This is a genomic window from Cohnella soli, assembly GCF_042655525.1.
Classification (GTDB): Bacteria; Bacillota; Bacilli; order Paenibacillales; family Paenibacillaceae; genus Cohnella; species Cohnella soli.
Window position 1 is genome coordinate 57,672 of record NZ_JBHSMI010000002.1, and the last position, 57,671, is coordinate 115,342.

The window sequence follows — 57,671 nt, forward strand, 5'->3', positions numbered from 1 at the left end:
AATCGAAGTCGCCACAACATTCGCATCGAAGCCGGCAAAAGCCATCCGGTCTCGGGAGGAAAAGCGGGAACTATGCGAAAAATCGTTGATATTCAGAAAAAGCTGTTGCCCGACATCTTGCAAGTGATGGAGAAGAGGTACGACATTCTTCATCGTATCGGTTTGGCGGGGATGATCGGCAGACGTACGTTAGCCGCAAGCGTCGACATGACGGAGCGGGTGTTGCGGGCCGAGCTCGAACTTCTGCGTGCGCAAGGGTTGCTTGATATGGCGCCTTCCGGCATGACGCTGAGCGCGAGCGGTAAACAGCTAGTCGAAGAGATGGAGCCGATCGTCAAGGAACTGTTTGGATTATCGGACATGGAAGATCGACTGCGCGAGGCGTTCGGATTGAAGCGGGTCATTATCGTATCCGGGGATTCGGACGAATCGGAGCATACGAAGATGGAACTTGGCAGGGCCGGCAGCCGCGTACTGCGTGAGAGCCTATCGTCGGGGGATGTCGTAGCCGTTATGGGCGGGTCGACGATGGCTCGGATGGCATCGCAATTTTCCAATCCATCGCAATGGAAAGACAACTGGTTCGTGCCTGCAAGAGGCGGCTTGGGCGAGAGCGTCGATTATCAGGCGAACACGATCGCTGCGGAGCTAGCCAAGAGAGCCGGAGCGCGTTATCGAATGCTCCATGTGCCTGATCATCTGAGCGAAGAAGCCTATCAGACGATCATGCAGGAGCCTAACGTTCGCGAAGTGGTCGATATGATCCGCGGCGCGAGAATCGTCGTTCATGGTATCGGAGACGCGATCACAATGGCGAGTAGAAGGAAGCTCAGCGAAGAAACGAAAGATGAGCTTGCGAAAGACGGTGCGCTGGCGGAAGCGTTCGGGTACTATTTTGACCGGGCGGGGAAGGTCGTGCATCGGATGGCGACGGCGGGGCTCAGGCTTGACGATATCGAGTCGGCTGGATTGGTCATCGGCATCGCGGGCGGTCGAAGCAAGGGAGAAGCGATCGCTTCGGTTATGAGATTCGGTCACGACGACGTTCTAGTGACGGACGAAGCGGCGGCTGCCGAGGCATTAAAGCACGTATGATTCGCAGCGAAGCGATCAGATGCAGTTTCAAGCTCGAATAACGGGTAATCCTATTAGGTAACGAGGTCTCGGCGCTTTGGCGCCTGACATATAAAAAAGCTTTAATTCCAAGGAGGAACCAACCATGGCAGCAGTAAAAGTGGGTATTAACGGATTTGGACGTATCGGACGTAACGTTTTCCGCGCATCCCTCAACAACCCGAACGTAGAAATCGTAGCGGTCAATGACTTGACGGACGTCAGCACGCTGGCTCATCTGCTGAAATATGACACTACGCATGGTCGTCTGAACGGCACCGTTGAAGTGGGCGAAGGCGCTCTTATCGTCAACGGAAAAACGATCAAAGTGTTCGCAGAACGCGATCCGGGCAACCTCCCTTGGGCTTCCGTTGGCGCGGAAATCGTCGTCGAATCCACGGGCATTTTCACGGCGAAAGAAAAAGCCGAGCTGCACCTCAAAGGCGGCGCCAAAAAAGTCATTATTTCCGCTCCTGCTTCGAACGAAGACATCACGATCGTTTTGGGCGTCAACGAAGATAAATATGATCCAGCTGCTCACACGATCATCTCCAACGCTTCTTGCACGACGAACTGCTTGGCTCCGTTCACGAAAGTATTGAACGACCAATTCGGCATCGTTAAAGGCATGATGACGACGATCCACTCCTATACGAACGACCAGCAAGTGCTTGACTTGCCGCACAAAGACCTGCGCCGCGCTCGCGCTGCCGCAGAAAATATCATACCTTCTTCCACGGGCGCAGCGAAAGCGATCGGCCTCGTATTGCCGGAATTGAAAGGCAAACTGAACGGCATGTCGTTCCGCGTTCCGACGAAAAACGTTTCGGTAACGGATCTCGTTGCTGAAGTGAAATCCAACGTAACAGTTGAAGAAATCAATGCGGCTCTGAAAGCTGCTGCAGAAGGTCCGCTGAAAGGCATCCTTAACTACTCCGATGAGCCGCTCGTTTCGAGCGACTACAACGGCGATCCGGCTTCTTCCACGATCGACGCACAGTCAACGATGGTCGTCGAAGGCAACATGGTTAAAGTCGTTTCCTGGTATGACAACGAGTGGGGCTATTCCAACCGCGTTGTGGATTTGGCTGCCTTCATCGCTTCTAAAGGTCTTTAAGTTTCTTCTTCGAAGAAATTTCGACCATCCCCCTAAATCCCCCTTCCTCCAGGAAGGGGGACCCCAAAGGGCCGCGCCCTCCGGACACCCGCAAATTGCCGTATGATCGACCGACGAGCGGGTGGGGGTTACAATGTGCATAGATCGCTACGTCCCGGATTTGCTTCGCAAACCGGGACTACGCTTTACTTAGGAGCGGGCGGGGGATTCGATTCGCGCGATTGCGCGCGCTGCGAGTCCGAAGCAAATGCGTGCACGATTCCGCGTTGACTGGCGCCGCTCATCGTGCAAGGTCAAGGGCTTAGCACTTCTGTGCGCTGTCTGCGCCGCTTGAAGTGCGAAGTTCAAGTGCAAGGTCAAGGGCGTTGCACTTCCGCGCGCTGACTCGCGCCGCTCGAAGTACCGATATACACATAAGGACATAGAGCAAGGCTCCATTAGCTTGGAGCCTAGCTTTGCGCCCGGAGACATACAACCAAGCATCCCCTAGGAGGTTTGACTCTTGAACAAGAAAAGCGTTAGAGACGTCGATGTTGCAGGGAAGAAAGTATTTGTCCGGGTTGATTTTAACGTGCCGCTCGAGAATGGCGCCATTACGGACGACACGCGTATTCGCGAGACGCTGCCTACGATCAAATACTTGATCGAGAAGGGCGCGAAAGTCATTTTGGCGAGCCACCTCGGCCGTCCGAAAGGCGAAGTTGTCGAAGAGTTGCGTCTGACGCCTGCTGTTGCCCGTTTGTCCGAATTGCTCGGCAAGCCGGTTGCGAAAGCGGATGAAGTGGTTGGCGCAAGCGTGCAAGCGCAAGTTGATGCGCTTAAGGACGGAGACGTGCTTGTGCTTGAGAACGTGCGGTTCCACCCGGGCGAGGAGAGCAACGACGTTGAATTGGCGAAAGCATTCGCTTCGCTTGCGGATCTGTTCGTGAATGACGCGTTCGGCGCTGCGCACCGCGCTCATGCTTCGACGGAAGGCATCGCGCACCACATTCCGGCTGTCTCCGGCTTGTTGATGGAGAAAGAGTTGGACGTGCTTGGCAAAGCGTTGAACAACCCTGAGCGTCCGTTTACGGCAATCGTGGGCGGTTCGAAGGTTAAGGACAAGATCGACGTTATCAACAAAATGATCGAGATCGCGGACAATATCATCATCGGCGGCGGACTTTCCTATACGTTCTTCAAGGCGGAAGGTCATGAGATCGGTTTGTCGCTTTGCGACAACTCCAAGCTGGACCTCGTTCTCGAGTTCAAGGAAAAGGCGAAGAAGCTCGGCAAAACGTTCCTCCTTCCGGTCGATATCGTCGTTTCCGAAGATTTTAAGTCGGCTGTCAACATGGATATCGTCGGCATCGACGGCATTCCGGCGAACAAGGAAGGCGTTGACATCGGACCGAAAACGCGTGAAATCTACGCGGAGGTCATTAAGAACTCCAAGTTAGTCGTATGGAATGGACCGATGGGCGTATTCGAAGTCGACGATTTCTCCAACGGTACGCGCGCGGTTGCGCAAGCATGCGCTGACACGGCGGCTTACACGGTTATCGGCGGCGGCGACTCCGCTGCTGCGGCTGAGAAGTTCCACCTGGCCGATAAAATGAACCACATCTCCACGGGCGGCGGCGCTTCCCTGGAATTCATGGAAGGCAAACAACTTCCGGGCGTCGTAGCCCTGAACGACAAATAGAGGTGAGACTATGAGCAGAACTCCGATTATTGCGGGCAACTGGAAAATGTTCAAGACGGTCGGCGAAGCGACGGCTTTCGTCTCCGAAGTGAAAGGCAAAGCAGAAGTCGCAGGCGTAGAAAGCGTCATCTGCGCGCCGTTCACGGCGCTGCCGGCTCTTGTCGAAGCGGTTAAAGGCACGTCGATCAAAGTCGGCGCGCAAAACTTGCACTTCGAAGATAGCGGCGCATACACGGGCGAAATTAGCGGGGTGTTCCTAAAAGACCTCGGCGTTCATTATGTCATCATCGGTCACTCCGAACGCCGTCAATATTTTGGCGAGACGGACGAGATCGTGAACAAGAAAGCTCACGCTGCGTTCCGCCACGGCATCGTACCGATCGTCTGCGTCGGTGAGAAGCTTGAAGAGCGCGAAGCGGGCACGACGAACGATGTTGTTCGTGTGCAAACGGAAGGCGCACTTGCCGGTTTGACGGCTGAGCAAGTTGCGACTACGGTTATCGCTTACGAACCGATCTGGGCGATCGGTACGGGCAAATCGTCGACGTCCGCGGAAGCGAACGAGACGATCTCCTACATTCGCGGCGTTGTCGCCAAGCAATTCGGCGAGGAAGCTGCGGCGAAAGTACGTATTCAATACGGCGGAAGCGTGAAGCCTAACACGGTTGCCGAATACCTCGGCCAATCCGACATCGACGGTGCCCTTGTCGGCGGCGCGAGCTTGGAGCCGGCTTCGTACGTAGCGCTTGTCGAAGGGGCGAAGTAAGATGACTGCACCTAAACCGGTAGCGCTCATTATCCTCGACGGTTTCGGTCTTCGCGGAAACACGCACGGCAACGCCGTCGCGCAAGCGAACAAGCCGAATTTCGACCGGCTATGGAACACGTACCCGCATACGACGCTAACGGCGAGCGGCGAAGCGGTCGGACTTCCGGAGGGCCAGATGGGCAACTCCGAAGTCGGTCACTTGAACATCGGCGCCGGTCGTATCGTGTATCAGGACTTGACCCGCATTTCCAAATCGATCCGCGACAAAGATTTTTTCGAAAACTCAACGCTTCTCGGCGCTGTGAAGCATGCAAAAGATAACAGCAAGAAGCTCCACCTGTATGGCCTTTTGTCGGACGGCGGCGTGCACAGCCACATTGCGCATTTGTTCGCACTGCTGGATCTGGCCAAGAAGGAAGGCCTGAACGACGTGTACGTTCATGCGTTCCTTGACGGCCGCGACGTTTCTCCGGATAGCGCAGTAGGCTACCTGACCGATCTGCAGAAAAAAATCGAGGAAGTCGGCGTCGGCCGCATCGCGACGGTTCAGGGCCGTTATTATGCGATGGACCGCGACAAGCGATGGGACCGTGTCGAGAAATCGTACCGTGCTATGGTGTATGGAGACGGCCCAACGGCGATCGATCCGATTGCAGCGGTAAAGGAATCTTACGAGAAATCCGTATTTGACGAGTTCGTCGTACCGACGGTTATCGTCGGTGCGGACGGCAAACCGGTCGGACTGGTTGAAACGGAAGACTCGGTTATATTCTTTAATTTCCGTCCGGACCGCGCGATTCAATTGTCGAACGTATTCACGAACGAGGATTTCCGCGGTTTCGATCGCGGCGATCGTTTCCCGAAAAACTTGTATTTCGTCTGCATGACGCTGTTCGCGGAAACCGTAGGCGGTTTTGTCGCGTATAAGCCTAAAGAGCTGGACAATACGTTCGGCGAAGTGCTCGTGCAGCACGGCAAGAAGCAGCTTCGTATCGCGGAGACGGAGAAGTATCCGCACGTTACGTTTTTCTTCAGCGGCGGGCGCGATCACGTGCTGGATGGCGAGACGCGTATTCTCATCAATTCGCCGAAGGTCGCCACGTACGACCTGCAGCCGGAGATGAGCATCTACGAAGTGACGGACGCGCTCTTGAAGGAGATTGAGGGCGACCATCACGATGCAATCATATTGAACTTCGCCAACTGCGACATGGTCGGCCACTCCGGCATGCTGGAGCCGACGATCAAAGCGGTCGAAGCGACGGATGAATGCCTCGGTAAAGTCGTCGAAGCGGTCACGGGCAAAGGCGGAGTGTGCGTCATTATCGCCGACCACGGCAATGCGGACATGGTTATCGACGATAACGAACGTCCGTTTACGGCGCATACGACGAATCCGGTTCCGTGCATCGTTACGCAATCGGGTCACTCGCTGCGCGAAGGCGGCATTTTGGCGGACGTTGCGCCGACGCTTCTAACGCTTATGCAACTGCCTCAGCCTGAGCAAATGACGGGCAAGACGTTAATCGTCTAACGCTCCGGCCGATAGCACATTAAACTTAAACCCCATTAAGGAGTGTTACTCATGACGATCATTACTGACGTTTACGCACGCGAGGTGCTTGACTCCCGCGGCAACCCGACGGTTGAAGTCGAAGTTCGTTTGGAATCCGGTGCTCTTGGCCGCGCGATCGTGCCATCCGGCGCATCCACCGGCGCATACGAAGCGGTAGAGCTTCGCGACGGCGACAAAGGCCGTTACCTGGGCAAAGGCGTACTGAAAGCGGTCGAGAACGTGAACGCGATCATCGCGCCCGAGATCATCGGTTACGACGCGCTTGATCAAGTCGAGATCGACAACAAAATGATCGCGCTGGACGGCACGCCGAACAAAGCAAAATTGGGCGCTAATGCGATCCTCGCAGTGTCCATCGCTGTTGCTCGCGCGGCTGCCGAAGCATTGGACGTGCCTTTGTACGCTTACCTGGGCGGATTCAACTCCAAGAAATTGCCTGTGCCAATGATGAACATCATCAACGGCGGCGCTCACGCGGACAACAACGTCGACGTGCAAGAATTCATGGTTCTGCCTGTTGGCGCTCCTACTTTCGCTGAAGCTCTTCGTACGGGCGCGGAAATTTTCCACGCACTGAAATCCGTTCTGAAAGACAAAGGCTTGAACACGGCAGTGGGCGACGAAGGCGGCTTCGCTCCGAACTTCGCTTCCAACGAAGAAGCGCTCTCCACCATTCTCGTTGCGATCGAGAAAGCCGGCTACAAACCGGGCGTTGACGTATTCCTCGGCATGGACGTTGCTTCCACCGAGTTTTTCAAAGACGGCAAATACCACCTCGAAGGCGAAGGCAAATCGTACACGCCTGCAGAGTTCGTTGACTTGCTCGCTAGCTGGGCCGACAAATATCCGATCATCACGATCGAAGACGGCTGCTCCGAAGACGATTGGGAAGGCTGGAAACTGCTCACCGAGAAATTGGGCGGCAAAATCCAACTGGTCGGCGACGATCTGTTCGTAACGAACACCGAGCGTCTGTCCAAAGGCATCGAAGACGGCATCGGCAACTCCATCCTCGTTAAAGTTAACCAAATCGGTTCCTTGACCGAGACGTTCGACGCCATCGAGATGGCGCAACGCGCCGGCTACACGGCTGTTATTTCCCATCGCTCCGGCGAGTCCGAAGACAGCACGATCGCCGACATCGCTGTCGCTACGAACGCGGGTCAGATCAAGACGGGCGCACCTTCCCGTTCCGATCGCGTGGCGAAATACAACCAACTGCTCCGCATCGAAGACAAGCTGGGAACGACGGCTTCCTACGCGGGCAAAAAAGCGTTCTACAACCTTAAGAACTTCAAGTAAGCTTCCATACCGGGAACCACCGGAGCCGAAAGGCCGGACCATTGCGATCGACGCATGGTTCGGTCTTTTTTTCGTGTTCCTTGGGAGTATTTTGGGAGTGAGCGCTGTTATCTTAAAAAATAGGTATGGTCGAGGTGGCGGTGCAGATCACCAGGCAAGTCATGATATCAAGAGCGGGAGGAAAACGATGGGTGCAAATGAGTATTGTATGCCAACGGAATGGCGGATCAAGGGAGACATTCGAGAAGTCTACGACGTATGCTCCAATTTCAAGGATTATCAGCGCTGGTGGCCGGACGTCTATTTGGATATTCAGACAGCAGGTACCGACAGGGAGACGGGGAACGAGGTGTACGCTATCCTCTCGAAAGGCAAGCTGCCTTACAAGCTGCGCTGGAGGTCCTGCAAAACGGCTGAAAACGCGCCATATTCCTTGTCGCTTAAGGCATCCGGGGACTTGGCCGGCCATGGCACTTGGAAGTTCGAGCAGGACGGGGAATACGTGAATGTACGATTCGATTGGTACGTCAATGCTGAGAGATTGCTGCTTAAATTGCTGTCTCCGGTGCTAAAGCCGATATTCAGATCGAATCATTACTGGGCGATGGAAAAAGGTCTCGAGAGTCTTGAGCGGGAATTGATACGGAGACGCGGGGCAGCGGCCGGATGAATGACCCCGACCGGCTTGGGAGTATTTTGGGAGTGAGCGCTGTTAGCATGGGGGATGACGCAGAGTGAATGCTAATACGCCCATGAAAGAGGTAGAGCGATGTTGGGGATAAGATCAGCGCAAAGAAGATCGTTTCAGAGTTTAATTGTTGCTATAGCGATGGTTGTCGGGTTGTTCGCCTCCGCCGGAACTCGGGCCGAAGCGGCAGATCCCGTGACGGTTACAAGTACGTTGCCGGTTAACGGAAGCGCGGTGAGTGTACTCGACCATCTGGAATTGCAGACTATCGTGCAGGTTGGCTATACGCTGACTCAGGCGAATTTCGTGATCCAGCGGATCAGTGACGGCCGCTATTGGAATGGCTTGAACGAAGCTTGGGAGGCAACGCGAGGAGGAGGCATCGTCATGTACGATACGGACATGGCGCAAGGCCTTTTCAAGGTGGATTTCGATACGCATATCCTGAACGCATTGAGCCAGGACGGGGAGTACGATATTCATTATGAGATTCGCTACACGGACGGTACGTCGGATTACACGACTGAGCATACGACTCGGATTACGCTCGATCGGACGGCTCCCGTCGTTGCCGAAGGCAGCATGAGCGGCAACGGCGCGGCCGTTGTATTCAGCGAGCCTTTTTGGAGCGGCGAAGAGGGCGTGGAACCGCCGGAAGTGACAGCGTCGGATTTCGTTCTGAAGATCGATGACGTACCCGCGACAATCGTTTACGTTTCGGCGATTATCGGCGAACCGCGAGGATTAATAATCGTTACTCAATCTTCGATCTCCTACGGGCAAAAAATAACGTTTCAAAGAACCGCCGGTTCAACGGTGTTCCAGGATCGCGCGGGTAACTTGCTAAGTCCAAGCGAGTTCGAGCTCACGAACGGAATGCCCGAGCCATCCAGTCCGTTTCAATCGACGCCGGTTATGAACGTAAAAATGAAATCGGGCTACGCGCTCAAGCCGAACGATCCGATCTTAACGTTCACGCCTTCCAGAAACTCCGCTTATATTCTTCAGATCGGTTTGCCGAGCGCAGCAGGCAACGTGCCGATTTTGAACAGTTCTTCCATTCGGTATACCGATTTCAAGCTAATAAACAACACCGATGGCGTTTCGTTAACACCTCAAAATAATTCGCTGGTCATCGGCAGCGATATGCTCCAGTTCGTATTCGACCACAACTTCGAAACAGGGAAATCCTATACGTTAACGATGTCCGGTACGGCTGGCGGAGACGAAATCAAGTTACCGGCCAACGAGACGTCGAATGCTAGCGCGTTTATTGCGATCTTGGATGGGAACCTAATTCCCGTCAACAATTACTCGTTCATAGGACTTACGCTGACGGCAATGGATAAAACGCCGACGCCGGATACGTCAGATGTCCGTATCATCAATAATCGAGACGGCGCGGACGTGTTGTTCGTCGATCATGTACCTGCGGGAGGAGTCGTCAAAGTCTACGATGCGCCTACGAGCGGCAGCGAAATCGGAAGAGGCACGAGCGCGATCGCGGGAGGAACGGTACGAATCGACATTCTGAATGGTATCGCGGCATCGAACGCATACGTTACCGTGACGGACGAGACGGGGGAGAAATCGGAAAGCGACCGGCTAAGCGTGGCAATGCCTGCGCCAATCGAGAAAGCGGCGTTAATTAACGCCATCAATTCCGCCGAGACGCTTTTCGTAGCTTCGGTCGAAGGCGGTGCGAACGGACAATACCCGATAGGCTCAAAGGCCGATCTTCTAACGGCTATTAACGAGGCTATTTATGTAAAGCAAAATCTTATCGCCAGCCAGATCGAGGTCAATAACGCGATAACGTCGTTGAACGCTGAGGTAACGGCATTCGAGTCGAAATTGATCCACGTTAACCTAACGGCGCTGCAAACGGCGGTTAATACCGCGCAAGATAAACACGATGCCGCGACCGAAGGGCAGGCGAATGGGCAGTATCCGGGAGGCTCGAAAGCGACTCTTCAAAATGCGATCGACGCTGCCGGAGGCGTGCTGGACGATCCGTTAGCGAGCCAATCCGACGTCGATAGCGCGTTGGCTGCGCTGAACGCTGCGGTATCAGCGTTCAGCGCAAAGCAAGTTGTTCTTGGCCCGATCGGGGGAAGCAATGGAGCCCCGCACGTAACGACCATCATCGAACTGGAAGTAACGGGCAACGGAACCGTGCTCGGAAAGCTTCCGCTGACACGCACGATTGATGCCGGCGGACGCGCGAGCGATCGGTTGGAGCTAAGCAAAGATCGACTTGCCGAATGGGCGGATCGGCTTAAAGGTTCGGGAGAGTTGAGTTTGACGATTCCGGATACGGAAAGCATCGTGGATGAGACGAAAGTGACGATTCCGGCGGACGTAGTATTGCTCTTGGCGGAGCGTGGATTGTCGTTACGCTTGAATGTCAACGGTGTAAGCCTTGCGATTCCTGCTAGCTCTTGGAAAGATGTCAAAGGGCCGATCGAGTTGAATTTCGCTCCCGTCCGAAGTAAAGGCAAACAGGACGAGCTCGCGAAACGAGCGGACGGCAACGTGGGAGTTAGAAACAAGGCAGGGCATGGTGCGCTCCGTATCATCGGCGTGCCGGTGGATATCGGGACGAATTTGCAAGATCGTCCGGTTACGATAACATTGCCAGCGACAAGCGAGAGCGATCGGTCGGAGCTTGGCATATACGTCGATCATAGCGATGGCACGACCGAATGGATATTGCCGCGAAGCGTCTCATCCGGTTTGACATTCGATGTAAGCAAATTCAGCACGTTCGCGGTTGTGAAGGTCGATGGCATGCAGGCATACCGCGACGCTCAATCGAGCGCAAAGCAGACACCTTACCTTGCGGGTTATGCCGACGGAACTTTCAAGCCTAACGCAACGATCACGAGAGCCGAGTTGGCCTCGATATTAGCGAAGGTTATTCCGGGCGAAGGAACGAATTCAGTGACTGTTTTCAAGGATGTTCCCGCGATGAATTGGGCGAAAGAAGCGATCTCCAAAGTCGCGAAGCTCGGCCTGATGAGGGGGGAGCCGGATGGCAGCTTTAACCCGAACAAACCGGTCACTCGCGCGGAAATAGCGATGATCGCGGCCGCAATCGTCAATAGAGGCGCCAATAGCGCCGAAGTAAACAACGGCAACGGGTTCAAGGATATCTCCGGTCATTGGGCGGAGGCCTCGATTCTAACGGCGCAAGCCTCTGGCATAATGTCGGGCTTCCAAGATGGTTCGTTCCGTCCGGGTCAAGCGCTGAGCCGCGCCGAGGCGGTCGTTATCATCAACCGGATTATCGGCCGGAAGCCGGTGCTATCCGGAATGCCGAGCTATAAGGACGTGCCGGCGAGCCACTGGGCGTACGGCGCCATTCAAGCGGCATCTGCGCCTGTCTTGGAATAAATACAAAAGAGACGGATTCAGGCGGTATACCTGGATCCGTCTCTTTTTGCGGAGTGTGCGTCTTTAATCAAGGATAAGGAAAAAGGTTCTTGATGATATTCGATAAATTTGGGATTATGAAGTATCGATACGGTGGGGGAGAGAGATAAACATGGCGCTTCAACATTTCGAACGTAAAAACGAAAGCATTCGCAATGCTTTTCTGGAGCTGGCGAATAAGCAACCGGAACGGCTGCAAAAGAGACTGAACTTCTCATGGAGCAACTGGGGATTCGGCGTGGAAAAGCTGAAGCAGTCGGCGCGAAGATTACGTGCGGCCGGCATCGAATACATTGAGCTCCACGGTAACCATCATGGTCCGGATACTGGCTATGACGCCGATGAAACTCGCCGCATTTTGCAGGAACACGGGATGAAAGTATCCGGTGTTTGCGGAATATTTTCGCCGGATAATGATTTATCCAGCAACCGGGCAATCCATCGTCAAGCGGCGATCGATTACATAAGGAGAGAAGTCGAGTTCATATCCGCGGTTGGAGGCTCTTATTTGTTAGTCGTTCCAGGGGCGGTAGGCCGTCCTGCGAGGAACGACGATATGGAGTTTCATAGAAGCGTTGACACGCTGCGCCGCGTGGCGGATGTCTTCGCGGAGTATGGCGTGAAAGCGGCGATCGAACCGATACGTTCCGCCGAAGTCAGCCTGGTTCATACGATCGCTGAGGCACACGCCTATATCGATGCAGTCGATCACCCGGGAGTCCGGCATATTAATGCTGACGTGTTCCATATGCAAACGGAAGAGACGCATATCGGCGAAGCGCTGCTGCACGCGGGAGAACGTCTTTTGAACGTGCATTTGGCGGATAGCAATCGCGGTGCACTCGGAGAAGGCTCGATGGACTTGGATACGATCATTATGGCTTTATACGTCATGGGTTTTAATCAGGAAGGGAAGTATGTGACGCCGGAGCCGCTTGGACCTGGCGGGGATCCATACCCCGCGATGTACGGCAAGCCGGACGCGGAACTGTTAGACAGTATGGTCTTGAAGTCGGTGTCCTACTTCCGATCCCGCGAGGAAGAGCTGTTGTCGCGCATACTGCGATAAAATGCAAAAAGGCCGGATACGCGCGTCGTACGCGATATCCGGTCTTTTTACAAGACATATTAGTCCCGGCTGGCGATTTTCGCAAGCAAGCGAAGGATTTCCAGGTACAGCCATACGAGGGTGACCATGAGGCCGAACGCGCCGTACCATTCCATATATTTCGGAGCGCCTTGTTGTGCGCCATTCTCGATGAAGTCGAAGTCGAGCACGAGGTTCAGTGCCGCGATAACGACGATAAAGACCGAGATGCCGATGCCGATCAGGCTGCTATCGTGCAAATAAGGAACCGTCACGCCGAACATGCCGAGAATCCAGCTTGCCAAGTATACGAGCGCGATGCCGGCCGTCGCTGCGAACACGCCGAGCTTGAAGTTTTCCGTCGCACGGATGATGCGGGTTTTGTACGCGAGCAGGAGCGCGACGAATACGCACATCGTCAGCAAGGAAGCTTGCAAAGTAATGCCGTCGAAGCGGGCTTCGTAATTGGCCGATATCGCGCCGAGGAACACGCCCTCAAAGGCAGCGTAGACCGGTACGAGATACGGCGCCGATGTTGGTTTGAAGCTGATGATGAGAGACAAAATCAAGCCGCCGATCAAGCCGCCGATCACGTAAGGCATGACGTTGTCGCCTTTGAAGTACATCGACCAGGAGACGAACGCGCCGCCCAGCAGGATCGCTAGGGTAATGAACGCTTTGTTCACCGTGCCTTCGATCGTCATTCTTTCCGTACCGTCGTAATGTCTCGTTCGTTCGAACGAATTGTCGTTCAAAGTGGGATTGCCGCTGCGGCCTATCACGCCAGATTCACCTCTTGATTTATTTTTCATGTCATTATTCTATTATATCATCGGCTTCCAGTATTAGACATGCCCAAAATCCCATATAAAGAAGACAAATCTCTTGCTCGTGGGAATAATGGGATAGGTCTATAATAAAAATCAGATCAGCACCTAATTCGAGGGATGGTGGATTCGCCAATGAGCAAACCGCAAGTAGGTATTCAGTTATATTCCGTACGCGACCGCAGCGAGAAAGACTTCCTGGGCACGATCAAGGAAATCGGCGAGATTGGTTACCGCAACGTAGAATTGGCCGGCTATTACGGCCATTCGGCAAAAGAAGTTCGCCAGGCGCTCGCTGACGCGGGCTTGAACGCAAATTCCGCGCATGTCGGCCTGACGGTGAACGACCCGGCAATCTGGGATAACTTGAAAAAACAAGTGGAGTACGCGAACGAGCTCGGCATAAAACGTTTTATCGTGCCTTATTACCCACTCGGCGACAATCCGACGGTGGATGAAGTGAACAAAATGGCGGACACATTGGAAGAGGCGGCGAAAATCGTTACGGCGTCCGGTCTGCAATTCGGATATCACAACCATGCGTTCGAATTTAAGCCGGTGGACGGAGAGCTTGCTATCGACCGTGTGTTCAATCGTGTATCATCTGACTTGTTGTTCGCCGAGTTCGACCTCGGTTGGGTGAAGGTCGCTGGTCAAGATCCGGCGGCGTATGTGAAGAAGTATGCCGGACGGTTGCCGGTCGTACACGCGAAAGATTTCAAAGAAGACGGCACGGACACGGAGATCGGCAAAGGCTCCGTCGACTGGGATTCCGCGCTCGCGGCATGCGAGCAAGCGGGCGTCGAATACGTCATCATCGAACAAGAGCGTTACGACGTGAACTCCCTGGAAAGCGCGAAACTCAATTTCGAGTGGTTCAAAGCGCGCGGTTGGATCTAACATACGGTACGATCATTGAGGCCCGGCGTATGCCGGGCTTTTGCATTTCGGCATATTTCTCTGATTTTGGTTCGATAGCAAATGGCTATTACTCGCCGTGTTCTCCTCAATAACGATGAAAAACATCGTAACAGCATCGGAATTACTCGATCAGTGGCGTGGTGTGATGTTTTTGCAGCATTAGCATGGAAAAGGCCAGCCGAGAGCGGTTTATTGCCATGTCGACGGTGCAGTCGCTCCTTTTAAATATACGGAAAATAGCGCTCGTCGGGGCAAATCTGTTACGATGAGAGCAACTGACGGAAGCGTAGATAGGGGAGGAACGGACGGATGGAAATCAGGCAACTGCGCATGGACGATTACGAAGAGCGGATGGCGCTTTCCCAATTCGCCTTTCAGATGAGGTTCAGCGAGTTGGAATTGGAGACTAGAAGATCCAAGTATCGGCCAGATTGTGATTGGGGAGCGTTCGACGAGGACGGGAGGCTGTTGTCTGCGACACTCATCATTCCGCTTGAAACGTGGATACAGGAACGCAAGATGGCAATGGGCGGCATCGCGGGCGTGGCAACATGGCCGGATGCGAGAAGGCAAGGATGCGTAAGCAAGCTCCTCTTTCATTCGCTGGAAACGATGAAAAAGGATGGCCAATCGATCAGCATGCTGTACCCGTTCTCGTTTCCTTTTTACCACAAATTCGGTTGGGAGATGACGGTGGAGCGGAAGAAGTATACGATTCCGACAGGGCTGCTTCCCGCTCGCTTGCATGGGCCGGGAACGGTGAAGCGGGTCGCAAAGCCGGATTTTGCCGTGCTTGATCGCGTCTACTCGACATACGCCTCGAAGTATAGCGGGACATTGGCGCGAAATAGCGAGTGGTGGGAAGAGCGGATATTCGCGAAAAGTGGCACTTGGGCGGTATACGAGAACGAAAGCGGGCAGCCGGAAGGATACGTGTTCTACGACGTTGCGAACCGTCAGTTAACGGTGCACGACTGGGCGGATACGTCCGAGCAGGCGCGCGTGGCGTTATGGACGTATATCGCGAACCACGATTCGATGATCGATGAAGCGACGCTGATCGCACCGATTGACGATCCGCTGCCATTCCTGTTGCCCAATCCGAAAATCAAACAGGAAATCATTCCGTATTTCATGTCGCGGATCGTGGACGCGGAGGCTTTCGTTGGTCAGTACGCGTGGGCGCCGGGAGTGGATGGGGAATACGTCACGCTTCGAATTTCCGACGCCCAAGCACCGTGGAACGATGGTCTGTTCCGGCTCGAATGGAGCGGCGACGGTGCAGGGAAACTCGTGCGGGTGACAGATGATAACGGTGGGGCGGTTGACGAGAACAGTGTGGCAAGTGAAGCGATAAGCTGCGACATTCAGGCGTTGGCGGCGATGCTGCTCGGCGGCCGGAAGCCGTCTATGCTGAAGCGGCACGGGCGCATAACCGGAGACGACCGTACGACGGCGTTGCTGGAACGGCGTATTCCTGAGCAGACGGTATATTTGGCGGATTTCTTCTAAACAAGAAAAAAACTTCTTCGGCGCTTGCAAACGCCGAAGAAGCGGATGATGTTAACCAATTTTCACAACATGCCAGCCCATCATTTCGCCGAATCGTTCCATGACGCGGATGACGTCGCCGTAGACGATGACCCCGTGATGAATCCCGCCATGTCGGCTGAAGGCGGCAAGATAATCGGAGACGGGGATCGCAGGCCGGAACCAACCGTGAATGCTGTCCCTCATCCTGTCGTCGCCTTCGACATCAAGCATGTCGACCTGCGAGAGTATCAAAGTATACGACTGATCTTTGCCCGGAGCCAGACATACATATACGGCTTTTCCGCCGCGGAATCGACCATATGCGACGACTGGATTGGCGGCGCTTGTAAACGGGAAATCCTTTTCCAGAAGATCGGGCTTCTGTGCTGCTACGCGAAGGTTCATTTCGCCCATATGGCTTAAGAAGATGCTGTTATGCTCCCAGTCCGGACAGAACATCTCGGTAAACGAAGTGTCGGGATAGACGGACAGCAGCGCACCTGTTAATGCGGCCGTCAATACGTCGCCTTCTCCGGCATAGCCGATGCCTCTGCCCATCGCTTTGCTTGCCTCGAGGAAAGGCATGGACGAGATCGCCGACTCCTCGGTTACGTCCATAAAATTGACTGTAAAGGCTGTCAGGTTATGTTGCTCGATCCAAGCACGCACCGACAGGCAGTCGCGAATCGAACGGCGATAAACGTCGGGATTCACGTCGTGCCAATGGAAGTCGTTCTTATCCTTCTCCAGCTCGGCATTCAGTTGTTCCTCGGAAATCGGGAAAGCTTGAAGGCTTGGGTCCCGCGGATCGAGCGCGATCGTTTCAATGCCTATTGTCGATTGTAGCACGGCAGACGGAACCGCAAAATCCCCCATACCGTGGAAGCTTTCGCCCAGTCGGCCGACTTTAGCTTGCCTCATGCCTTGGGCAAGCTTCGCCGCTTTGACATCCTCCGCGACGCGGTCCAGCACGTCAGACTTCTCCCAATGCCCCGCTTCAATCAAGAAGCTTTTCCCGTTGCGGATCAGCAGGTTGCACATGTCTTGAACGCCGTGAATGCCATGGTTGTAAAGAATCTCGTCCGGATGTTGAGTGGGGCTGAAGTCGAACGTAGGCGTCGTATCCAGTACGATCAGGGGCAATCGGGTGCTCGCGAGAACGCTGGCCGATTCCAGGGAAGGAGAATAAGCGACATGCAGCGTCACAATCGCATCGACTTGTTCGGCTTCGAATGAAGCAACCGCCTCGGCAAATTCGGGCGCGATTCTGCATACCGGAGAACAATGGACCTGCAATCCCCGATTGGCCAGTTCGTCGGAAATGGTCTGCACAAAGCCGTCCACCCGCGTTCTGAGCTCCGGCCAGCTGTCATCGTACAGCTTAATATATAAGGGTAATAGACCGATTTTGAGCATCGTCATTCCTACCTTCCCTTCCGAATGTTATCAATAAGGGCCTGAGAATTATTGTAGAAAACATCCTCGATATCTTTCTTCGTTAACTGTTCGGCTTGAGCGGCGATTCTGAAAGCATCGAGTTGTTCATACATGAAAAAGGACAACTTGTCGGCTTCATCCGACTCCACTTCGCGCATATGCCGATCGTCGGATACGTCCCCGTACGCTCCTCGGGCAACCAGATTGACGTAGTTGCCGTTCTCGCAAATTCGTCTTGTTCTCATTCGCAGAATCGGGAGGTCGCTTCCGAATAAAATTCTTTTCGACCCAACCGCTTTGATCAGCTCTTGAAACACGTATGCATTCGTATTGGCGCTGAAATCGAAAACCATGTTTTTCGTTTCCGCAAGAATTTCGAAAGCATTGCCAATATCCTCGGGACAATAGGCCCGGCCGACATGGGCGATGATCACTTTAACGTTCGGATAATTCTTCTCGATCTCCAGCATTTGCATCAGATTGACGGGGTCTTGCAATCTTCCGTCGCGAGGGATATGCAGCATGACCATCCAGCCGTGCTTGTTCAACACTTCTAATTGATGGTGCGGCAGGAAGTCGTAAATGCGGATTTCCTTCTCCGGAATATAGGAGCTGGCAAAGTTCAAATACACTTTGCAGCCAAGGAAACCGCCTCTTAGAATTCCTTCTTCGAACTGTTCGGCGCTTTGCTCGGGCATCGTTACCATCAATGAAGGGAGAGAGTGCTTCTCGGCGCATTGTCTGACGTACTCATTGCCGGCATCGATGTCATAGTCGCGGCTCACCTGGGAGAAAATTAACGGCGTTACTTCTTTGCCCGGAAACATTAACCGATAAGTCTCGAATAAATCTTCGATCGAATTGTCTTTCGCAACCAACGAAGGCCACGTCACCGCTCTTACCGGCGTACCGCCAGTCTGTTGCCGTCTAATGCTATCCAACCAGACATGGGTATGGATGTCGAGCATTCGGTCCGGGAGAAAATCCTTTAATCTTTCTTCATAGAAAGCCGTGTCTACCTTCTTTACTTCGAACAATGTGCTCATGCGAAGCGCCTCCCTTGATTATTCGTATTTGCTCATAAATTGCTGAAACCGTTGCTGATAATTAGTCGATCTTGTCGGGTTCGGTATTAACGTGCGAGTAGGGAACTGTAACTGCCGCCAGGCGTCCCGCTCATCTGCGAACAACCCCGTACCGATGCCGGCAAGTATGGCGGCGCCAACGGCTCCGGCGCAGGAGCCGTTAACGATGTTAACGGTTACGCCAAGCACATCGGCAACGATCTGCGGCCAAGCGCGGCTTTCCATAGGTCCGCCTACCATCGTGACGGTTGAAGCCGGGATGCCTGCAGCCTTTAAGTCGTCTACTTGTTTTTTGAGCAGAAAAACGGTGCCTTCCATTAACGCTCTGGCAATGTCCGCCTTCGAATAAGCGGACAAGTCAATAGCCGGTTCCTCCAACACAGGGTGGAGGAGAAGCCCATCCGCACCCGGAACCGCAGAAGATGCGTAGTTGTCGAACACCGTGTAACGATCGGCGCCATCGGATAAGTAGTTAATGATGTATTTATCTATTGAGGCGGCAATGGCAGGCAGCGAACGCATCGCCCCCCATGGGCCATTGGGTTGGAGGAAGGGATCGACCAGCATGTTTTGTTCGATCGCTTTCCGTCTGTCGTTCACTGGATAGAAACCGACCCAAGAAGTGCCGCAGGAAAGCAGCAATTGGCCTTCGTCCAGGATGCCGGCTCCTCTTGCCGCGCAAGGATGGTCGAATGCACCAAGAACAACGGGCGTGCCCGGCGCAAGTCCTGTATCGAGTGCGGCTTGCGCAGTCAGACCTCCAAGGCGTGTGCCAGGAAGATGAATCGGCGGCAATTTGTCCTCCAATATGCCGAGTTGTTGCAAATAGGGGGCGTGCCAGGTGGCAGCCTGTTGATCTTGCAAATAAAAGGTAGTAGCAGTCGAACGATCAATGCCCCAGCGCCCGGTCAGCCGGAAGAGGATATAATCTGTAGTCATGCAGACGAAGGACGAATCGGCCAGAAGTTCCGGATGATGGCATTTGATCCATGCCAGATGGGCAAGCGGGAATTGAGGGAGCAGCGGCCAGCCGATCCGTTCATATTCCTGCCGGCTATCCAGTTCGCCGAACACCTTTTGAATTTCATCCCTCACACGCGTATCCATCCAACTGATGGCAGGCATCATCGGCTTGCCACGATGATCGACGAGCAACGTATTTCCGCTGGCGGATGCGATGCTTACCCCTTCCACCGTGCTTCCCGAAGGGAGGGAGGCGGCCAAACGGCGGATGACATCCGCGGCTGTGCGATAGAGCTGCTCGGCGTCAAATTGGATGCGACCGTTCTCCGAGATTTGATAGTCGTTGCCGCTTCGCTCGCGCGCCGCAATCGTACCTTCGGAAGACATCAACACGCCTTTAATCGCCGACGTCCCGATATCAAGCCCGATTAACCATTGGACAACAGACATCTCTAAGCCCCTCTCGCTTAAACTAGGCGTACTTCAACGCCTTTTTCTTTCATGCCTTCAATTTCATTTTTATTGGCATTGTCGTTCGTGATCAGGCAATCGATTTTGTCGATGCTTTCGATGCGCGAGAAGTTCGCTCTGCCGATCTTGGTGTAGTCCGCGACAAGAATCGTTTTATCCACTCTGGCAATCATTTGCCGATTCAATTCCGCTTCCAGATGATGATAGGTGGTCACCCCGAATTCGGAGCTGATTCCATCGGAGGAGAGAATGAGCTTGTCCGCCTTGTATTTGCTAATTTGACTAATCGCATCGTCGCCAGTGACGAATTGATAGTCCAAGTTAACGTTGCCGCCAAGCAAGACGACGGCGTTCATATGCCGGTGGTAACTTGCCTCATGCGCAACCGATAATGAATTGGTAATGACAATCAGGTTTTTGTGGTTTCTCAATTCTTGCATGACATATAGCGGCGTAGTACCGGAACCGATAATGACCGTGTCGCCATCGACGATCATCGAAGCGGCCGCAATTGCGATTTTTCTTTTTTCCTCTTTATTGGAGGCCATGCGATCCTGGAAGTTCATGTTGTAATAGCTTTTGTACGCGCTGATCGCGCCGCCGTGAATGCGTTGCAGTAAACCTTGCTGCTCCAGTTCATCCAGATCGCCTCTGATGGTGACTTCGGAGATGCCGAACATTTTGCTCAGCTCTGCTACCTTCACTTTGCCTTCGGCTTGGAGATTTTCTACGATTCTTTTCCTTCGTTCCTCGATATGAATATCATCCGTCTTCAGATCGCTCATCGGTATTCCCCCACAGTGTAATCGTGTTTAAGGCCTCATCCATTTTGCGAAGCAAATATTCAAACATTTCCTTGGTTGCCGTAATCGGCGGTTTGGTGAGTGCTGCCGGCGGACAATTCGCTTTGTATGTCTGAGCGCTGATGTCGATGCATCTCTCGTTCATTTTACGGGTAAAAGCGATTGCGGCGTCGGCATCGTGGAAAAATATCGTCGACAGATGCCCTTTGCCTTCTATTCTTTCGATAAGATCAGGATACTTCGAGCCTAGCTCACGAAGTTTGTTCTCGTAATAGGCTCCCATACGGGCGACGTAAGGCGCATTTTCCTCAGCAAACTTCATTGTAACGAGATAAGCCAGCGCCGCCAATTCTTCTTGCCCGTTCGTCACAAGGGCGCCGAATTGATTCAGCGTATCCATTTCCGCAGTCGTAATGACGCGGGAGGCCGGGTATTGACCGCCCGGGAAGCCTTTCCCGATGACGACGATATCCGGATTTAAGCCGTATTCTTTAAACAAGTACATTCCCGGATACCACATGCACGACTGGATTTCATCACACATGATGGGTACATCCTGCTCATGGCAAAGGGAGTAAGCTTGTTGGAGGAACGCTTCCTCGAGCTTGATTCCGCCGTAGTTCATCAAAATGATTTCATGCAAAAATCCGGCCACTTTGAACGGAGGTTTGTTGAACTGTTCCAGCTTTGTCCGGAAATCGTTGATATCGTTAATCGTTACCGTACAAACTTTCAGTGCGCCCTCTTGTTCCAGCTTCTCATACATGCCCGGCCACATGTCGCGCAAAAGCTGAGCGTAGATCGTCGTACCGTGGTAATTCGCCTGCCCTCCGCCGTTATGGTCGCCCATGACGAAAAACACCGGGGTTCTCCCTTCGTACTTGGGTGCAGGGAATGTCGCATCCAGCCGATAAAAGCGGGCTAGCATCATTTTAATTCCGGCTTCGCAAGCGAGCGTTCCTGTTTCCAAATTAATAACCCGATTCAACACATGGGGCTCTCGTGAATCCAGAATGTTGTCCAGCTCGCGTACTTCCTTCCGGCCAAGCCCGTTCGCTGTCCGAATTAATTCTCTTTCCAGCAATCGCGTAATATAGCCCCGCGTATTGTTGTGGGTGGCATTCGTAATCCCGAGCGCTCTCGCATGATCGATCAGCTTGTAGCCGGGAAAATTGTGTCCGAGCGACGTGTGGTAATGCTCGCTTTTGGCCGTCAAATACAGTTTACCGTCTTCGCCTAAGCGAAGAAAACCTAATCCGCCAAGCGGGCTTGCGTTTCGATTGGCTGCTTTGTGGAAAGCGTCCGTAGGGGCGCCATTCATGACCGCGTTCAAGGCGGGAACGACCGAAGTTCCGACTTGATCCAGGTAACGGTTCGTAAGCTCCATGACCGCGTCCGGCAAAAATTCGATGACGTCATCTGCAATTCCGGCAGCTGCTTCGGCGCTCAGGTCTGTCAGCAGTGCAGCTCCGGCGGTTACGGCATCCATGTACTCTTTTCCGAGCAACTGGACCAAAGATTGTTTGACCGCTTTCATTAGGCTCAACTCGCTTAGTGTGATTTGGGTTTTGTTTCGTATACTTGTGTTTACATTTTATTTAGTTTCGTTTACGCTGTCAATTAGTTTCGTTTTGCATTTCGTTTTGCCGATATTCCTCCTCGATGGTATATTTTAAGCGCTTGGACCACCTCGCGGTATACGGGAGAGATCACAATGGACTACTTCAAAAAACGTCCCATCAAACTTCAATTGCTGGTCATCTTCGTGATGTTCGTAACCGTCGTCGTATCGGTCATGTTCGTCACTTATTGGCAATCTCAGAAAATGATCTATCAAAAGAACAAGGCGTATTCCATCGAGCTATTGGACAAAATCACGCAGTACATTCAGTCGCAAATCGATAATATTGACGGACTGGTCATTAACACTTCCTACAGTGCGGACGTGCATCAGTATTTAAGATCGACAGACTTGCTGGACAAAATCGACGCGTTCAAGAAGGTAGACACGTACATTACGACGATCAGTCAACTCGAGAACGGCATCGTGGACATGACGATCATTGGAGAGAACGGCAACAATGTTAACCTCATGTACGAAAAGCAGAAAAAAAGCGCCGTATTGGCCACTGTCGAGGAAATGAGAAAAAATCACGATTCGCGGTTGAAGCCGTATTATGCGGGGTTTAAACAGATCGTGGAGGATGACGTCAAGCATCGCTATTTTGTGGTGGGGTCCAGAATCAGCAATATATTTCCGGCGTCGACGTTGGGGTATATGGTGGTCATTTTGGATTTGGAGTCACTGTTTCCCAAATTCAATACGATGCTGGCTAACGGCTTCGGCCACTTCTATGTGCTCGATCGTAACGGGACGGTTGCATCCAGCAATGATGAGCAAATGATCGGACAACAGATGAACATTGAATCGATGGCTGGCAAGCATGGCCAGTATGTCGTTCAATCGATGGAGCTTCGCGACCTGCAAGGGAAAATCGTAAACGTCTATTCGAAAAAGGATCTGTTCCGGGGATTGGAGAAAGTGAAAATCGTTTATTGGTGGATTATGGCCGTATGTATCCCTGTTCTTCTTGTGCTGCTCTTGATTATAAGCCGCAATATTCTCGAACCGATGAAGTCCTTCATGAGGTTCATTCAGGTGCAAAAAGTCAAAAATATTTATCATGACCAGAAGCGAATCCAGCTAGTGGGCTATAACGAAATTATGGTCATGGCGGACAAGTTCAACGGCATGCTCGATGAAATCGATCAACTGACGGACGAAGTCGTCGAGTCCAAAACAAGAATTATGTCGCTCGGGCTGCTTAAGAAGCAAGCTGAGCTAGCATTTCTGAAACAGCAAGTGAATCCTCACTTTTTGTACAACATGCTTGAATCGCTGAGAGGGATGGCGAGCGCGACAGGAGCCATGGAAATCCGCGAAATGATCGTTGCGCTGGGCAAAATGCTCCGTTACAGCATTAAAGGGCAAGATGAAGTGAAACTCGGCGAGGAACTGGAGATCGCGAAGGCGTATTTGAAATTGCAGCAATTCCGCTTCGAAGACAGGTTCGACGTTCATATCGATTTCCCGGAAGCGTTGTTGAACAATCGGGTGTTCAAGATGGTGCTGCAGCCGATACTGGAAAACGCGATTACGCACGGACTCGAAAGCAGAATGGAGAAAGGCAACTTATGGCTAGGTGCACGGGAGACTCCGGAGGGTGATGTTGTCATTGCGATCAAGGATGACGGGGTAGGCATTCCAAGCGAGAAATTGGCCTTAATTCAAGCGGAACTGGCTGCGGGAGAAGAATTTCTCGCCCGACTCCATCACAACGACAACGGTCATCTGGGCATCGTTAACGTGCATAATCGGTTGCGAAGCGCTTACGGCGATCCATATGGATTAAAGATTCGCAGTGCACCGAATGCCGGGACGGAAGTAGAACTGCTGCTGCCGAGAAGAACGGAGGACGCGCCATGTTAAAAGTGCTGCTCATCGATGATGAGAAATGGGTTGTACAAAGCTTGAAGACGATCGTGGACTGGCGGTCGCTTGGTTATGAGATTATTGCCGAAGCCTTCAACGGCGTGGATGGATATGAGCAAATCAAGAAGCTGTCGCCGGATCTGGTACTTACCGATATTCGTATGCCGGGGATGGACGGGCTGGAATTAATCAGGCAAGGGAGCGCATTAAACCGGGACATCGGCTTCATTGTGACGTCCGGATATAAAGAGTTCGAGTACGCGAGGAAAGCGTTGCAATACGGTGCGCTGTCCTATTTGCTAAAGCCGTTTGACGAGGAGGAGTTTGCGGCCGCATTGGAGCAATTTGGCCAGAAGCATCTGAAGAACAAAGCGATGTGGCAGATGGAATTGTTGAATCGGCTTCAAGACAACGACACTCCTTCCGGCGGTCATCTTCAAGAGCTGATGATGAAGCTTGGATTTGAGTGGGATGTTGAAGTCGGCGCAGCGGTTGCCGTTGTTGTCGGCCCAATTGATGTGCCTATACCGACTGATGTGCCCTATCTAGCGTTGCAGATAGGTAAAAACGTGAAGGCATACATTGTAAAAGGCGACTGCATGGCAGCGTTGGTCGAGTCGTTCGATGCTTATTTTCCTGAAGATGTTGCCGGTATCGGCATCAGCAGCGTCATATATGATTCGACGCAACTGATGGATGCGATCGGGGAGGCGAACGCTGCTGCCCATCAGTTTTTTGTGACGGGCAACAGAGGCATATGGCACGCTGTATTATCAGGCGGCGGCGTGGATGAAGTGATAGAAATTTTGTGGAAATTACATCAGACGCGGAGCACGACGTGCGTGGACGAACTGTCCGCCAAAATCAAAACGTTGATCGCCGAAAGTAAGTTCACGATCAGAAATGCGGTGTCCTTGTATAATTGGGTACTGCTTCATGTGTACAAGCTGGAAGAAGAACAGCTATGGACCTATCAACAATTGGCGAACAGATTCGGTTACGTGAACGACATGATGGCGCACGTGGAATCGATGCTGCGCACGTATTGCGACCGGTCGGGGGCTACCGCTTCCTCCAGTGCCCCGGTATCCACTTTTAACAAAATCGTGGCGTACATCGATGAGCACTTCAGAGAAGATTTGTCTTTGCAGACGGTCTCCGAAACAATGGACGTACACCCGAGTTATGTCAGCCAGTTGTTTCGTAAGGAGGCGTCGGAGACGTTCCTGCAGCATGTGACACGGAAAAGGATGGTATATGCGAGCAAGCTGCTGAAAGAGACGAATCTATCGGTTCAGGAAATAGCCGAAAGCGCAGGATATTTGGATTATTTCCATTTCGCCAAAACTTTCAAGAAAATGATGGGGCAAACGGCTTCGCAGTATCGAGAAATCGAACGGGGCCCATCCTAAAATATAGACATACCGGACATTAAGTATGAACATATGATAGCGGTTGATCTTCCTTTATCATCAAGGATGTAAGCGCTGACAGATAAGACGCGATAAAGGGAGGACTTTGAATTGAAAGCAATGCGCAGAAAAGGAATGTTGATCGCCATGATGTGCGGCGTTCTGCTCGTCTCGGCGTGCAGTTCCAACAACAAGCCGTCGGCCAGTGAATCGGCCGCCGCTTCGCCGTCCAGCAGTGCAAGCAGTTCCGCGAGCAGCTCGAGCGAGGTTCCGAAAGAGGAATACGTCATTAAAGTGTTGACGCAAGCCGCCATGAAAGTGAAAAGAAGCGATGAGACGAAAGTCGGCAAGGTCATTAAAGACAAATTCAATATTGTGTTCGAATATGTTCAGACGCCGGGCAATTATGCCGACAAATTAAATCTGATGCTTGCCGGGGGGGATTATCCGGAAATGATCACGATTCAAGACAATGCAACGTTCGATAAGTATGTGCACGCAGGCGCCTTGCTTCCGCTGGATGATTTCGTTGCCAAATCGCCGGATTTCGCCAAAAGGTACAGCGAGCAAATTCCATTGTGGAGATTGTCGGCGTCTGATGGCAAGCTGTACAAATGGGAAGGCATGGTGCCGGTCGACTTCCGCAACTATGTCGAAGTGAACGATATCGGGGTGCGTACCGACGTGCTGAAGCAACAAAACTGGCCGAACTTGCTCTCAACGGACGATTATATTAAGTTCCTGAAGCAAGGGCTTAAAGATAATCCGACGACGAACGGTCAGAAGACGCTCGGCATGATCGTTCCGTTCGCAGAGCCGTGGGGTATGCAAGGCATTGGGGCCATCATGTACGAGAAGGGCGGAAGGTACACGGCGGCCGCCGGGAATATGGGCGTCGTTTGGAATCAGGTCGATCAGAAATTCGAAGATATGATGATGAACGAATATGTGAAAGAAGGCTTGGCATTCTTTAATAAATTGTACCGGGAAGGCATTCTGGACAAAGACTCGTTCACGGATAAATACGATCAGTTCGTAGAGAAGCTGAATAGCGGCCGGGCGTTGTCGTCCTGGTATGTCGTATGGGCACTGAGCGTAACCAATCAAGGCCTGATCCAAGCGGGGCATCCAGACATTCAGTACATCAATATGCCGGTTCGCAGCAAGACGCAAATCGAGCGGAACGAGAAACGGCAAATTCGCGTTGAAGATACTCGTCCGTTCGCGATTAACGCCATTACGAAAAACGCCAAACATCCGGAAAGAATTGAGGATCTTCTAGCCTGGGCGGCGACGGAGGAAGGGCGCATCCTGCTGCAGTCCGGGTTCGAAGGCGAACAATATACGATTGTCGACGGCAAACGCGTACCGACGGAAGCTTACAAGAAGATGGTAGCGGATCCGAATTCCGACGAAAAAATCGGGCTTGGCGGTTTTGAGTTCCTCGGTAACGTGATGACAAACGGCGAAGACGGCGTTCCTTACAACATGGCGCTTGATCCAAGCCTCCAGGATGAACTGAATTTGACGCAGCAGGCGAGAGACGCTTATAGCGCGTTGGGTTGGGCGAATTCGAAGGATTATTATTTGAAAACCGGAGAGTCGGCGCATACCGGTGTTGCCGGGACGATTGCGATCGACACGACGTCCGAACTCGGTGCCCTGCACCAAAGAATGGTTGATTTCCGCGTGAAAAATTCGACAGCCCTCATTATCAAACCGAAGTCGGATGAGGAGTTCGAAGCGATGTATCAGTCGGTCATCAGCGATTATCAGAAATTAAAGCCGGAGCAAGTCGTTAACGAATATAACCGGCTTTACCAGGAGAAGAAAGCGCAATTGGATCAACTCAAATAAGAGACAAGTCAGCTTGAGGATGAAGGGGCCAGCGGATATGCGGACTGCAACTGTTCTTGTATCCCTTGGCTTCTTCATTGTTTCCGAATGGCGGAAAGGATGAAATATGATCGCCAAAATTTCCAGACAACGCTATTTGTACGCGATGCTTATACCGGCTGTCTTGATTACTTTTATTTTCTCATACGTGCCGCTCTTTGGCTGGTTTATCGCTTTCGTGAATTATAAACCGGGGTTCTCGTTGTTTACTTCGGAATGGGTCGGGTTTCAACAATTCAAAGCTTTCTTCACGGAAACGAATGATTATGTATACTTGCTGCGAAATACGCTTTCTATCAATATTGGTTCCCTGATTGCCAATTTAGGTACGGCATTCGTGTTTGCGCTTCTGCTGAATGAAGTTCGGCAGCGGTTTTTCGGAAAGCTGATTCAGACCGTTACGTTTTTTCCCTTCTTCATTTCGTGGATTATTATTTATTCGCTTTCGAGCGCGCTGTTCGCCACATCGGCCGGCGCGATCAATGAAATGCTGGTGCAATGGGGCTGGATTAGCGAAGGTATGAATGTGCTCGGAGACCCGAAGTATGCGTGGGTGTTTATTATTGCGCTTGGCGTATGGAAATATCTCGGCTATAATAGCGTCATTTTTATTTCGTCCATTGCTTCGATCCCTTCGGAATATTACGAGGCTGCCCAGATTGACGGCGCGAGCCGCTGGCAGAGAGTGCTGTACATTACGGTGCCGAGTCTCGTGCCCACGTTGATCGTGCTTCTCATCCTCAACAGCGGATGGATACTCAATTCCAACTTCGAACAGTTCTATTTGTTCACGAATACGACGAACTGGGAGAAGATGGAGGTTCTCGATATTTACATCTATAAATACGGGTTGCAATTGCTGAACTACCCTTATGCGACCGCGGTCGGCATCATGAAGACGCTTATGAGTCTGCTTATCATTGTCTTGGTGAATGCCATTGCCAAAAAAGCAACGGGAAAAGCCATATTCTAAGAAGGAGAACACGATGAAAGAACGAACAATAAGCGGTTCGCTGTTTGATGTCGCCAACACATTGTTTATGCTGTTTGTTTTATCCATCATGGTCATTCCGTTCGTCTACATCCTCAGTTATTCGCTCAGCAATCCGAGCATGCTGAACGGCGGACTGGTGCTGTGGCCGGCTGGTTTCACTTTCGACTCTTACACGAAAGCGTTCGGGGACCCGGCTGTTCTGAAGAGCGTTTTCGTTTCTATTGGAAGAGCTGTACTCGGCCCTGCCGTCATGCTGTTTTTCACTTCGATGGGCGCTTATGCACTGACGCGAAGCGACCTGGGCGGCGTGAAGTTTTTTCGCAAATACTTCGTCTTTACGCTTTATTTCTCCAGCGGGATGATCCCGATGTATTTATTGATGGGCTATTTGCAGCTTAAGGGAACGTTCCTCATCTACATCGTTCCAGGCGCGGTGTCCGTGTTCAGCATGGTGCTCATCAAGACGTATATCGAAGCGCTGCCGAAGGAACTCGAAGAGGCTGCTGTCGTGGACGGGGCCAATGATTTCCGGCTTTTTTTTCAAGTGATTTTTCCGATCTGCACACCCGTCTTTGCAGCTGTTGTCCTATTTGAATGCGTCAATCAATGGAATGCGTTCATCGATACGCAGATTTACAATACGATGTCTCCGAACTTGTATCCTTTGCAATATGTGTTGTACAACACGCTGAATCAGATCAACTCTTTGGATCAATTAAAGATGCAGGGGCAGAAGGGGCTTGGGGCGATTACGCCGCAGACGTTCAAGATGGCGATTACGATCATTACGGTGCTGCCGATCGCATGCGTGTATCCTTTTCTGCAGAAGTATTTTGTGAAAGGTTTGTTGGTCGGTTCGATTAAGGGGTAACGGAGGCAGAGCAATGGGGAATAAAGTGAAATTGGCAGTCGTAGGCGGACAACGGGGAGGCGCTTTCGGCTCTGCGCTGGTGAGTCTGGCGGATACAGTTGAACTGGTGGCGGTATGCGATCTGAATCCGCTCGTGCTGGCCAACTGGCAGAGTAAGTATCCGGGCATCGCCGTGTTCGACAGCTTTGAGAAGCTGCTCGACAGCCCAACGATCGATGCGGTGTTCATCGCGACGCCGATGCTGATTCACGCTCGCCAAGCCGTTCAGGCGCTTCGTGCTGGCAAGCATGTGTTAAGCGAAGTGATCGCCGCGCATACGATCGAAGACGGCTGGGAACTGATCGAAGCGGTCGAACAAACCGGTCTGACGTATATGATGGCGGAAAACTACATCTTCACTCGCGAGAATATGATGGTGCAGCAGCTTGCAAGAGCGGGGGAGTTCGGGGAAATTACGTATGCGGAATGCGGGTATATTCATGATTGCCGGAATTTGTTTCACCACGGCGATGGAAGCTTGACGTGGCGGGGCGAGTATATTCGCGATTACAATGGCGCGACATATCCGACGCATTCGCTCGGGCCGGTCGCGAAATGGCTCGGTATCGGAGAGGAAGGCGGCGATGCCTTCGAGGAGCTTGTCACCGTGAATGCGAACAGCAGAGCGTCGGTCGCCTATTTCCGCGAGCGATTCGGTGCGGAGCATCCGGGAGCGCAACCGGGATTCTGGCAGCAAGGGGACACGTCCAGCACGCTCATCCGCACGAAGCGTGGCGCACTTATCTCGCTGCGCGTCGATCTTCAATCCTCGCGTCCGCACAATATGGTGCATTATGGCTTGCAGGGCACGAGAGGTGCTTATTTAGGACCGAGATTCGACGGGGAGACGCCATTAATCTGGCGGGAGAACGAGATCGCCGGTGAGAAAGGTCATGAGGAGTGGCAGTCGCTGTGGTCGTGCGGGGCGGAATGGGAACATCCTCTTTGGCGGCAATGGTCGGAAGAGGCGCTGGCGACGGGGCATGGCGGCGGCGACCTGTTCGTCTTGCAGGAGTTCGTGACAGCTGTGAGGGAACGCCGCAAACCGCTTGTCGACGTGTACGACGCGGTGACGTGGAGCTCGGTGTTCCCGTTGTCGGTGCAGTCGGCTGCAGCAGGCGGGGCACCTGTGCGTTTTTCGGATTATCGGCCGCATTTACGCCGACATTTCTCCTGAGTTCTGAACAAACGGTCATCAGCATACGCCGTCCGACTCTTCCGAAGAAGGAGAGATGGGCGGCTTTTTGTCGTTCAAATATTCATGCCAGAGCATTTCAGATTAATGATGGAGAGAGAGGTGCGATATAAAGAATAGACATTCGACTACTAAAGCTCAGACATATGATTTGGCTAAGAGATTGCTTAAAGTGAGTGATGTATCCGCTGAAAGCGCTTTTATTATTCTGGATAAATTGAGAAAAGGAGCAATGAGTCACGATGAAAAAATGGAAAAGCAAGAGCAAGCGATGGGCTTTGCAATGGATCATCTTATGTCTAGTCATTCCGGTATTTGCCGGAGTAGGGCATGCACCCAAGGCCGCGGCAACGGCCACCAGCAATTTAATTGACAACGGAGGTTTCGAGCTGCTGACAGGAGAAATGCCGGTTGCTTGGGGGAATACGGGAAATGCAAATTTCGGCGTTAGCCATGCGGAAAAGCATTCCGGCAATTCTAGCGTATATTTTGACTATCCGGACAACGGTGACTGGCAGGTCTGGCTCTATAACTGGAACTATGCGTCGTCTATCCCCATTGACGAGTCGAAAGATTATGAGTTCTCCGTCTGGGTCAAGGCAGCAGATTCAAGTCAGGCAGGTCTCCCGTCGCTGAATCTGGATTATTACGGCGATAGCGGTTACATAAGAAGTGCCGGTATGACTCTGAGCACGCCACTCACGGGGGATTGGCAGCAGCTTGTATTTAAGCTTCCGCTTCGCCTTGAGGATACAGCAGGCGTAAAACGAGTGATACCGTATTTGTTAATAAGGAACGGTGCAGGCAGAGTCTATTTTGACGATATATCTTTTGTTCAATTAAACGCGGATACAGATCCTGAGCCGGCAGAAGGTACATACAGCGTGTGGACGGCTCCTAGCGTCATGAATCTGAAACGAGATGCCGCTCCGCTTTCTGCAACTGAAGTAAACCTGGAGATGGCCAAACGTGAATATCAGAGCGGACAGGTGCTCCTCACGGCCAAAGACGGATATGTAAATATCACGAACGCCGAAATATCGGATTTAACCACAGGCAATGCAACTATACCTGCAAGCCAAGTAGAGATTCTTGTGCAGCAATATATTAAAACAACCAAGAAGTCTAATGGCGTATACGAGCCCGGCTGGTATCCGGATGCATTAATTCCGTATTCGCCTTATATGGCCTTGCACGGGTCGATTCAGGTGCAGAGCGGCAATAATCAGGCGATCTGGTTTACGGTAAAATCAGAAGAGAACACGCCAGCCGGCGTGTATACAGGCACGATTTCGATCACGGTAAATGGCAGTGTGGCACAGGTGCCGATTACAGTAAAGGTAAGAGATTTTGCTCTCCCGGAGCAAAATCATGCGAAAACCGCTTTTGCGATATGGGACTGGATGCTTCCATCAGCCTATCCAGGCTTGGTAGACGGCTCGCCAGAATATTGGGCGATTTATCGGAATTATTATGAATTTCTATTAAATTATCACGTGACCCCGACTTACTTGCCTATCCCGTGGGATTACGAGAATTATGCAGAAAACGCGAAGCCTTATGTCAGTGATCCGCGTGTATCCGCTTACAATATTCCCTACACGATAGGCGATTTTGATAAAGGGCCAAATGGCGAACCCAGCAGAGCGGAGAAGCTCGTTCAAAGCTTAAAGAACGAACATCTGCTAGATAAAGCCTATTACTATCTGGGCGTAGAAATTGACGAGCCGACACCGGATAAGTTCCCTTTGGTCAATCAGCGCAGCCAGCAAATCGCGGCTATTGATCCTGATTTAAGACATATTGTAACGACCAGTCTCCACCCGGATCTCATCAATAATGTCGATACGTTCGCGCCATTATTCCGTGAATTTGAAAGTGAGCAGTATTTGCAGAAGGTCAAAGATTTTCAAAAAAGCGGCGGCAATATGTGGTGGTATGGCTGCGTTGTCCCTACAAATCCATACCCGACCTATCATCTTGACGACGACTTGATCAGCGCAAGACTCATTCCTTGGATGCAGCGTTCTTACGGTATTGAGGGAAACTTGTATTGGTCGGTTAACGTTTCTCAGAAATGGACAGGTACCCAGTATATCCAGCGCGATATTTGGAACGATCCGTTAGTCATCCCGGGAGCCAACGGAGACGGATATTTATTATACCCTGGCTATAAATATGGCATGAAAAGCCCGATTGCCACAATGAGACTGCAAGCGATCCGCGACGGCAACCAGGACTATGAATATTTGTGGCTGTTGGAGGATCGGATTAAGCAAGCTGCGCAACAGCTTGGGGTAGAAGTATCCGCCAAGGAATTAATCCAACCTTACTATGACCGTTTGTTTACCAATGTGAAATCTTTTACCAAAGATCCGCAGGAGTTGCAGCAAGTAAGAAGCGAAATCGCAGATTTTATTGAAGAGCTGGCGATGAATCCGCAGTCGCTCGTTGTATTCGAGGATCAGCCTAATCAATTCTCTAAAAAAGAAGTCATTGTGTATGCGCCGAAGGGCACTGAAGTTTCGATTAACAATCACGCAGTCACTGGCCAAGCGATGCCCGGCAATACTGTGAGCGATCGCTACAGCTATGTCATGGATTTAACTTTGGGCATGAACGACGTAACCGTCAAGCTTGCGAAAGGCGGCATCGAGCGTACGCTGACGAAAAGGGTCATGATCAAATCTCTTGGGATTGATCCGATTATGATGAAAAAGGTCATTCATAATTTCCCGGATCAGCAGTCGATTAGCGGCATTACAACTGCATATGGCGCCATGATACTAGGTATAACAGAGGATCATGCGACGGGAGAAGGCAAGGCACTGAAAGTGAAGATTCCTGCAAGCAATCAGGTCAGCTATCCTGGCTTAACATTTCCCGTACGTGAAGGAATGAAGAACTTTACTTGGGCCCAGACGGTTGAACTGGATATTTACAATGCAACCAATGAGCCAAGGGACGTTTATATGAAGCTGTTTGACAAGAATGGAGCTGCTTCTGATCATCACATAGGTTCCATTGTTGCCGGCAGCAATCACTTATCGTTTGATTTGTCCGGGATTAGCAACGATAAAGCGAACATCTCATCTCTTCTGCTCTGGTTTTCCCCGAGCGACCACGAGTCTGAGTTGTATGTCAGCGATTTGCATTTGCTAGGCATAGATACGGAAGCGATGAAGCAGTATGAGTTGCCATTTACTCAAGTTATTCCGTATTTGGACGGAAAGCTGAATGAGCAGATATGGAATGAACGCGCGCAGCTAACTAATAAAACAGGCGTTACGGATAATGCAGCTACAATCTCGATGAACTACAATGATGAATTTCTATATGTAGCGGCATCCGTTAAAGATGACCACGTCGTTAACTCTGGTGCGGCCAATCCGTGGGATGACGATTCATTGGAAATCTATGTAGATGGCACAGGAAAAAAAGGCGCGTATGATGACCATACGGTCAAATATGTTTTTAGAGTGAATGATCCTCAAGTGTATGTTGATCGAGTGACACCAAGAGCGAACGAAAAGGTTAAATACAGCTACGCCGCTACAACAGAAGGTTATAACATGGAGATCGCTATTCCATGGCAATCGCTGGGCATTACGCCGGCAGAAGGCAACATCATCGGCATCACTGCCCATGTGAACGATAAGGATATCAATAATGCCAATGCCCCTGCGACAGGCAAGCTCACTTTGACGGGGGATAGCTCACAGGATACCGTATCTTCCTCAGCTTGGTTGCCTAGAAAGTTTGTAAAAAAGAAAATGGTATACAGTCTTGAATCAGTTAAAAACGCCGCGTTGAATATCGACGGGGTAATTGATGAAGCAGCCTGGAATACGAATTGGAACATCGGCTATCAAGCCTTTGGCAATTTGCAAAATGCAAACAACGGAGGCAGACTGGGGTTGCTGTGGAGCCCTGAATATTTGTATGCTGCCTTCGATGTAAAGGATGGACATATCAGAACGACGACTACGAATCCGGTTTGGGAAGATACAAGCGTCGAATTGTTCGTGGACAGCAACTTTGTTCAAGGCCAGCGCGATAGCGGCACCCATCAATACACGCTCAGACTGGATGATCCTGTAACCTATTACAACGGTGCTCCGGATTCAGTCAAGACACAAGGCATTATCCAGAAAAGCACGCGCACAGCGGACGGCTATCAGGTTGAGATGGCTATTCCGTGGACAACGATCGGCATTACGGCCGAAGCAGGCAAAAAAATAGGCGCAACGGCGCATATCAACTTAGTAGAACCAAACACATCCATTGCGGGGGTTGCCCTAAGCATGGCCGACTACGGCTTACAGGATGGCGCTTCGACGTCAAATTATGTTGCGTTCGAGATGAAGGAGCCACCGGTAGATCCGGTAGATCCCTCGACGCCCGGAGGCAGCACGGGAACTGGTGAAAAAGCAGGATCGCAATCAAGCCATTATATTGTAAAGTTGCAGGACATTACAGCGGAACAGCCGGTCATTACATTGAAATCGGGGCAAGAAGCTGCTGAAATCCCGCTTGATATCCTGAAACAGCTTCGTCAGGAGAAAAAACCACTTACGATTCGGCAGGGGGATGCTCAGCTAGAGCTAAGACCTGAATGGATGGATGAGTTGCTGAAATCAAGCGAGGCGGCAGGCTCCGACAAGCTGATTCTGGGACTGAGAGCATTGGAGGCAGATAAAGCCAAAGGGCTTGCTTCACTTGCCGCCAATAAGCAATATGCAGATGTTTCATTGCCGGATAAAGTGTGGGAAGTGCTGGTGACTTGGATGAATGGCGACAACGCGCAAGCTGCAAAGCCGTTTAAAGCTCCGCTGTTGCTTTCATGGCCAGTCGCACAGGAAAAACAGGCCAACTATCATATTTATCGCATTGGAACAGATGGAGAGCTTGTCTACTTGAAAGAAGACGTATCTGGCGATCGACTCTCTGCTCAGTTGCTCCAGGGAGGACAGGTTGCTGGCTTGATATTTGTGAAGAAATTCGACGATCTATCCAAGGTCCAATGGGCGCTGGAAGCCATTCGAGAGCTTGCTGCCAGACAGATTATTAAAGGCTCTTCTGCTACAACGTTTGCGCCTGCACGGGAGATAACACGCGCCGAGTTCGCGACCATTCTTGCAAGAGCACTGGGGCTTGAAGAGAATGGACGCAACACATTTACAGACGTGAGCTCTGATTCGTGGTTTGCTGGTGCAGTCAATGCCGTAGCGCAGGCTGGATTGGTCATGGGTCAAGGAAATGATCGCTTTGCTCCTCAGGCAGCGATTACTCGCGAGGAAATGGCAGTTATGTTGAAGAGAGCTTTGGATTGGCGAGGCAAGCAAGCGCCTCAGTCCGCTGTGTCGCATAGCTATACCGATGATGCGCAAATTTCCCCGTGGGCAAGAGAAGCGACTCAAGCTTTGGCAGGGCTGGGGATAATGAACGGTAGAGGCAATAATCAATTCGCTCCGCAGGCCTCTGTTAATCGCGCTGAAGCAGCACAATCTATTTATCATTATTTGAAAAAAGAATGACGTTTCGCCTAAATTTTGCCGTGCTCGACATGCAGTACTATCCCGCTTGACAGAATTTGCTTGGATTGTCCATAATAAAGGGAAATAACGGCAGGGAAATACCCCGCAAAGTCGAACACAACCAAGTGTTTCTTTGCGGGGTGTTTTCGTTTCCTTAAGAATCTGCGCCAGTAAATCTACGTGATCAAACCGCGAGCGTCAACTTTCATCCAATGATCCAGCTTGCCGTCCCGAACGCCGGCTAATTCGTCGCGCAAGTTGACTACCGTACAACAGTGATTCGGAATAATCGAGACGACATCGCCGATTTTCAATGAACAATTGTTGGGGACCGCCAGAATGCCATGCTCTTCGCTGAGCCTTTCGACGAATATTTCGGGATAATCGGGCAAGTATCCGTATCCTTTGCGATGGACGCTGACGTCATTCGTCAACGTCTTGGAACCTGCATCGACAATAAGGGTTCCGGGGCGCGGCGAACTAACGACAGTGGCGTAAATACGCATAGCGCACTCTGTCTCATCGATGAAGCCGGGATATAACTGCGAACCGTCACCGAACACATAGGCGCCGGGGCGCATCTCGGTAACGCCCGAAAGCTGCTCTGTAAATTTGGAGGTAGGCGTCGAGCCGACGCTAATCTCGGGCACATCCAGCCCTTTATCCCGGAGGATTTGCTGCGTGGCAATTAACGCTTCCGCCTCGGCAAAGGCAACCTTTCTCGCTCCTTCCGCATCTCCGCATCCATAAGAATGGCCCGCATGCGTCATAAGTCCGTTCACGTCAACGCCAGGCAGCGCGCTGATTTGAAGCGCGAGTTCAGCCGAAGGCAGGCCAGGTTCCAAGCCGCAACGATTCAGCCCTGTATTAACGTCCAGATAGAGCGGAATCCTCATGCCTGCTGCATGCCCGACATCCGATATTCCGCGTGCGGCTTCCATGCTATCCACGCTAACCGTGACACGGACGCCGCGCTCAATCAGCTTGGCCAATCGTTTCAGTTTATTTGCGCCGATCAGAGGAAAGGCGATCAGAATATCATGGATTCCGCCGTCAGCCATCACTTCCGCTTCCCCCAGCTTGGCCGTGGTGATGCCAGTAGCTCCATATTCGATTTGTTTTCGGGCGATCCACACGCTTTTATGCGTTTTAATATGAGGACGCAGCTTTACGCCGGCTTTGGCCGCAAGCTCAGCCGTTCGCTTCAGATTCGCATCGAGAATATCGAGATCAATCGCTACGGACGGCGTCTCCATTTGCTCAATTTGCATCTCCGTATCACTCCTCACCGATTGTAAATATGTACAACTTCGCCATCGAGGAACACTTTGCGGATCTGAATATCTTCGGTTACAAAAAGCAAATTTGCCCGTTTCCCAGCTTCCACACTTCCCGTTTCGTGATCGATGCCGATCACCTTCGCCGGGTTCAGGGCAGCCATTTTAAACAAATCCACGATGTCGGCACCTGTATGAACCTTCATATTGTATGCGGCGCGATCCATCGTAAGCAGGCTGCCGCCTAACATATAATCCGCCTCCTGAGGAGGGGAAAACTCGTTTTTCTCGATCAGATTGACATCGACGGAAGCGTCCTTCGTGCCGGTTCCGTCCATCGCATCCGTAATAATGATGACTTTGTCTACACCTTTCGCTTTCAAAATAAACTGGAGCATCAGCGGACGAACGTGACGGCCTTCGCGATCGGCGATAACCTCGGCATAAATATCGTCGCTGAGCAGAACCGCCTCATCGACACCAACCTCCCTCGTTCCGGCATAGCGGGAAGGAGATGGAGTCGTACCGCTCGCATTCGTACAGTGACAACCAATGCGAAGACCGTGCCGCACACTGTCCAACACCGTTTCAGCTGCGGCTTCCGAGTGCCCGACCGAGAAGGCGATGCCATGGCGCGAGGCCTCCTCCATGAACAGTTGCTGGCCTTCCAGCTCGGGTGCCAGCGTCCACACTTTGATCTGCTCTCCCGCCATGTCGAGAATTTTCCGATACTCCGCGGGATTCACCGGACGAATAGGGGAAGTGATCGCCCCGTACTTCGGATTAATGTAAGGCCCCTCCATATGAATGCCGGCGATCGCGCGGCCATACGCCTCTATATCTGCCTGTGCTTGCAGCACTTTGCGCAGCCCCTCGATGATTTGCTCTTCCGTTTCATTGTAGGAGAAGGTTGGCAAAATCGATGTAGTGCCGTATTTCAGGTGAAAGCGTGCAAAGGCCGCAGGATTCTCATAAGACCAATGGCCTCCGCCGCCGTGGCAATGAATGTCGACAAAGCCCGGAGCCACATACAGCCCTTCGGCATCAACCAGCTCCGCATCTGCAGGCGGCGGAGGCAGTTCGCGCGCCGCACCGCAACAAACAATTCGCCCCTGTTCGATCCAGACGGTCCCGTCGTTGATCAGGCCATGCGGTGTAACAACCGTTGCGTTAACGATAACTTTCATCCTCGTACTTCCTCCCATGGATATCAATGATTACGCAACTAACTTTTAAGACAACTTGATAAACTGCCCGCCGTCAACGACCATCGAATGCCCCGTCATGTAAGTAGAATCATCCGAAGCAAGGAACAATGCAGCGGCGGCAATTTCCTCGGGAAGTCCGACCCTGCCCATTGGAATCGTCTTCAAATAAGGCTCTATTGCCTGCGGATTATCGATTAACGGCTTCGTCAGCCTCGTATGAATAAAGCCCGGACAAATGCCGTTCACCCGAATGCCTAACGGTGCCAACTCCAGCGCCATAGACATCGTGAGAGAGTTGATTCCGGCTTTAGAAGCGTTGTAATGTACCTGATCCGCTTCGGCTGCCAAGCCGTTTACGCTGGATATATGAATAATCGAGCCGCTGCCCCGCTTGGACATTTCTTTGGCGACAGCCTGAGCGCTCAGGAACGTCCCCTTCAAATTAATATCGAGATGCAAATCCCAATCCGCTTCCTCGATTTCAAGGAAAGGGGCCGGCTTACATACGCCGGCGCTATTGATCAGCGTATCGATTGGCCCGAACGCCGCAATTGCCTTTGCTACCATCCTCTCAATGTCCGCTTTGCTCCGAACATCGGTCTCTACCGCAATCGCCTCTCCTCCGGAAGTAATAATGGTCTGCACCGTTTCCGCTAAAGCTTTCGCTTCATTTCCCGCTACTGTCACCCTTGCGCCTTCGCGAGCAAATCTGTACGCAATGGCCTGACCAATACCGCTGGAAGCGCCTGTTACGAGAGCATGTTGATTCAATAATCGCATGAGTCCCCTCCTGAACGACGAAACAAATAGGATTTACAGCCCCAAAAGGGTATGGTATGTTTTACATTATAAAACCTTGGTTTCAAAATATCAAAGAAAATCTAACTTCGAAATTTGACAAACAGGAGGTTGCTATGAAGTTATTAACGTTTATTCAAGAAGGTCGGCAGAAGCTTGGAATCGCGACGTCACTTGGCATACTTCATGTCGAGCAAGCGATTGAAACGTTAGGAAGTCTGGACGTTACGAGCAACATCGCCGCAACTGCCATGGAAGCGATCGCGGGCGGGGAAGAAGCGGTAGCCAAGCTGAGCAGGCTTGTCAATCAAGCTCTCCAATCTTCAGACCATTCCGCGCTATTCCTGAACGAAGCGGATCTTATACTGGGACCTTGTGTCACGCATCCGAACAAAATCATTTGTGTCGGACTTAACTACCGCAAGCACGCGGAAGAAACGAATTCGCCGATTCCGCAGTTCCCGATTCTTTTTAACAAATTCAACAACACGTTGAGCGGACATGGGCATGATGTGACTCTGCCTAAGGTGTCTACGAAAGTGGACTACGAAGCGGAGCTTGTCATCGTCATCGGCAAAGAAGCCAAGTACGTGAGCAAAGAAAACGCGCTTGATTACGTATTCGGTTACGCTTGCGTCAACGACTTGTCCGCCCGCGACTTGCAGCTTCGCACTTCGCAATGGTTGACTGGCAAGTCCTGCGACGGCTTCAGCCCGCTGGGTCCTTATCTGGTCACCGCCGATGAAGTAGGAAATCCGAATGATCTGGAAATCCGCTGCACCGTCAACGAAGAGATCAGACAAAACTCGAATACGGCCGATATGATTTTCCATTGCGACGAGATTGTCAGCTACATTTCGCAGTATATGACGCTTGTGCCCGGGGATATCATTCTGACTGGAACGCCGGAAGGCGTAGTGCTAGGGTACTCTGAAGATAAGCAAGTATGGCTGAAGAACGGCGATATTGTTACCGTAGAAATTGAGAAGCTGGGCAAGTTGACCAATCGCATGATCGCGGAAGTAAATCTATAACTCAAATCAAATGTAATGGAGAGATCAACGATGTCAAAACAAATCCATACAAGCGACGCGCCTGAATTCCCCCTTCCGTTCTCGCAAGCACTGCGAGCCGGCGATTTCGTGTACGTCTCAGGCCAAGTTGGCGTTGATCCCAAGACGCGCCAGGTAGTCGGCAATACGATTGAGGAACAAACGGAGCAGGTCTTGCGCAATATCGAAACGATACTGGCCGCTGCTGGCTTGACGCTCGATCATGTCGTGAAGACAAACGCAATCCTATCGCGTATGGAAGACTTCCCCGGCTACAACCAAACGTATGAGAAAATCATGAAACGGCCATTCCCTGCGCGCACCTCGGTGCAAAGCGGCATTGGCGATTATTTGGTCGAGATCGATGTGGTCGCCTACGCCCGCTCGATACGGGGTGAGACCGAATGACCTTGAAAATTGCGGTTGCCGGCATTCTCCATGAAACGAATACATTTGCTCCCGGAATGACCGGACTTGAGCATTTCAAGAGCGAGAGCGTCAAGGGACTTGACGCCTTTCTCCTTCGCTATGGCGGCACCCGCACTTCAATGGGCGGCGTTATCGATGCGGCCAAGAGGCATGGCGTGCAGCTAACTCCCGGCTTATATACGGCAGCGACGCCAAGCGGGATGGTGGAATCGACGGCCGCAGATGTCTTGATCGACAATGTTGTCCATTCCATTGACCGTGATATATCCGGCCTCGTGCTGATCATGCACGGAGCGATGGTGTCGGAGCAGTACGACGATATGGAAGGCGAATGCCTCAGACGGCTGCGGGCAAAGCTTGGTGACGAGCTGCCGATTGCGATGACCATCGATCTTCACGGGAATGTCAGCAAAGATATGATTCAGCTTGCCGATATCGTCGTCGGGTACGACACCTACCCTCATGTCGATATGCACGAAAGAGCGGAAGAAGCGTTCGATCTGCTTGTTCAATATATACGGAAAGAAATCAATCCTACTCGTTCCTATGGTCACACAGGCATGCTCGTCGTCCCGCAAGCGATGATGACCGAAACCGGCAGTATGAAAACAATCATGGACCGCGCCTTCGAGATCGAATCCGATCCGCACATATTGAACGTTACCGTCGCAGGAGGATTTCCGTACAGCGATGTCCCGGATGCGGGAATGTCTTTTATCGTAACCGCCGATAACGATCAGCAACTGGCGGATCGCTATGCATCCGAACTGGTGCAACTCACGATGGACATGAAAGAAAGTTTCGGCATCGACCATCTGCCCCCTGAAGAAGCTGTCGCAGCGGCACTTGCTGAAGCGTCGGGACCCGTTATTCTTGTGGAGGGTTCCGATAATGTCGGAGGCGGAGCTCCCGCAGACGCTACTCATACTCTCCGGCACTTGGTCGGTATCCAGGAGAAGGCACTAATCGTCATCAGGGATGAGGAAGCGGCAAGCATCGCTTTCGAGCTCGGCGTCGGCTCGACCTTCCATGGTCGGATCGGCGGCAAGAGCGACCGGTTGCATGGCGAGCCGGTAGAAGTAAGCGGACAAATCCGTTTGTTGTTCGATGGCCAGTATCGCCATGTCGGCTCTTATATGACCGGACAGCTTGCTTTTATGGGCAGAACGGCAGTCGTCGAGTGCGGACAATTAACGATTGTGATAACGGAGAAGCGCGTGGCGCCGTGGGATCTTGGCCATATTCGCTATGCCGGACTTTGGCCTGATGACTTCAAAATCATCGTCGTCAAATCCGCGATCGCGTGGCAAACCGCATTCGGAGCATTCGCCAAGCGCGTCATATACGTAGATACTCCAGGCTGTTGCAGCGCCAATCTTCAGCATTTTCATTACGAGCGCGTATTAAAGCCGATCTATCCTTTTGATCCCGTGCCTCAACCAAGATTTATAGGATGAATTGTTAATCAGGAGGGATTGCTGATGTCATTAAACGTAGAGAAATCCAAACAATTGATGCTTGAATCCAAAAAGTATTTGGCGGGAGGCGTAGCGTCGACGCTTCGAGCATCTATGAAGCCGGTGCCGCTATTCGTTGAAGCGGGAAGCGGTTCCCGCGTGCGTGACGTCGACGGCAACGAATATATCGATTACTTGCTTGCCTACGGCCCGCTCATCCTTGGGCATGCCCATCCGGCGATGGCGGAAGCGATGAATGAAGCGACGAAGCGCGGCGTCACTTACGGATTACAGCATGATGGAGAGATTAAGCTGGCTAAGCTGCTTACAGAGCTGCTTCCGTGCGCCGACAAAGTCGCGCTAAGCGGCTCGGGTACCGAAGCCGTCATGCTGGCGCTCCGATTGTCCAGAGCTTTTACCGGCAAAACGAAAGTCATCCGGTTTCACGGCCATTTCCACGGCTGGTCCGATGCGATATTCACTTCTTTCCCGAGTCCGGATATGAAGCAATCGGCATCGGTCCGCAGCTCCGCGGCTTTCGCGACTCCCGGAACCGGAGGTCAGAGCGAGAACAGCCTTCAGGATATTATCATGTTGCCCTGGAATGATATTGAAGCTTTCGAAGAACTCGTTGCCAAGGAGAAAGACAGCATAGCGGCGGTGATTACCGAACCGATTATGTGCAATAACGGTTGTATTCAGCCGAAGGCCGGGTACTTGGAACGCATACGTGAATTGACGGAGCAAAATGGCATCGTTATGATTATGGATGAAGTCATTACCGGATTCCGGCTCGGTCTTAGCGGGGCTCACGGCAAACTGGGCTTGAAACCGGACCTGGTGACGATCGGCAAGGCGTTGGGCGGAGGTTTTGCCATTAGCGCCGTTGCCGGCAAAGCCGATATCATGGCGTTGATTGAGAATGGCACTGTTGGGCATCTCGGCACATTAAACGGTAATTGTGCCGCCACCTCCGCAGCGCTCGCCGTTCTGAACGAGCTAGGCAAAGACAACGGAAGCATCTATCCACGAATGGAACGACTGTTCGACAGGCTAGTAGCCGGAATTCGCGAGCTATTGGATAAGCACGGCATACAAGGACTTATTAATCAGGCGGGCCCGGTCTTCCACTTTATGTTTACCGAGGAGAAGCAGGTCGAAGACTTCGAGACCTTTAACAAACGCGATGCGGCCAAGTACGGCAGGTTTGCGGAATTGATGCTTGAGGAAGGCGTGCTTGTGCGCCCAAGCGGACTATGGTATATCTCTACCGTTCATACCGAAGAGGACATCGAAGCTACATTGCAAGCAGTAGACCGCGCTTTGTCCCAATTGGCACATTGATCATAAGGACGCGGCAAACGGAGGGTGTTGTCAGTTGAGTAAAGAAATTGAGGCTAAAAATGAGCGGTATACGATCCAATCGATCGATAAGGCGCTTGATTTGCTCGAACTGCTCGCGGAGCACGGTTCGCTCAGTTTGATCGAAATTACCAATCTGCTCGAGCAGCCCAAATCATCCACCTTCCGCATTATTCTTACCTTGGAAAATCGGGGGTTCATCAGCCGCAGCGATGAAGACGGCAAATACTGCCTTGGATACAAACAGCTTATGCTGACCCGAAATTTACTCGAACGCAACACACTCCGTACGGCCGCATTAGCGGAAATGAAGCGACTGTCCGAGCGATATGGCGATACCGTCAACTTGGGCGTCTTAATCGATAATCAAGTGTTGTATATCGAAATCGTTGAAAGCACGCATGCGCTGCGGATGACGGATACGATCGGATCACGCTCGCCCTTCCATGCCACAGCGATGGGGAAAGCCATTGCCGCGTTTATTCCGGAGACTGCGGTGCGAGAATTGGTCAATATGTGGGGCCTGCCGGCCATCACGCACAATACGATTCGTACAGTGGAGCAATTATTATCAGAGCTTGGGCATATTCGCAAGCAAGGCTATGCGCTGGACGACGAAGAAATCGTTGAAGGAGCCCGCTGCGTGGCGGCGCCTGTGTTCGATATGCATCGTCGGCCTATCGGCGCGATCAGCGTCTCCGGCGCGATGCACAGGTTCAAGGAAGAGCTGCTTCCGGAAATCTCGCAGCACGTTCGCGAGGCGGCTTCGATCGCTTCACAGAAGCTTGGGTACTTGGCGGGGACATAACGACTCTACCAAAGCCAGCCCAAGTGTGATATGATCCAAACAAATGATAACAAACGGTCGTAAAGCATACGCCGTCTGATTCTCCCGGGAGGGAGAGTTGGACGGCGTTTTGTTTTTGCGAGACCCGAGGAGGGAAACGATTGGGAGAGAAAAACAAGCAAGGTGAGGAAGAGGCCAAGAAAACGCCAACCCCGCATGACGAGGCGTTCAAGAAGCTGCTGCAGACGTTTTTCGCAGAGTTTATCGCTTTATTTTTCCCGGAGCTGGACAAGCTGTTGGACCATACGCACACGCGACTACTTATGCAGGAACTGCTGGTCGACATTGTCGGTCAAGAGTCGCGCAGCCTCGACTTGCTTATCGAAACAAGGTACAAATTGCTAGACGCATTTATCCTCGTCCACATGGAACCGCAATCTTACAATCAAAGCGACTTCAACGAAAGGATGTTTATTTACTTCAGTCGCCTCTTTGAGAAATATCGCAAAACATACAAACTCATGATCCCAATTGCGATTTTTTCCGCGGATGACGTACGGAAGGAACCGGATACGTTAAAGATGGGCTATAATTAAGAAAGAAGAACGAGAAGTAAGAACCGCATACTTGCGAATGATTTTGCGGTTGCAGAACAAGCTGGATGATGCGCGATTGGCGCTCATTATGTCTGTAGCCGATTTATATTTCGAATTGGATATCAAGCGTGATCAGGAGATTTTGCATGAAATAAGCAAAGAATATCCGGAGGAAGGGGAAAGGTTCATGAAGTTGATGCCGGGATTTGCGCGCGTGGCATATGAAGAGGGAATTGAGAAGGGCATTGAACAAGGAATTGTGCAAGGAATTGAGAAGGGGATTGGACAGGGCATTGAACAAGGTGAGGAAAAAAGTAAAAAGCTAATCATCCAGAAGTTTCTGCGTAAAGGGTTTACTCCGGAACAGCTGGCGGAGACGTTAGAGATTTCTATCGACGAGGTTAAGGAGCTTGGAAAGCAGTAGGTTATTGACAATAGCGAAGGAACCCGACTCTTTCACATTCTCGACCTATCCGATAGAAGCTGCATGATATGCCGTACATTAAAAAAGCATTCCCTTCGCTAAATCCATCCGATGCGAAGGGAATGCTTTCGTTTTATGCTAATGAGCTTTCGACGCCGGTGATGACCTTTTGGCGAATATCCGGTTCGACGGGGCGCCCGAGGGCGAGTTCCAACGCCCATAGCACGGCCCCGGTCGCGGGCGGGACTTGCAGCTTGATGAAGCGGCAACGACGACCGTGTCCGGTCAATTCGGAAACGTGCTGCCGATACCGATCGAATAGGAGCGGGCTCTCCGCTTTGATCCAGACGGAGCCGGCAAGAATGATATCGACTTCCTCGCCGAAGTCCAGGTTGTGCATGCAGCCTGCCGTGGTACGGGCTAACTGTAACGCGGAAGCATCGATCAGCTCGACCGCGGCGGCGTCTCCGTCGTCCGCGGCCGCAAACAGAATCCGCATCAGTTCCGTATTCGGCAACGTCCGCTGAAGAACGCCGTTTACCGCGTAATCGATGAAAGACGCTTTGTCCGGTACGCCGAGCAGTTCCATGACCGGCTCCGCCATTCGGGTCGCCTGGCCCATCCGATAGAAGGAGTCGTATACGGTGCGCAGCACCTTCCTGGCATAAAAGTACCCGCCGGCTTCATCCCCGGCAATCTCGCTTCCTACGCCGCCGATCTGAAGGCGGCGGCCGCTCGGGGAGATGCCGCCGGCGACGGTGCCGGAGCCGTTGATGGAGCAGATGCCGAAGCCTTTCTCGCTGCCCGCTTTGATGCCGAGGAAGGAGTCGTTGTCCAGCGCGTAGTTCGTAAACCCGAGACGCTCGACGACCTGGCAGAGCTGCTCCTTCTGGGAAGGAAGGTCCGCGCCGGCCAAGCCGAAGGCGCCCGCGGCGATATCGCGGATCGATAACCGATTGCGTTCGAGCAGCAGCCGCACATTGTCGTCCATGACGCGGTAGCTGCTGGCATAGCCGTCGGCGAACCGCTCATGGCTGCAGGTCCCGGCTCGGATGCGGTCGACGAAACGGCCTTCGATATCGAATAAGAAATAATCGGTTTTGCTGTTTCCGCCGTCCACCCCGATGATGTGGGTTCGCGTCATTTAGCGTTCGCTTCTTCCTTAAAAAATTGAGGCAAATAAGCTCGGTGAGCTTCCTTCAATTCTTGGAACGCGCCGTACGCGGCATCGTAATCGCCTACGAGCGGGTTCATCAGAAGCGCACGCATCGCGGCGTCTTCGCTGCCGGACACGGCAGCGGCGACAGTTTCGCGTTCGTAGGCTTTCACCATCCGCATGTAATCGATAATATGGCGGTTATCGAAGCCTTCGAGCTTGATCGGCTTGGCCCCGTCTTTGCCGACGACGCAGCAGACTTCGACGGCGTCCGTGTCCTCCATGAAGTCGAGCGCGCCATTGTTCAGAACGTTAACGACGTGAATTTCTTGCTTGTCGTTATAGATCGCGTCGACCAGACTGATCGCCACTTCGGAGTAGTTGGCGCCCCCGCGGGAAGAGAGGAGCTCCGGCTTCGTGTGAAGCTTGGAGTCGGCATAGATGCCGAGCAGATCCTCCTCGATCTGGATGCATTTCTCGCCGCGCGACAGCTCGGTCTCTTGCACGATCTTCAGCTTCTTATTCTTGAAGTAGTAATACTCCAGATAGGAAGAAGGAATCGCTCCGACCATCTGGATCAGCTCTTTGCTGAAGCCGCTCGAAGGAATGTTTTTCATCGCTTCGCTGTTCAGGCCCATGTCCAGCGCGGTTTTCAAATAGTCTTTGCCGTCCTGCTCGATGGCCGTAATCCAGCTCAGATGGTTCAGGCCGACGTATTCGATTCGCGGCCAGTCAAGCTGCAGCGACTCGCGAATGCTCTTGAACATGTTGTAAGGAACGTTGCACAAGCCCATCATTTTCACGCCGGTATGGTTCAAAATCGCTTCCGTGTTAATGCCGGCCGGATTGGAGAAGTTGATCAGCCAGGCGTCCGGACATAGCTCCTTCATGCGCTCGGCGATATGAAGCATGACGGGAATCGTGCGCATCGCCTTGAAGAAACCGCCGATGCCGCAAGTCTCTTGCCCGATCAGGCCGTATTTGAGCGGAATTTTCTCGTCCAGCACGCGAGCGGGCAGCTTGCCGACGCGGATTTGCCCGAGCACGAAGTCGGCGCCGCGCAGCGCCTCGTCCAAGTCCTGCGTCATAACGACCTTGCACGGGACGTCCGCGGCTCGGATCATCCTTTCGCAGAGTTCTCCGACGACCCGGAGCTTTCTTTCGTCGATATCCATCAGCACGAGTTCTCCGATGGGGAGAACGTTTTTGCGTCTGATCATGCCTTCGATCAATTCCGGCGTATACGTGCTGCCCGAACCGATAATCGCGATTTTGATACTGTCCTTGGCCATGCGTTCCACCCTCTGTTCCTTGTGTCGTGAATTGCGTTTTCTACGTGAAATGATTATAGCACCATCGGGTAATGGTAACAATAAAATATAGAATTAAAATTTCACTATGAATTAAAATTTTGAAATTAAATTTCCGAAACGACTGATCGGCATTCCGAGTCAAGTCGCAGTCTTTCCTTGTGTTTTTGCGGCGATGCGCTTAAGATAAAGGTGCAAAAGGATGGACAAATTTGGGCGAGTAGGGAAGAATCATGGCGATAAACGATAATATATTGATCAAAATCCGGGACATGAAGGACAGCATGACTCCCGTCGAGAAATTGGTGGCCGAGTATATTTTGGAGAACACGGACGAGGTTCCCCATCTTTCGATCAAGAGTCTCGCCCAGATGAGCAAAACGAGCGACGCGTCCGTGCTTCGGTTTTGTAAAACGTTGGGCTACAGCGGCTATCGCAGCTTTATCGTCAGCATCTCCGCCTCTCTCGGTTCGCGGGACGAAGATCAGAAGGACCAGTATACCGACATTCAGCCTGGCGACGATCTGTCCATCATTATCTCCAACGTCTCGCTTAACAATATGAAGTCGATCGAAGACACGCTTAGCGTTATCGATCGGAACGAGGTCGCCCGCGCCGTGAAGGTGCTTCGCGCCAGCACTCGCATCGTGTTTTTCGGCATCGGGGCTTCGGGCATCGTCTGCAGGGACGGGGAGCAGAAGTTCTCGCGGATCAACAAGATGTGCCATGCCTATACCGACGGCCATAGCCAGCTCACCGCGGGCACGCTGCTTGGCAAAGGCGACGTCGCGATCTTCGTCTCGAACTCCGGGGATACGGTGGAGATCATCGAAGCGCTGGAGCTCGTGAAGAAGAACGGCGTCACGACGATCGCCATCACGAAGTACAATAAGAGCGAGCTTGCGGAGAAATCCGATATTCTGCTAAGCATCTCGACGCCGGAATTGACTTTCAGGAGCGGCGCCATGGGATCGCGGATCGCGATGCTCACGATAATAGACATTCTGTTCGCCGGGGTGGCAAGCGCCGAGTACCAGAACGTGAAGAAGTACTTAACCAAGACGCATAATATCCTTGCGAGCAAGCATCGGAAATAGAAGGATATGGGCATGGGCATGCTAGGTGGCTCATGTCTCTTTTTTTGTCGATTTCCAAAATAAAAAAACAAATATTAATTTTACAATAAAATTTTATTTCAGAATCTATTGACGATCCGAATGCGCCGAGAGTAAGATGGGGGTGTGAAATAAAGGAGTGTGTTAGCGAGACTGACAACACGAAACAGGGTAGGAGAATGGAAATGAACGAATATCTGGCTGGACTAACGACAGAGGAGATTAACCAAGACACCCAGATGATCGATGAATGCACGACGGAGGAGATGCTTCGGCTTCTGAATCGTGAAGACGCCAAGGTTCCGGCCGCTGTAGCCGCGGAAATTCCGCAAATCGTGAAAGCGGTTGATATATTGCACCGGTTGCTGAAGAATGGCGGCAGAATGTTCTATATCGGCGCCGGCACTTCCGGAAGATTAGGGGTGCTCGACGCATCGGAATGCCCGCCAACGTTCGGAACCGATCCTTCGCAAGTGCAAGGTCACATCGCGGGCGGGGACATCGCGTTAAGGGTCGCTGTCGAAGGTTTCGAGGACAATGAGGAAGAGGGGGTTGCGTTAATCGACCGTTGCGGAGTTACGGCTAAAGACGCGGTCATCGGCATATCGGCGAGCGGAAGCGCGAGCTTCGTCATCGCCGGCTTGAAAAGAGCCGCCGAGCTGGGCGCCGCAACGATCAGCGTGGTGAACAACAAAAATTCCAAGTTGGAAAGCGTTAGCCAAGTGTGCATCGCGCCCGTCGTCGGGCCGGAAGTCATCATGGGCTCCACCCGGATGAAAGCAGGCACGGCGCAGAAGCTGGTGCTCAACATGCTTACGACCGGCACCATGGTGAAGCTGGGGAAAACCTACAACAACCTGATGGTCGACCTGAAGGCGAGCAACAACAAGCTGAACGACCGTGCGATCCGAATCGTGCGCACGGCGACGGGCGTCGATTCCGACACGGCGGTCCGTTACCTGGAGAAGGCGTCCATGAACTGTAAGCTGGCGATCATGATGATCGTCACCGGATTGGATGCGAAGGAAGCCGAGGAAGAGCTGGAACGTCACGACGGCAAATTGAAAGCGGCAATACGAAACGTTACGAAAGTCGATTAACCCGCAAGGATTAGGAAACGATAATGCTGAATCTTCGAGGAGGATTATTCTTATGAAAAGAAAAACGCGCGTATTGGCATCCGTTCTGGCTTTGAGTTTATCCGCGGCATCGCTTGCCGCATGTTCGTCCAACAACAACGGCAATAACGCAAGCCCGAGCGGCACGCCGGGTGCTTCCGGCGGAACTTCCGCGGCGAAGGACACGATTACCGCGCTTCTGCCGCCGGTATCCTCGACCTACCAAGATAATTTCGAGCAAATGGCGAAGGACTTCAACGCCCTTTATCCTAACCTGACTTTGAAAATCGAACCCGCGAGCTGGGAAGACATGACCCAGAAGCTGGATACTCAAGTCAATGCGGGCAGCCCGCCGGACATCGCGTTCATCGGCGCTGACGGCATCTCCAAATACGTTCAACAAGGCATGCTGATGGATATCTCCGACACGGCTACGCCGGATATGATCAACGATTTCGATGCGAAGCCGTTTGAATATATGAAGAACGGCAAAGGCATTTACGGCTTCCCGGCTTACATGGAGGCTCACGCGCTGGGCGGCAACAAGGCGTTTCTTGAAGAAGCGGGCATCGACTACAAAAACGTTCAGAAAAACGGTTGGACGTATGACGAATTCCGCGAAGCCATCAAGAAAGGCGTCAAGAAAGAAGGGAACACGACCCGTTACGGTTTCGTGTTCGCGACCGCAGGCGTCGCTTCGAAAGACTATCTGAACATCCTCGTGAAAAACGCGGGCATGCCTTCGCCGTTCACGAAGGATCTGAAATACGCATACACGAGCAAAAACTACCTGGAAGTGCTGAAGGACGTCCGCCAACTGATCGACGACGGTTCGATGCCTAAGGAATTGAGCTCCGTCGACGCGGGCAAACGCTGGAACATGTTCTTGACCGGCCAGACGATGATTACGGGCAAAGGTCTGGCAACATTCGAAAACTCGGCGAACAAGAACAATGCCAAAATCGACGCCAACGATGGCAGCGCCGTAAAAGGAAGCATCAAAGCGGATTATATCGTATTGCCTGTTCCATCTTTCCTTGGACAACAGCCCGTGACGAGCGTTGCGGTCGACGGATACGTGACGTTCCGCGGCAAGAAGGAGCCGACCGCCGAGCACAAAGCGAACGTCGTCAAGGCGGCTTACTTCCTCGCAAGCGGCAAAGTCGCGGCAACGACCAACAACGATCTGTTCGTCGCGCATATTACGAAATCCGGCAAAGAAGCCGCCGCAAGCATGACCGTTAACCGCAATCCCGACAACGTAGCGGCAGTCGAAGTCCTGTTGTCCCATGCGGCCGAAGCTCGTCCGGACATCCCGGTCGAATTGGGCGCGAAAGCGATCAAACTCGAAGACGAAGTCATCATTCCTAAGCTGCAAGCGTTGCTGGCCGGCGAGATCAAGCCGGAAGCGATGTATGAAGCGGTGAAGAAAGCGGCGATCGATGCGTTCGGAGCGGAAGGCGTCGTACAAGACTAATCATGTATTCGGTTCGGATAGTCGCGCGGAACCACGCCGCGGCTATCCGATCTCATTTTCGGCACGATCATTGATTGTTGAAAGAGGTGTTGTCCATGACCCAATCCGCCAGACCGATCAAAAGGCGGAAGATCAGAGGCGACGGGGGCTGGGGGTACGCGTTCATCGCCGTCGCGCTGGTCGTCTTCGCGCTGTTTACGGCTTATCCGGTCGCAAGCGCCTTCGTTATCAGCCTTCAAGAATACAAACCGCTCGGTTCCAGTTTCATCGGGTTCGATAATTACGCCAACACGTTTCAAGACGCGTTATTCTGGAAGTCGATTCGCAACACGATTGTATATACGGTCTTAACGGTGCCCGTCGCGTTATTATTGTCGTTCGCCGTGGCCATCTTGATTTTACCCCTTAAAAAATGGATGCAGACGACTTTCAAAGCCGTTTATTATTTGCCGGCGGTCGCGTCCGGCGTCGCGTTATCCGTCGTATGGCTCTGGATCTTCGATCCGATGCCTTCCGGCATACTGAACAAGCTGATCGGCGCGTTCGGCTTGAGCAACGAGAATTGGCTCGGTTCCAGCAGCACGGCGATGTTCTCGCTCGTCTTCATGGCATGGCTCTCCAGCCACGGCACGAGCATCATCATCTACTTGGCGGCGCTTCTCGGCATCGATACGAGTTATTACGAAGCGGCGGATCTGGACGGCGCGTCCTTCCTGCAGAAGCTGCGGTACATCGTCATTCCGTGCTTGAAGCCCACCACGCTGTTTCTGCTCGTCACCGGCGTCATCGGTTCCTTCCAAGTGTTCCAGAACGCCTATATGATGACGGGAGGCGGTCCAGACAACGCGACGACGATGGTCGGCTTGCTGATCTTCAATAACGCGTTCAAATATTTTGAATTCGGCAAGGCCGCGGCGCAATCATTGGTATTGGCTATTCTGATCGCGGGCGTATCGCTCGCCCAATTCAAATTCTTCGGTAAAGAAGTGGAGTACTAGGGAAAGGAGGTTCGCTGCATATGGCGCTGTATAAAGAACACGCAGGAAATAAAACGGCCAAATACTTTCGCAACGGGATCATTATCTTGTTGCTCGTTCTCTTCGCCTTGGCGACGCTGTTCCCGATCTATTTCATGCTCATTTCGTCCTTCGGGGATCCGGTCGAAGCCGGCGCGATGAACTATTCGCTCTTCCCGCACAAAATCTCGTTCGCGTCCTATAAATTTTTCTTCGACTATAGCCAATATTCATATCGCTGGCTGCTGAACTCGCTGATCGTGGCGGGCAGCGTCATGATTACGAACGTCGTGTTCGCCAGCATGGCGGGTTACGCGTTCTCCAAAATCCAGTTCAAAGGCCGCTCGTTCTTGTTTACGCTGCTGCTCGTTGCAATGATGATCCCGTATCAAGTGACGCAGGTGCCTTTGTATATTCTCATCGTCAACATTTTTCATATGGAGAACACGTATAGCGCGTTGATCATGCCTAGCTTGGTGACCGTCTATAACATCTTCTTGGCGAAGCAGTTCATGAGCTCCATTCCGAAGGAGATCATCGAGAGCGGGAAGATGGAAGGAGCGAGCCAGTTCCAGATTTATTGGAGAATTATTTTGCCGTTATCGAAAACGGTGCTGGCCGTCATGGCGATTCTGACGTTCATGGACAACTGGAATACGTTCTTCTGGCCGTTCCTCGTGACGAACACGATGGATATGCAGACGATCCAAGTCGGTTTGAAAAACTTCCGATTCGCGAACACGACTTACTTCGCCCCAATGATGGCGGGCGCGACGATATCCGCGTTGCCGATGTTCGTCCTGTTCTTCAGCTTGCAAAAGTACTTCCTTGAAGGCGTGACCGTCGGCGCGGTTAAAGGTTGAGCATGGATAACAAGTATATGCCAGCAAACCGTCGCCGCTATGCCGTCGGTCTAATGTCGGGCACGTCAGTGGACGGCATCGACGCGGCGGTCGTCGAAATTGCCGGCGAAGGAGACCGGCCTTCCGTCCGCTTGCTTGCTTTTGAGAATTCCGCTTATCCGGAGAGCGTCCGGAACGAAATCTTCGAGCTGTTCGATCCGCGACTGGCGACCATTGACCGGGTTGGACGGATGAACGTTCGGCTTGGCGAGCTATATGCCGATGCGGCGCTATCGGTGATCGCCAAGGCGGGTCTCGATTCGAAAGAGATCGCGGTCGTCGGTTCGCATGGCCAGACGATCTACCATGCGCCGGAGGCGTATCCCGAGAATGGACGGGACCTTCGATATACGGTCCAGATCGGGGAAGGGTCCGTTATCGCGGCAAGAACCGGCATTCCGTGCGTGTCCGATTTTCGAGCGGCCGATATGGCCGCGGGCGGGCAGGGGGCGCCGCTCGTTCCGTTCACGGAGTGGCTGCTTTATCGCGAGGACGAGCGGACGCTGCTTCTTCAGAATATAGGCGGGATCGGCAATATGACCGTCCTGCCTGCCGGCTGTTTGCCCGATGAAGTATTCGCGTTCGATACGGGGCCGGGCAACATGATCATCGACGGCGTCGTCTCGCGTTTGTACGGCGGGGGACGCAAGATGGACGCCGGCGGGCAAATCGCGCGTTCCGGCACCGTGGACGAAGAGCTGCTTCGCCTCTTGCAGCAGGAAGAGTATTACGAATTGCCTTTGCCCAAATCGACGGGAAGAGAGCGCTTCGGCGCCGCCTACGTCGATCGTCTGCTCGCGTATCGGGAGCAACATGGGCTTCGATCGAAAGACGTCGTCGCGACCGTGACGAAGCTGACGGCATGGTCGATCGGGGACGCCTACCGGCGATTCGTTCAACCCCGGCATGCGGCGGACGCGCTGATCGTCGGCGGCGGAGGCAGCTACAATCCGACTCTCGTCGCTTTCCTCAAGCAGGAAATGGAACCGATGGGCGTGCAAGTGCTCTTGCAAGAAGACATCGGCCTTAACAGCGATGCCAAGGAAGCGGTCGCGTTCGCCCTGCTGGCGGATTACGCGCTCGCCGGATTGCCGAACAATCTGCCAAGCGTTACTGGCGCGAGGCGGGCGGCGGTGCTCGGGAAAATATCTTACTAGCTACTAGATTCGTTCAAGGTTGGTGACGGCGACATGGAAATCGCGACGTTCGAGACGCTTTATACCGACGGCATCGTTTCGCTTTGGAACGAGGAAGCCGTCAAGGAGGATTACAAGGAGCTCGATCGTGCAAGCTTCGATCTGATTTTTTTGTCCAATCCGTATTTCGACAAGGAGAATACGTTCGTCTTGCTGGCGTCCGATCGGGTGGTCGGTTTTGCCTGCGGCTGCACAGGGGACGACCTGCCGCTTGGCGACGTTGCCGGGTACATCACCTGCATCGTGATCGCAAGCGCGCACCGAAGCGATCGGACGTTCAGGATGCTGCTGCAGGCGCTTGAAGCGCGGTTTCGGAGTAAGGGCAAGAAGCAGGCGGACGTGTTGTTTTTCAACCCGATGATGCTGCCTTGGTATATTCCGGATACGCCGAAGCACGAACACAACAACGCGCCCGGCGTTCCCGTCGGCGCTCCTTTGCATTCGTTTTTGCGCAGTGAAGGCTATGCCGACCGGGCGATCGAAAACGCGATGTATCTTCATTTGGCCGGTTTTTCGATTCCGGACGAGATTCGCGCGAAGGAAGAGAAGATTAGGACGGACGGTTACGAAGTCGCGTTGTTCGACTCGGGCAAACATACCGGGCTTGGCGAGATGCTCACGGGGTTGAACAACGAGCTGTGGACCAGGGAAATTACGCGCTGCGCGGCCAAAGGCGTGCCTGTCGTCATTGCCGTTCGCGCGGGGGAAGCGGCCGGGTTTGCCGGCCCCGTCATCCGCCAGGACAACGGCCGCGGCTATTTCGCCGGCATCGGCGTACATCCGGATCACGAAGGTCATGGGCTCGGCAGCATTTTGTTCTTTAAGTTATGCGAAGCGTTCAAGAACATCGGGACGGAGTATATGTCCTTATATACAGGCGTAAAGAATCCCGCGAAGGGAATTTACGAAAAAGCCGGATTTCGGACGGTTAAACAATTCGCGATCATGCGGAAGGAGCTAGAACGATGAGCGAGAAAATGACGATATTGGCGATCGGCGGACATGTAGGGGACATGGAATTGACGGCGGGCGGCGCGTTGGCCAGCCATGCGCTGAAAGGCGACAAAATCGTGACGCTTGCGCTGACCGCGGGCGAACGCGGCGTTCCCGCCGGGCAGGATGTCGGGGAATACCGAGCGCAGAAGGTCAGGGAAGCCGCGCAATTCGCGGAGCTGCTCGGCGGGGAATCGATCGTGTTCGAAATACCCGATGGGGAGCTGCAGGACAGCGAGGAAATGCGTTACCGCGTGTGCGACGTCATTCGCGAAGTGAAGCCGAACGTCATCATCACCCACTTCAAGAACAGCATGCACAAGGACCATATGACGACCCACCGCATCGTGAACGACGCGCGGTTTTTCGCCGGTCTCGCGGCCATGAAACGGGATCTGCCCGCGCACTTTGCAGGCACGCTTTATTACGCCGAGAACTGGGAAGACGCGGTCGACTACCGCCCGTACGTGTACGTCGATTTCTCCCAGGAAGCCTACGATCTGTGGATTAAAGCGTTGTCGCTGCATTGGTTCGTTACCGGCAGCAAATCGTTCCCGTACATGGAATACTATAAGCACCTCGCCCGCGTTCGCGGCATTGAAGCCAGGAAGCAATACGCGGAAACGTTCATGGTTCCGGAAGAGACAAAGCGGTTGCTGAAGGATCAACTGTAATGGCAACGGTATTTAACGGGATCGATCGCATCGGAGAATACGCTTCTCTATTTGAAGGAAAACGAATAGGACTCATTACGTCTCCGACGGGGCTCGACCGCGACTTCGTCTCTACGATTCAGATTTTGCGCGACAGCGTCAATCTTGTCGCGATGTTCTCTCCGGAGCACGGCGTTCGCGGTGATCAAGAGGCAGGCGGCATGGTCGATACGTACGTCGATCCGCAAACCGGCGTGCCGGTGTACAGCTTGTACCGCAAAGATTCGAAGCGGCTGACGCCGGAAATGCTGGATTTGGTCGACCTGATCGTCTACGACATTCAAGACGTGGGCGTCCGCTATTATACGTTTATTTATACGATGCTGTACGCGCTTGAAGATTGCGCCAAGGCAGGCAAAGAATTCGTCGTGCTTGACCGGATCAATCCACTGGACGGCGTCACAGTCGAAGGCAACGTGCTGAAGCCGGGCTACGAATCGTTCGTCGGCAACTACCCGCTAAGCGTCCGGTACGGATTGACGGCCGGTGAAGTCGCGCTCATGGCGAACGAAGAGAAGGGTTGGAACGGCGAGCTGCATGTCGTCCGCTGCACGGGTTGGGAGCGTTCGATGCATTTTCCCGATACGAAAAGGCTATGGGTGCTGCCATCCCTCGGCGTGCCGCGTTACGAAACGGCGCTGCTTTACGGAGGTACCTGCTTGTTCGAAGGGACGAACGTTTCCGAAGGCAGGGGTACGACGCTACCTTTCGAGATGGTCGGCGCTCCGTTCATCGACGGGCAGAAGCTGGCGGACTTAATGAACGCGCAGAAGCTGCCTGGCGTGCGGTTTCGCCCGGCTTTCTTTAAGCCGACGACGTCGAAGCATCAAGGGCAGCTGTGCGGCGGCGTGCAAATCCATGTGACCAACCCGCGCGCCGTTCAGGCCGTGGAAACGGGCGTTCGGTTAATGTATGTGATCAAGGAAAACGTTGAAGGTTTCGCGTTTTTGCCGCCGCTGAAGGAAGGTTCCAGACCGTTCATCGATTTGCTCGGCGGCGATTCGATCTATCGGGCGGAGTCGCCCGACGTCGAGGCC

The 57,671-nt window shown here is 52.6% G+C and carries 45 protein-coding genes (1 of these 45 only partly in view); 34 read left to right on the forward strand and 11 right to left on the reverse strand.

Features of this window, described 5'->3' with window-relative positions; genetic code table 11:
- Positions 1-72: 72 nt before the first annotated feature.
- The 9 genes from ACFPOF_RS00735 (at position 73) to ACFPOF_RS00775 (ending at position 12,753) form a co-directional block, all read left to right on the forward strand.
- Entirely contained in the window at positions 73-1,095 is a 1,023-nt protein-coding gene (locus tag ACFPOF_RS00735; protein ID WP_378128629.1) for a sugar-binding transcriptional regulator, read from the forward strand.
- A gap of 124 nt (positions 1,096-1,219) precedes the next feature.
- Positions 1,220-2,230 (forward strand): type I glyceraldehyde-3-phosphate dehydrogenase, encoded by a 1,011-nt coding sequence (gap, locus tag ACFPOF_RS00740; RefSeq protein ID WP_378128631.1) that lies wholly within the window; start codon positions 1,220-1,222, stop codon positions 2,228-2,230.
- A 502-nt stretch (positions 2,231-2,732) separates the two neighbouring features.
- A complete protein-coding gene (locus ACFPOF_RS00745; protein ID WP_378128633.1) occupies positions 2,733-3,914 on the forward strand; it encodes a phosphoglycerate kinase in 1,182 nt (393 codons plus the stop codon).
- Between the two features lie 10 nt (positions 3,915-3,924).
- The gene (tpiA, locus tag ACFPOF_RS00750) at positions 3,925-4,680 is read left to right on the forward strand and encodes a triose-phosphate isomerase (RefSeq protein WP_378128635.1); all 756 of its coding nucleotides are present in this window, start codon (positions 3,925-3,927) and stop codon (positions 4,678-4,680) included.
- 1 nt (position 4,681) lies between these two features.
- Positions 4,682-6,217: a 2,3-bisphosphoglycerate-independent phosphoglycerate mutase gene (gpmI, locus tag ACFPOF_RS00755; protein WP_378128637.1), complete on the forward strand. Its 1,536-nt coding sequence runs from the start codon at positions 4,682-4,684 to the stop codon at positions 6,215-6,217.
- Positions 6,218-6,268: 51 nt separating this feature from the next.
- On the forward strand, positions 6,269-7,561 hold the full coding sequence (gene eno, locus ACFPOF_RS00760; protein WP_378128639.1) for a phosphopyruvate hydratase: 1,293 nt from the start codon (positions 6,269-6,271) through the stop codon (positions 7,559-7,561).
- Positions 7,562-7,748: 187 nt separating this feature from the next.
- Positions 7,749-8,231 (forward strand): SRPBCC family protein, encoded by a 483-nt coding sequence (locus ACFPOF_RS00765; RefSeq protein WP_378128641.1) that lies wholly within the window; start codon positions 7,749-7,751, stop codon positions 8,229-8,231.
- 99 nt (positions 8,232-8,330) lie between these two features.
- Entirely contained in the window at positions 8,331-11,645 is a 3,315-nt protein-coding gene (locus ACFPOF_RS00770; protein ID WP_378128643.1) for an S-layer homology domain-containing protein, read from the forward strand.
- 151 nt (positions 11,646-11,796) lie between these two features.
- Positions 11,797-12,753 (forward strand): sugar phosphate isomerase/epimerase family protein, encoded by a 957-nt coding sequence (locus ACFPOF_RS00775; protein WP_378128645.1) that lies wholly within the window; start codon positions 11,797-11,799, stop codon positions 12,751-12,753.
- A 59-nt stretch (positions 12,754-12,812) separates the two neighbouring features.
- Here the strand turns inward: ACFPOF_RS00775 and ACFPOF_RS00780 are convergent, their stop codons facing one another.
- On the reverse strand, positions 12,813-13,553 hold the full coding sequence (locus ACFPOF_RS00780; protein ID WP_378128647.1) for a Bax inhibitor-1/YccA family protein: 741 nt from the start codon (positions 13,551-13,553) through the stop codon (positions 12,813-12,815).
- A gap of 180 nt (positions 13,554-13,733) precedes the next feature.
- On the opposite strand from ACFPOF_RS00780, the gene ACFPOF_RS00785 reads away from it, so the two are divergent.
- Positions 13,734-14,498: a sugar phosphate isomerase/epimerase family protein gene (locus ACFPOF_RS00785; protein ID WP_378128649.1), complete on the forward strand. Its 765-nt coding sequence runs from the start codon at positions 13,734-13,736 to the stop codon at positions 14,496-14,498.
- Between the two features lie 330 nt (positions 14,499-14,828).
- Positions 14,829-16,031: a GNAT family N-acetyltransferase gene (locus tag ACFPOF_RS00790; RefSeq protein WP_378128651.1), complete on the forward strand. Its 1,203-nt coding sequence runs from the start codon at positions 14,829-14,831 to the stop codon at positions 16,029-16,031.
- Positions 16,032-16,082: 51 nt separating this feature from the next.
- On the opposite strand, the gene ACFPOF_RS00795 is transcribed toward ACFPOF_RS00790, so the two are convergent.
- Genes ACFPOF_RS00795 through ACFPOF_RS00815 form a run of 5 tightly spaced genes read right to left on the reverse strand, consistent with a single transcriptional unit; the run spans position 16,083 to position 22,348 of the window.
- Positions 16,083-17,474 carry an L-arabinose isomerase family protein gene (locus ACFPOF_RS00795; RefSeq protein WP_378128653.1) on the reverse strand — a complete coding sequence of 464 codons (1,392 nt, stop codon included), beginning with the start codon at positions 17,472-17,474 and terminating at the stop codon, positions 16,083-16,085.
- A gap of 2 nt (positions 17,475-17,476) precedes the next feature.
- Positions 17,477-18,535 carry an amidohydrolase family protein gene (locus ACFPOF_RS00800; protein ID WP_378128655.1) on the reverse strand — a complete coding sequence of 353 codons (1,059 nt, stop codon included), beginning with the start codon at positions 18,533-18,535 and terminating at the stop codon, positions 17,477-17,479.
- A gap of 18 nt (positions 18,536-18,553) precedes the next feature.
- Positions 18,554-19,987, reverse strand: coding sequence for a xylulokinase (locus ACFPOF_RS00805; RefSeq protein ID WP_378128657.1), 1,434 nt, complete (start codon positions 19,985-19,987; stop codon positions 18,554-18,556).
- A 17-nt stretch (positions 19,988-20,004) separates the two neighbouring features.
- Positions 20,005-20,793: a DeoR/GlpR family DNA-binding transcription regulator gene (locus tag ACFPOF_RS00810; protein ID WP_378128659.1), complete on the reverse strand. Its 789-nt coding sequence runs from the start codon at positions 20,791-20,793 to the stop codon at positions 20,005-20,007.
- Positions 20,771-22,348, reverse strand: coding sequence for an aminotransferase class III-fold pyridoxal phosphate-dependent enzyme (locus tag ACFPOF_RS00815; RefSeq protein WP_378128661.1), 1,578 nt, complete (start codon positions 22,346-22,348; stop codon positions 20,771-20,773). Before ACFPOF_RS00815 ends, ACFPOF_RS00810 begins: the two co-directional genes overlap by 23 nt.
- 177 nt (positions 22,349-22,525) lie before the next feature.
- Between ACFPOF_RS00815 and ACFPOF_RS00820 the strand changes: the two genes are divergently transcribed.
- The 7 genes from ACFPOF_RS00820 to ACFPOF_RS00850 all read left to right on the forward strand — a co-directional run bounded on the left by ACFPOF_RS00820 (position 22,526) and on the right by ACFPOF_RS00850 (position 36,248).
- Complete coding sequence (locus ACFPOF_RS00820; protein WP_378128662.1) at positions 22,526-24,301, forward strand: sensor histidine kinase; 1,776 nt, start codon at positions 22,526-22,528, stop codon at positions 24,299-24,301.
- Positions 24,295-25,716 carry a response regulator transcription factor gene (locus tag ACFPOF_RS00825; protein WP_378128664.1) on the forward strand — a complete coding sequence of 474 codons (1,422 nt, stop codon included), beginning with the start codon at positions 24,295-24,297 and terminating at the stop codon, positions 25,714-25,716. Before ACFPOF_RS00820 ends, ACFPOF_RS00825 begins: the two co-directional genes overlap by 7 nt.
- A 120-nt stretch (positions 25,717-25,836) precedes the next feature.
- A complete protein-coding gene (locus ACFPOF_RS00830) occupies positions 25,837-27,573 on the forward strand; it encodes an extracellular solute-binding protein (protein WP_378129030.1) in 1,737 nt (578 codons plus the stop codon).
- Positions 27,574-27,679: 106 nt separating this feature from the next.
- Entirely contained in the window at positions 27,680-28,585 is a 906-nt protein-coding gene (locus tag ACFPOF_RS00835) for an ABC transporter permease (protein ID WP_378128666.1), read from the forward strand.
- Positions 28,586-28,598: 13 nt separating this feature from the next.
- Entirely contained in the window at positions 28,599-29,477 is an 879-nt protein-coding gene (locus tag ACFPOF_RS00840; protein ID WP_378128668.1) for a carbohydrate ABC transporter permease, read from the forward strand.
- Positions 29,478-29,490: 13 nt separating this feature from the next.
- Entirely contained in the window at positions 29,491-30,693 is a 1,203-nt protein-coding gene (locus ACFPOF_RS00845; RefSeq protein WP_378128670.1) for a Gfo/Idh/MocA family protein, read from the forward strand.
- A gap of 260 nt (positions 30,694-30,953) precedes the next feature.
- The gene (locus tag ACFPOF_RS00850; protein ID WP_378128672.1) at positions 30,954-36,248 is read left to right on the forward strand and encodes a glycoside hydrolase domain-containing protein; all 5,295 of its coding nucleotides are present in this window, start codon (positions 30,954-30,956) and stop codon (positions 36,246-36,248) included.
- Between the two features lie 176 nt (positions 36,249-36,424).
- Here ACFPOF_RS00850 and ACFPOF_RS00855 read toward each other — a convergent pair whose 3' ends face one another.
- From ACFPOF_RS00855 to ACFPOF_RS00865, 3 genes are read right to left on the reverse strand one after another with little or no spacing between them, the layout of a single operon-like run.
- Positions 36,425-37,519 carry an alanine racemase gene (locus ACFPOF_RS00855; RefSeq protein WP_378128674.1) on the reverse strand — a complete coding sequence of 365 codons (1,095 nt, stop codon included), beginning with the start codon at positions 37,517-37,519 and terminating at the stop codon, positions 36,425-36,427.
- A gap of 14 nt (positions 37,520-37,533) precedes the next feature.
- The gene (locus tag ACFPOF_RS00860) at positions 37,534-38,712 is read right to left on the reverse strand and encodes an N-acetylglucosamine-6-phosphate deacetylase (RefSeq protein ID WP_378128676.1); all 1,179 of its coding nucleotides are present in this window, start codon (positions 38,710-38,712) and stop codon (positions 37,534-37,536) included.
- Between the two features lie 45 nt (positions 38,713-38,757).
- On the reverse strand, positions 38,758-39,513 hold the full coding sequence (locus tag ACFPOF_RS00865; protein ID WP_378128678.1) for an SDR family NAD(P)-dependent oxidoreductase: 756 nt from the start codon (positions 39,511-39,513) through the stop codon (positions 38,758-38,760).
- A 134-nt stretch (positions 39,514-39,647) separates the two neighbouring features.
- On the opposite strand from ACFPOF_RS00865, the gene ACFPOF_RS00870 reads away from it, so the two are divergent.
- The 7 genes from ACFPOF_RS00870 to ACFPOF_RS00900 all read left to right on the forward strand — a co-directional run bounded on the left by ACFPOF_RS00870 (position 39,648) and on the right by ACFPOF_RS00900 (position 45,638).
- Complete coding sequence (locus ACFPOF_RS00870) at positions 39,648-40,565, forward strand: fumarylacetoacetate hydrolase family protein (RefSeq protein ID WP_378128680.1); 918 nt, start codon at positions 39,648-39,650, stop codon at positions 40,563-40,565.
- A 30-nt stretch (positions 40,566-40,595) separates the two neighbouring features.
- Positions 40,596-40,991: a RidA family protein gene (locus ACFPOF_RS00875; RefSeq protein WP_378128682.1), complete on the forward strand. Its 396-nt coding sequence runs from the start codon at positions 40,596-40,598 to the stop codon at positions 40,989-40,991.
- Complete coding sequence (locus ACFPOF_RS00880) at positions 40,988-42,469, forward strand: M81 family metallopeptidase (protein WP_378128684.1); 1,482 nt, start codon at positions 40,988-40,990, stop codon at positions 42,467-42,469. Before ACFPOF_RS00875 ends, ACFPOF_RS00880 begins: the two co-directional genes overlap by 4 nt.
- A 24-nt stretch (positions 42,470-42,493) precedes the next feature.
- The gene (locus ACFPOF_RS00885) at positions 42,494-43,813 is read left to right on the forward strand and encodes an aspartate aminotransferase family protein (RefSeq protein WP_378128686.1); all 1,320 of its coding nucleotides are present in this window, start codon (positions 42,494-42,496) and stop codon (positions 43,811-43,813) included.
- Between the two features lie 34 nt (positions 43,814-43,847).
- On the forward strand, positions 43,848-44,639 hold the full coding sequence (locus tag ACFPOF_RS00890; protein WP_378128688.1) for an IclR family transcriptional regulator: 792 nt from the start codon (positions 43,848-43,850) through the stop codon (positions 44,637-44,639).
- A 140-nt stretch (positions 44,640-44,779) separates the two neighbouring features.
- A complete protein-coding gene (locus ACFPOF_RS00895) occupies positions 44,780-45,214 on the forward strand; it encodes an Rpn family recombination-promoting nuclease/putative transposase (RefSeq protein ID WP_378128690.1) in 435 nt (144 codons plus the stop codon).
- 49 nt (positions 45,215-45,263) lie between these two features.
- Positions 45,264-45,638: an RpnC/YadD family protein gene (locus tag ACFPOF_RS00900; protein ID WP_378128692.1), complete on the forward strand. Its 375-nt coding sequence runs from the start codon at positions 45,264-45,266 to the stop codon at positions 45,636-45,638.
- Between the two features lie 133 nt (positions 45,639-45,771).
- Here the strand turns inward: ACFPOF_RS00900 and ACFPOF_RS00905 are convergent, their stop codons facing one another.
- Both ACFPOF_RS00905 and ACFPOF_RS00910 read right to left on the reverse strand, forming a co-directional pair.
- Complete coding sequence (locus ACFPOF_RS00905; protein WP_378128694.1) at positions 45,772-46,782, reverse strand: N-acetylglucosamine kinase; 1,011 nt, start codon at positions 46,780-46,782, stop codon at positions 45,772-45,774.
- Positions 46,779-48,086 carry a 6-phospho-beta-glucosidase gene (locus ACFPOF_RS00910; RefSeq protein ID WP_378128696.1) on the reverse strand — a complete coding sequence of 436 codons (1,308 nt, stop codon included), beginning with the start codon at positions 48,084-48,086 and terminating at the stop codon, positions 46,779-46,781. Before ACFPOF_RS00910 ends, ACFPOF_RS00905 begins: the two co-directional genes overlap by 4 nt.
- Before the next feature lie 251 nt (positions 48,087-48,337).
- Here ACFPOF_RS00910 and ACFPOF_RS00915 point away from each other — a divergent pair, with 251 nt between their 5' ends.
- The 9 genes from ACFPOF_RS00915 to ACFPOF_RS00955 all read left to right on the forward strand — a co-directional run.
- Positions 48,338-49,201, forward strand: coding sequence for a MurR/RpiR family transcriptional regulator (locus ACFPOF_RS00915; RefSeq protein WP_378128698.1), 864 nt, complete (start codon positions 48,338-48,340; stop codon positions 49,199-49,201).
- Positions 49,202-49,404: 203 nt separating this feature from the next.
- Positions 49,405-50,319, forward strand: a complete 915-nt coding sequence (murQ, locus tag ACFPOF_RS00920) for an N-acetylmuramic acid 6-phosphate etherase (RefSeq protein WP_378128700.1) — start codon at positions 49,405-49,407, stop codon at positions 50,317-50,319.
- A gap of 52 nt (positions 50,320-50,371) precedes the next feature.
- Positions 50,372-51,814, forward strand: coding sequence for an ABC transporter substrate-binding protein (locus ACFPOF_RS00925; RefSeq protein WP_378128702.1), 1,443 nt, complete (start codon positions 50,372-50,374; stop codon positions 51,812-51,814).
- 95 nt (positions 51,815-51,909) lie between these two features.
- A complete protein-coding gene (locus tag ACFPOF_RS00930; RefSeq protein WP_378128704.1) occupies positions 51,910-52,812 on the forward strand; it encodes a carbohydrate ABC transporter permease in 903 nt (300 codons plus the stop codon).
- A 20-nt stretch (positions 52,813-52,832) separates the two neighbouring features.
- Positions 52,833-53,693 (forward strand): carbohydrate ABC transporter permease, encoded by an 861-nt coding sequence (locus ACFPOF_RS00935; protein ID WP_378128706.1) that lies wholly within the window; start codon positions 52,833-52,835, stop codon positions 53,691-53,693.
- 17 nt (positions 53,694-53,710) lie between these two features.
- A complete protein-coding gene (locus tag ACFPOF_RS00940) occupies positions 53,711-54,889 on the forward strand; it encodes an anhydro-N-acetylmuramic acid kinase (RefSeq protein ID WP_378128708.1) in 1,179 nt (392 codons plus the stop codon).
- A 33-nt stretch (positions 54,890-54,922) separates the two neighbouring features.
- Complete coding sequence (locus ACFPOF_RS00945) at positions 54,923-55,897, forward strand: GNAT family N-acetyltransferase (RefSeq protein WP_378128710.1); 975 nt, start codon at positions 54,923-54,925, stop codon at positions 55,895-55,897.
- Entirely contained in the window at positions 55,894-56,595 is a 702-nt protein-coding gene (locus ACFPOF_RS00950) for a PIG-L deacetylase family protein (protein WP_378128712.1), read from the forward strand. Before ACFPOF_RS00945 ends, ACFPOF_RS00950 begins: the two co-directional genes overlap by 4 nt.
- Positions 56,595-57,671, forward strand: partial view of an exo-beta-N-acetylmuramidase NamZ family protein gene (locus ACFPOF_RS00955; RefSeq protein WP_378128714.1) — the 5' portion only. Its footprint extends 69 nt past the window's final position; the window shows 1,077 of its 1,146 coding nt (coding positions 1-1,077); it begins with the start codon at positions 56,595-56,597; its stop codon lies off the right edge, out of view. The genes ACFPOF_RS00950 and ACFPOF_RS00955 overlap by 1 nt, the downstream gene beginning before the upstream one ends.

Bases quoted from the DNA above. Each gene is read 5' to 3' on its own strand.
- ACFPOF_RS00735 (WP_378128629.1), top strand. From the start codon at position 73: ATGCGAAAAATCGTTGATATTCAGAAAAAGCTGTTGCCCGACATCTTG.
- gap (WP_378128631.1), top strand. From the start codon at position 1,220: ATGGCAGCAGTAAAAGTGGGTATTAACGGATTTGGACGTATCGGACGT.
- tpiA (WP_378128635.1), top strand. From the start codon at position 3,925: ATGAGCAGAACTCCGATTATTGCGGGCAACTGGAAAATGTTCAAGACG.
- gpmI (WP_378128637.1), top strand. From the start codon at position 4,682: ATGACTGCACCTAAACCGGTAGCGCTCATTATCCTCGACGGTTTCGGT.
- eno (WP_378128639.1), top strand. From the start codon at position 6,269: ATGACGATCATTACTGACGTTTACGCACGCGAGGTGCTTGACTCCCGC.
- ACFPOF_RS00765 (WP_378128641.1), top strand. From the start codon at position 7,749: ATGGGTGCAAATGAGTATTGTATGCCAACGGAATGGCGGATCAAGGGA.
- ACFPOF_RS00770 (WP_378128643.1), top strand. From the start codon at position 8,331: ATGTTGGGGATAAGATCAGCGCAAAGAAGATCGTTTCAGAGTTTAATT.
- ACFPOF_RS00775 (WP_378128645.1), top strand. From the start codon at position 11,797: ATGGCGCTTCAACATTTCGAACGTAAAAACGAAAGCATTCGCAATGCT.
- ACFPOF_RS00785 (WP_378128649.1), top strand. From the start codon at position 13,734: ATGAGCAAACCGCAAGTAGGTATTCAGTTATATTCCGTACGCGACCGC.
- ACFPOF_RS00790 (WP_378128651.1), top strand. From the start codon at position 14,829: ATGGAAATCAGGCAACTGCGCATGGACGATTACGAAGAGCGGATGGCG.
- ACFPOF_RS00795 (WP_378128653.1), bottom strand. From the start codon at position 17,474: ATGACGATGCTCAAAATCGGTCTATTACCCTTATATATTAAGCTGTAC.
- ACFPOF_RS00800 (WP_378128655.1), bottom strand. From the start codon at position 18,535: ATGAGCACATTGTTCGAAGTAAAGAAGGTAGACACGGCTTTCTATGAA.
- ACFPOF_RS00805 (WP_378128657.1), bottom strand. From the start codon at position 19,987: ATGTCTGTTGTCCAATGGTTAATCGGGCTTGATATCGGGACGTCGGCG.
- ACFPOF_RS00810 (WP_378128659.1), bottom strand. From the start codon at position 20,793: ATGAGCGATCTGAAGACGGATGATATTCATATCGAGGAACGAAGGAAA.
- ACFPOF_RS00815 (WP_378128661.1), bottom strand. From the start codon at position 22,348: ATGAAAGCGGTCAAACAATCTTTGGTCCAGTTGCTCGGAAAAGAGTAC.
- ACFPOF_RS00820 (WP_378128662.1), top strand. From the start codon at position 22,526: ATGGACTACTTCAAAAAACGTCCCATCAAACTTCAATTGCTGGTCATC.
- ACFPOF_RS00825 (WP_378128664.1), top strand. From the start codon at position 24,295: ATGTTAAAAGTGCTGCTCATCGATGATGAGAAATGGGTTGTACAAAGC.
- ACFPOF_RS00830 (WP_378129030.1), top strand. From the start codon at position 25,837: ATGCGCAGAAAAGGAATGTTGATCGCCATGATGTGCGGCGTTCTGCTC.
- ACFPOF_RS00835 (WP_378128666.1), top strand. From the start codon at position 27,680: ATGATCGCCAAAATTTCCAGACAACGCTATTTGTACGCGATGCTTATA.
- ACFPOF_RS00840 (WP_378128668.1), top strand. From the start codon at position 28,599: ATGAAAGAACGAACAATAAGCGGTTCGCTGTTTGATGTCGCCAACACA.
- ACFPOF_RS00845 (WP_378128670.1), top strand. From the start codon at position 29,491: ATGGGGAATAAAGTGAAATTGGCAGTCGTAGGCGGACAACGGGGAGGC.
- ACFPOF_RS00850 (WP_378128672.1), top strand. From the start codon at position 30,954: ATGAAAAAATGGAAAAGCAAGAGCAAGCGATGGGCTTTGCAATGGATC.
- ACFPOF_RS00855 (WP_378128674.1), bottom strand. From the start codon at position 37,519: ATGCAAATTGAGCAAATGGAGACGCCGTCCGTAGCGATTGATCTCGAT.
- ACFPOF_RS00860 (WP_378128676.1), bottom strand. From the start codon at position 38,712: ATGAAAGTTATCGTTAACGCAACGGTTGTTACACCGCATGGCCTGATC.
- ACFPOF_RS00865 (WP_378128678.1), bottom strand. From the start codon at position 39,513: ATGCGATTATTGAATCAACATGCTCTCGTAACAGGCGCTTCCAGCGGT.
- ACFPOF_RS00870 (WP_378128680.1), top strand. From the start codon at position 39,648: ATGAAGTTATTAACGTTTATTCAAGAAGGTCGGCAGAAGCTTGGAATC.
- ACFPOF_RS00875 (WP_378128682.1), top strand. From the start codon at position 40,596: ATGTCAAAACAAATCCATACAAGCGACGCGCCTGAATTCCCCCTTCCG.
- ACFPOF_RS00880 (WP_378128684.1), top strand. From the start codon at position 40,988: ATGACCTTGAAAATTGCGGTTGCCGGCATTCTCCATGAAACGAATACA.
- ACFPOF_RS00885 (WP_378128686.1), top strand. From the start codon at position 42,494: ATGTCATTAAACGTAGAGAAATCCAAACAATTGATGCTTGAATCCAAA.
- ACFPOF_RS00905 (WP_378128694.1), bottom strand. From the start codon at position 46,782: ATGACGCGAACCCACATCATCGGGGTGGACGGCGGAAACAGCAAAACC.
- ACFPOF_RS00910 (WP_378128696.1), bottom strand. From the start codon at position 48,086: ATGGCCAAGGACAGTATCAAAATCGCGATTATCGGTTCGGGCAGCACG.
- ACFPOF_RS00915 (WP_378128698.1), top strand. From the start codon at position 48,338: ATGGCGATAAACGATAATATATTGATCAAAATCCGGGACATGAAGGAC.
- murQ (WP_378128700.1), top strand. From the start codon at position 49,405: ATGAACGAATATCTGGCTGGACTAACGACAGAGGAGATTAACCAAGAC.
- ACFPOF_RS00925 (WP_378128702.1), top strand. From the start codon at position 50,372: ATGAAAAGAAAAACGCGCGTATTGGCATCCGTTCTGGCTTTGAGTTTA.
- ACFPOF_RS00930 (WP_378128704.1), top strand. From the start codon at position 51,910: ATGACCCAATCCGCCAGACCGATCAAAAGGCGGAAGATCAGAGGCGAC.
- ACFPOF_RS00935 (WP_378128706.1), top strand. From the start codon at position 52,833: ATGGCGCTGTATAAAGAACACGCAGGAAATAAAACGGCCAAATACTTT.
- ACFPOF_RS00940 (WP_378128708.1), top strand. From the start codon at position 53,711: ATGCCAGCAAACCGTCGCCGCTATGCCGTCGGTCTAATGTCGGGCACG.
- ACFPOF_RS00945 (WP_378128710.1), top strand. From the start codon at position 54,923: ATGGAAATCGCGACGTTCGAGACGCTTTATACCGACGGCATCGTTTCG.
- ACFPOF_RS00950 (WP_378128712.1), top strand. From the start codon at position 55,894: ATGAGCGAGAAAATGACGATATTGGCGATCGGCGGACATGTAGGGGAC.